General features: G+C 37.4%; 62 protein-coding genes and 1 tRNA gene (1 of these 63 running past the window's edge). 50 read left to right on the plus strand and 13 right to left on the minus strand.

Going from position 1 to position 57671, the window contains the following annotated elements; all coding sequences use genetic code 11:
• Window positions 1-393: 393 nt before the first annotated feature.
• The 3 genes from I2F89_RS13485 to I2F89_RS13495 all read left to right on the plus strand — a co-directional run bounded on the left by I2F89_RS13485 (window position 394) and on the right by I2F89_RS13495 (window position 1861).
• A complete protein-coding gene (locus I2F89_RS13485) occupies window positions 394-852 on the plus strand; it encodes a GNAT family N-acetyltransferase (protein ID WP_071868101.1) in 459 nt (152 codons plus the stop codon).
• Between the two features lie 205 nt (window positions 853-1057).
• On the plus strand, window positions 1058-1450 hold the full coding sequence (locus tag I2F89_RS13490) for a hypothetical protein (protein WP_071868102.1): 393 nt from the start codon (window positions 1058-1060) through the stop codon (window positions 1448-1450).
• A 213-nt stretch (window positions 1451-1663) separates the two neighbouring features.
• Window positions 1664-1861, plus strand: coding sequence for a cold-shock protein (locus I2F89_RS13495; protein WP_019722950.1), 198 nt, complete (start codon window positions 1664-1666; stop codon window positions 1859-1861).
• A gap of 292 nt (window positions 1862-2153) precedes the next feature.
• Here I2F89_RS13495 and I2F89_RS13500 read toward each other — a convergent pair whose 3' ends face one another.
• The 3 genes from I2F89_RS13500 to I2F89_RS13510 all read right to left on the minus strand — a co-directional run bounded on the left by I2F89_RS13500 (window position 2154) and on the right by I2F89_RS13510 (window position 3647).
• Complete coding sequence (locus I2F89_RS13500; RefSeq protein WP_229078140.1) at window positions 2154-2594, minus strand: nucleoside deaminase; 441 nt, start codon at window positions 2592-2594, stop codon at window positions 2154-2156.
• 255 nt (window positions 2595-2849) lie between these two features.
• Window positions 2850-3278, minus strand: a complete 429-nt coding sequence (locus I2F89_RS13505) for an ImmA/IrrE family metallo-endopeptidase (RefSeq protein ID WP_019722947.1) — start codon at window positions 3276-3278, stop codon at window positions 2850-2852.
• A 6-nt stretch (window positions 3279-3284) separates the two neighbouring features.
• A complete protein-coding gene (locus I2F89_RS13510) occupies window positions 3285-3647 on the minus strand; it encodes a helix-turn-helix domain-containing protein (protein WP_010735116.1) in 363 nt (120 codons plus the stop codon).
• A gap of 316 nt (window positions 3648-3963) precedes the next feature.
• Here I2F89_RS13510 and I2F89_RS13515 point away from each other — a divergent pair, with 316 nt between their 5' ends.
• Window positions 3964-4353 (plus strand): phage holin family protein, encoded by a 390-nt coding sequence (locus I2F89_RS13515; protein WP_071866810.1) that lies wholly within the window; start codon window positions 3964-3966, stop codon window positions 4351-4353.
• 143 nt (window positions 4354-4496) lie between these two features.
• Here I2F89_RS13515 and I2F89_RS13520 read toward each other — a convergent pair whose 3' ends face one another.
• The gene (locus tag I2F89_RS13520) at window positions 4497-4646 is read right to left on the minus strand and encodes a hypothetical protein (RefSeq protein WP_010735118.1); all 150 of its coding nucleotides are present in this window, start codon (window positions 4644-4646) and stop codon (window positions 4497-4499) included.
• 345 nt (window positions 4647-4991) lie between these two features.
• On the opposite strand from I2F89_RS13520, the gene I2F89_RS13525 reads away from it, so the two are divergent.
• Window positions 4992-5186: a hypothetical protein gene (locus I2F89_RS13525; RefSeq protein WP_034687708.1), complete on the plus strand. Its 195-nt coding sequence runs from the start codon at window positions 4992-4994 to the stop codon at window positions 5184-5186.
• Window positions 5187-5244: 58 nt separating this feature from the next.
• On the opposite strand, the gene I2F89_RS13530 is transcribed toward I2F89_RS13525, so the two are convergent.
• The 4 genes from I2F89_RS13530 to I2F89_RS13545 all read right to left on the minus strand — a co-directional run bounded on the left by I2F89_RS13530 (window position 5245) and on the right by I2F89_RS13545 (window position 9585).
• Window positions 5245-7044 (minus strand): glycerophosphoryl diester phosphodiesterase membrane domain-containing protein, encoded by a 1800-nt coding sequence (locus tag I2F89_RS13530; RefSeq protein WP_177187683.1) that lies wholly within the window; start codon window positions 7042-7044, stop codon window positions 5245-5247.
• Window positions 7045-7145: 101 nt separating this feature from the next.
• Window positions 7146-7742: a TVP38/TMEM64 family protein gene (locus I2F89_RS13535; RefSeq protein ID WP_010735121.1), complete on the minus strand. Its 597-nt coding sequence runs from the start codon at window positions 7740-7742 to the stop codon at window positions 7146-7148.
• A gap of 204 nt (window positions 7743-7946) precedes the next feature.
• Window positions 7947-8282, minus strand: coding sequence for a hypothetical protein (locus tag I2F89_RS13540; protein WP_176285314.1), 336 nt, complete (start codon window positions 8280-8282; stop codon window positions 7947-7949).
• A complete protein-coding gene (locus tag I2F89_RS13545) occupies window positions 8251-9585 on the minus strand; it encodes a DUF1576 domain-containing protein (RefSeq protein WP_195514503.1) in 1335 nt (444 codons plus the stop codon). The genes I2F89_RS13540 and I2F89_RS13545 overlap by 32 nt, the downstream gene beginning before the upstream one ends.
• Before the next feature lie 253 nt (window positions 9586-9838).
• On the opposite strand from I2F89_RS13545, the gene I2F89_RS13550 reads away from it, so the two are divergent.
• Window positions 9839-10405: a TetR/AcrR family transcriptional regulator gene (locus I2F89_RS13550; RefSeq protein WP_023519894.1), complete on the plus strand. Its 567-nt coding sequence runs from the start codon at window positions 9839-9841 to the stop codon at window positions 10403-10405.
• A 319-nt stretch (window positions 10406-10724) separates the two neighbouring features.
• A tRNA-Ser gene (locus tag I2F89_RS13555) sits at window positions 10725-10812 on the plus strand.
• A 215-nt stretch (window positions 10813-11027) separates the two neighbouring features.
• Here I2F89_RS13555 and I2F89_RS13560 read toward each other — a convergent pair.
• Together I2F89_RS13560 and I2F89_RS13565 are read right to left on the minus strand one after the other, a co-directional pair.
• On the minus strand, window positions 11028-11234 hold the full coding sequence (locus I2F89_RS13560; RefSeq protein WP_071868007.1) for a hypothetical protein: 207 nt from the start codon (window positions 11232-11234) through the stop codon (window positions 11028-11030).
• 391 nt (window positions 11235-11625) lie between these two features.
• Window positions 11626-12189 (minus strand): hypothetical protein, encoded by a 564-nt coding sequence (locus I2F89_RS13565; protein ID WP_071868008.1) that lies wholly within the window; start codon window positions 12187-12189, stop codon window positions 11626-11628.
• A gap of 652 nt (window positions 12190-12841) precedes the next feature.
• Here I2F89_RS13565 and asnB point away from each other — a divergent pair.
• Entirely contained in the window at window positions 12842-14737 is a 1896-nt protein-coding gene (gene asnB, locus I2F89_RS13570; RefSeq protein ID WP_071868009.1) for an asparagine synthase (glutamine-hydrolyzing), read from the plus strand.
• A 130-nt stretch (window positions 14738-14867) separates the two neighbouring features.
• Here the strand turns inward: asnB and I2F89_RS13575 are convergent, their stop codons facing one another.
• Window positions 14868-15314 carry a DUF2188 domain-containing protein gene (locus I2F89_RS13575; RefSeq protein ID WP_010735127.1) on the minus strand — a complete coding sequence of 149 codons (447 nt, stop codon included), beginning with the start codon at window positions 15312-15314 and terminating at the stop codon, window positions 14868-14870.
• 217 nt (window positions 15315-15531) lie between these two features.
• On the opposite strand from I2F89_RS13575, the gene rpmG reads away from it, so the two are divergent.
• From rpmG to I2F89_RS13610, 7 genes are all read left to right on the plus strand, one after another.
• Entirely contained in the window at window positions 15532-15696 is a 165-nt protein-coding gene (rpmG, locus tag I2F89_RS13580) for a 50S ribosomal protein L33 (protein WP_373865805.1), read from the plus strand.
• Window positions 15697-15778: 82 nt separating this feature from the next.
• The gene (locus I2F89_RS13585; protein ID WP_195514504.1) at window positions 15779-16270 is read left to right on the plus strand and encodes a dihydrofolate reductase; all 492 of its coding nucleotides are present in this window, start codon (window positions 15779-15781) and stop codon (window positions 16268-16270) included.
• Between the two features lie 314 nt (window positions 16271-16584).
• Window positions 16585-18261, plus strand: coding sequence for a potassium-transporting ATPase subunit KdpA (gene kdpA / locus I2F89_RS13590; RefSeq protein WP_086334833.1), 1677 nt, complete (start codon window positions 16585-16587; stop codon window positions 18259-18261).
• A 15-nt stretch (window positions 18262-18276) separates the two neighbouring features.
• The gene (gene kdpB / locus I2F89_RS13595) at window positions 18277-20307 is read left to right on the plus strand and encodes a potassium-transporting ATPase subunit KdpB (RefSeq protein WP_086334832.1); all 2031 of its coding nucleotides are present in this window, start codon (window positions 18277-18279) and stop codon (window positions 20305-20307) included.
• Window positions 20308-20343: 36 nt separating this feature from the next.
• Window positions 20344-20865 (plus strand): potassium-transporting ATPase subunit C, encoded by a 522-nt coding sequence (locus I2F89_RS13600; protein ID WP_071868013.1) that lies wholly within the window; start codon window positions 20344-20346, stop codon window positions 20863-20865.
• Window positions 20866-20892: 27 nt separating this feature from the next.
• Window positions 20893-23517 (plus strand): sensor histidine kinase, encoded by a 2625-nt coding sequence (locus tag I2F89_RS13605; protein WP_161643752.1) that lies wholly within the window; start codon window positions 20893-20895, stop codon window positions 23515-23517.
• On the plus strand, window positions 23495-24178 hold the full coding sequence (locus I2F89_RS13610; protein ID WP_074800804.1) for a response regulator transcription factor: 684 nt from the start codon (window positions 23495-23497) through the stop codon (window positions 24176-24178). Before I2F89_RS13605 ends, I2F89_RS13610 begins: the two co-directional genes overlap by 23 nt.
• Window positions 24179-24331: 153 nt before the next feature.
• Here I2F89_RS13610 and I2F89_RS13615 read toward each other — a convergent pair whose 3' ends face one another.
• Window positions 24332-25288, minus strand: coding sequence for an iron-hydroxamate ABC transporter substrate-binding protein (locus I2F89_RS13615; RefSeq protein ID WP_104776573.1), 957 nt, complete (start codon window positions 25286-25288; stop codon window positions 24332-24334).
• Between the two features lie 165 nt (window positions 25289-25453).
• On the opposite strand from I2F89_RS13615, the gene I2F89_RS13620 reads away from it, so the two are divergent.
• From I2F89_RS13620 to I2F89_RS13680, 13 genes are all read left to right on the plus strand, one after another.
• On the plus strand, window positions 25454-26254 hold the full coding sequence (locus tag I2F89_RS13620; protein WP_023519886.1) for an ABC transporter ATP-binding protein: 801 nt from the start codon (window positions 25454-25456) through the stop codon (window positions 26252-26254).
• The gene (locus I2F89_RS13625; RefSeq protein ID WP_195514505.1) at window positions 26254-27243 is read left to right on the plus strand and encodes a FecCD family ABC transporter permease; all 990 of its coding nucleotides are present in this window, start codon (window positions 26254-26256) and stop codon (window positions 27241-27243) included. The genes I2F89_RS13620 and I2F89_RS13625 overlap by 1 nt, the downstream gene beginning before the upstream one ends.
• On the plus strand, window positions 27240-28244 hold the full coding sequence (locus I2F89_RS13630; protein WP_074800798.1) for a FecCD family ABC transporter permease: 1005 nt from the start codon (window positions 27240-27242) through the stop codon (window positions 28242-28244). Before I2F89_RS13625 ends, I2F89_RS13630 begins: the two co-directional genes overlap by 4 nt.
• Window positions 28245-28466: 222 nt before the next feature.
• A complete protein-coding gene (locus I2F89_RS13635; protein WP_086334828.1) occupies window positions 28467-28748 on the plus strand; it encodes a TIGR04197 family type VII secretion effector in 282 nt (93 codons plus the stop codon).
• The gene (locus I2F89_RS13640) at window positions 28748-29095 is read left to right on the plus strand and encodes a DUF3958 family protein (protein ID WP_086334752.1); all 348 of its coding nucleotides are present in this window, start codon (window positions 28748-28750) and stop codon (window positions 29093-29095) included. Before I2F89_RS13635 ends, I2F89_RS13640 begins: the two co-directional genes overlap by 1 nt.
• Complete coding sequence (locus I2F89_RS13645) at window positions 29092-30621, plus strand: transposase (protein WP_195514506.1); 1530 nt, start codon at window positions 29092-29094, stop codon at window positions 30619-30621. The genes I2F89_RS13640 and I2F89_RS13645 overlap by 4 nt, the downstream gene beginning before the upstream one ends.
• A gap of 5 nt (window positions 30622-30626) precedes the next feature.
• Window positions 30627-30983, plus strand: coding sequence for a hypothetical protein (locus I2F89_RS13650; protein ID WP_065096500.1), 357 nt, complete (start codon window positions 30627-30629; stop codon window positions 30981-30983).
• Between the two features lie 360 nt (window positions 30984-31343).
• Window positions 31344-31895, plus strand: coding sequence for a 5-formyltetrahydrofolate cyclo-ligase (locus I2F89_RS13655; RefSeq protein ID WP_065096499.1), 552 nt, complete (start codon window positions 31344-31346; stop codon window positions 31893-31895).
• Between the two features lie 18 nt (window positions 31896-31913).
• Window positions 31914-32618 carry a rhomboid family intramembrane serine protease gene (locus I2F89_RS13660; RefSeq protein ID WP_065096498.1) on the plus strand — a complete coding sequence of 235 codons (705 nt, stop codon included), beginning with the start codon at window positions 31914-31916 and terminating at the stop codon, window positions 32616-32618.
• Between the two features lie 19 nt (window positions 32619-32637).
• On the plus strand, window positions 32638-32847 hold the full coding sequence (locus I2F89_RS13665) for a YqgQ family protein (RefSeq protein WP_065096497.1): 210 nt from the start codon (window positions 32638-32640) through the stop codon (window positions 32845-32847).
• Window positions 32848-32849: 2 nt separating this feature from the next.
• Window positions 32850-33815 (plus strand): ROK family glucokinase, encoded by a 966-nt coding sequence (locus tag I2F89_RS13670; protein WP_195514507.1) that lies wholly within the window; start codon window positions 32850-32852, stop codon window positions 33813-33815.
• Between the two features lie 14 nt (window positions 33816-33829).
• Window positions 33830-34225 (plus strand): rhodanese-like domain-containing protein, encoded by a 396-nt coding sequence (locus I2F89_RS13675; RefSeq protein WP_010735146.1) that lies wholly within the window; start codon window positions 33830-33832, stop codon window positions 34223-34225.
• 333 nt (window positions 34226-34558) lie between these two features.
• Entirely contained in the window at window positions 34559-36361 is a 1803-nt protein-coding gene (locus I2F89_RS13680; RefSeq protein WP_086334826.1) for an FAD/NAD(P)-binding protein, read from the plus strand.
• 372 nt (window positions 36362-36733) lie between these two features.
• Here the strand turns inward: I2F89_RS13680 and I2F89_RS13685 are convergent, their stop codons facing one another.
• Window positions 36734-36901, minus strand: coding sequence for a DUF3042 family protein (locus tag I2F89_RS13685; RefSeq protein ID WP_010735150.1), 168 nt, complete (start codon window positions 36899-36901; stop codon window positions 36734-36736).
• 245 nt (window positions 36902-37146) lie between these two features.
• Between I2F89_RS13685 and galE the strand changes: the two genes are divergently transcribed.
• The 22 genes from galE to I2F89_RS13795 form a co-directional block, all read left to right on the plus strand.
• Window positions 37147-38136, plus strand: a complete 990-nt coding sequence (galE, locus tag I2F89_RS13690) for a UDP-glucose 4-epimerase GalE (RefSeq protein WP_065096439.1) — start codon at window positions 37147-37149, stop codon at window positions 38134-38136.
• Between the two features lie 10 nt (window positions 38137-38146).
• Window positions 38147-39631 carry a UDP-glucose--hexose-1-phosphate uridylyltransferase gene (gene galT, locus I2F89_RS13695; RefSeq protein ID WP_195514508.1) on the plus strand — a complete coding sequence of 495 codons (1485 nt, stop codon included), beginning with the start codon at window positions 38147-38149 and terminating at the stop codon, window positions 39629-39631.
• Window positions 39632-39660: 29 nt separating this feature from the next.
• A complete protein-coding gene (locus I2F89_RS13700) occupies window positions 39661-40656 on the plus strand; it encodes a LacI family DNA-binding transcriptional regulator (protein WP_086334824.1) in 996 nt (331 codons plus the stop codon).
• Between the two features lie 134 nt (window positions 40657-40790).
• Window positions 40791-41513, plus strand: a complete 723-nt coding sequence (gene tsaB / locus I2F89_RS13705) for a tRNA (adenosine(37)-N6)-threonylcarbamoyltransferase complex dimerization subunit type 1 TsaB (RefSeq protein WP_195514520.1) — start codon at window positions 40791-40793, stop codon at window positions 41511-41513.
• Window positions 41497-42039, plus strand: a complete 543-nt coding sequence (gene rimI, locus I2F89_RS13710) for a ribosomal protein S18-alanine N-acetyltransferase (protein ID WP_074800770.1) — start codon at window positions 41497-41499, stop codon at window positions 42037-42039. The genes tsaB and rimI (I2F89_RS13710) overlap by 17 nt, the downstream gene beginning before the upstream one ends.
• Window positions 42040-42045: 6 nt before the next feature.
• The gene (gene rimI, locus I2F89_RS13715; protein WP_074800767.1) at window positions 42046-42516 is read left to right on the plus strand and encodes a ribosomal protein S18-alanine N-acetyltransferase; all 471 of its coding nucleotides are present in this window, start codon (window positions 42046-42048) and stop codon (window positions 42514-42516) included.
• Window positions 42513-43556, plus strand: a complete 1044-nt coding sequence (gene tsaD, locus I2F89_RS13720) for a tRNA (adenosine(37)-N6)-threonylcarbamoyltransferase complex transferase subunit TsaD (RefSeq protein WP_086334821.1) — start codon at window positions 42513-42515, stop codon at window positions 43554-43556. Before rimI (I2F89_RS13715) ends, tsaD begins: the two co-directional genes overlap by 4 nt.
• Window positions 43557-43849: 293 nt before the next feature.
• Window positions 43850-44431, plus strand: coding sequence for a hypothetical protein (locus I2F89_RS13725; protein WP_074800761.1), 582 nt, complete (start codon window positions 43850-43852; stop codon window positions 44429-44431).
• Window positions 44432-44462: 31 nt separating this feature from the next.
• Entirely contained in the window at window positions 44463-45110 is a 648-nt protein-coding gene (locus tag I2F89_RS13730; RefSeq protein WP_023519871.1) for a class D sortase, read from the plus strand.
• Window positions 45111-45119: 9 nt separating this feature from the next.
• The gene (locus I2F89_RS13735) at window positions 45120-45974 is read left to right on the plus strand and encodes a hypothetical protein (protein ID WP_010735160.1); all 855 of its coding nucleotides are present in this window, start codon (window positions 45120-45122) and stop codon (window positions 45972-45974) included.
• 20 nt (window positions 45975-45994) lie between these two features.
• Window positions 45995-46771 (plus strand): YveK family protein, encoded by a 777-nt coding sequence (locus tag I2F89_RS13740; RefSeq protein ID WP_010735161.1) that lies wholly within the window; start codon window positions 45995-45997, stop codon window positions 46769-46771.
• A gap of 12 nt (window positions 46772-46783) precedes the next feature.
• Window positions 46784-47461: a CpsD/CapB family tyrosine-protein kinase gene (locus tag I2F89_RS13745; RefSeq protein WP_062805073.1), complete on the plus strand. Its 678-nt coding sequence runs from the start codon at window positions 46784-46786 to the stop codon at window positions 47459-47461.
• Between the two features lie 17 nt (window positions 47462-47478).
• The gene (locus I2F89_RS13750) at window positions 47479-48219 is read left to right on the plus strand and encodes a tyrosine-protein phosphatase (protein ID WP_071867866.1); all 741 of its coding nucleotides are present in this window, start codon (window positions 47479-47481) and stop codon (window positions 48217-48219) included.
• 21 nt (window positions 48220-48240) lie between these two features.
• Window positions 48241-50058: a polysaccharide biosynthesis protein gene (locus I2F89_RS13755; RefSeq protein WP_195514509.1), complete on the plus strand. Its 1818-nt coding sequence runs from the start codon at window positions 48241-48243 to the stop codon at window positions 50056-50058.
• A 10-nt stretch (window positions 50059-50068) separates the two neighbouring features.
• The gene (locus tag I2F89_RS13760; RefSeq protein ID WP_010735165.1) at window positions 50069-50698 is read left to right on the plus strand and encodes an acetyltransferase; all 630 of its coding nucleotides are present in this window, start codon (window positions 50069-50071) and stop codon (window positions 50696-50698) included.
• 1 nt (window position 50699) lies between these two features.
• Window positions 50700-51818 carry a DegT/DnrJ/EryC1/StrS family aminotransferase gene (locus I2F89_RS13765; RefSeq protein WP_195514510.1) on the plus strand — a complete coding sequence of 373 codons (1119 nt, stop codon included), beginning with the start codon at window positions 50700-50702 and terminating at the stop codon, window positions 51816-51818.
• Entirely contained in the window at window positions 51811-52449 is a 639-nt protein-coding gene (locus I2F89_RS13770) for a sugar transferase (protein WP_195514511.1), read from the plus strand. Before I2F89_RS13765 ends, I2F89_RS13770 begins: the two co-directional genes overlap by 8 nt.
• Window positions 52446-53534 carry a glycosyltransferase family 4 protein gene (locus I2F89_RS13775; protein WP_195514512.1) on the plus strand — a complete coding sequence of 363 codons (1089 nt, stop codon included), beginning with the start codon at window positions 52446-52448 and terminating at the stop codon, window positions 53532-53534. Before I2F89_RS13770 ends, I2F89_RS13775 begins: the two co-directional genes overlap by 4 nt.
• Window positions 53535-53536: 2 nt before the next feature.
• Complete coding sequence (locus tag I2F89_RS13780) at window positions 53537-54847, plus strand: nucleotide sugar dehydrogenase (protein ID WP_229078141.1); 1311 nt, start codon at window positions 53537-53539, stop codon at window positions 54845-54847.
• A 1-nt stretch (window position 54848) separates the two neighbouring features.
• The gene (locus I2F89_RS13785) at window positions 54849-55835 is read left to right on the plus strand and encodes an NAD-dependent epimerase/dehydratase family protein (RefSeq protein ID WP_195514513.1); all 987 of its coding nucleotides are present in this window, start codon (window positions 54849-54851) and stop codon (window positions 55833-55835) included.
• Window positions 55822-56910 (plus strand): glycosyltransferase, encoded by a 1089-nt coding sequence (locus I2F89_RS13790; protein WP_195514514.1) that lies wholly within the window; start codon window positions 55822-55824, stop codon window positions 56908-56910. Before I2F89_RS13785 ends, I2F89_RS13790 begins: the two co-directional genes overlap by 14 nt.
• 139 nt (window positions 56911-57049) lie before the next feature.
• Window positions 57050-57671, plus strand: the 5' portion of a protein-coding gene (locus I2F89_RS13795; RefSeq protein ID WP_195514515.1) for an O-antigen polymerase. Its footprint extends 497 nt past the window's final position; only the first 622 of its 1119 coding nucleotides appear in the window; the start codon lies at window positions 57050-57052; its stop codon lies off the right edge, out of view.

Genomic DNA, 57671 nt, shown 5'->3' on the forward strand with positions numbered 1-57671 from the left:
TATGTTTTTTAATACCTAAAATGAAAATGGGACTGAAGAATCAATTTTGATTCATCAGTCCCATAAATTATAGAGCCGGTTTTTTTTGTTATTAGGAATAGATACGAAAATTTTGGAAACATTTGAAAAATTAAGTAAACTATTATTTAATGATCAGTAGGTAGAGATAGCAAGAATCACCATAAGTAGTTGATAAGGAATACATGAATTTTGTATCATTCATAAAATTCAAAGAATAATAGATGATTCTTCTGGCCATTAGAGAATAGATCGAACAAAAAAGAATAACTATTCTGTCACTTTATTAAGTTTTTGAAACATACAGCTATTTTTAATACGCGTAAAATCAGAAAATCAAATGCTCTTAAAGTAATTAGAAAAGAGGAAAAGTATATGAAATACGTCATTATAACCCAAGAACATTCTGATTGGCTTTCAGTAGCTCATTCTATTCGTCAATTTGAATGGAAAGCAGCAAAGTATATAGCAGAAAAAATGGAAAAACAAGAATTTACAGATTGGGAATCCGTGATTATTGCAAAAGATGGAAATCCTGTTGTAGGATTCTGTACTCTTGTAAAAAAAGACATTATTGATACGAAGGACTACACGCCTAACATTGCCACTGTTTTTGTCGCGCCAGAATATCGAGGGAAGCATATCAGCCAAAAATTAGTTGCAACAGGTGAAAATAAACTAAAGGAAATTGGTTTCGGCAGTGTATATATAACAACTCAACATGAAGGGTTATATGAAAAATGGGGTTATCAGGAAGTAGCTAAGGAAAATGATCGGTTTGGACGATTGATGCGGATATTAGAAAAAAATTTGATGAATGAAAGATCCGAATGAATAGGGTCGGTTCATACTAAGCGATTAATCAGTTATTTGAATAAGTAAAACAAGTATGCAGACATCTTTGTTCGTATTTATTGAACATTGATTTGTCGTTTTCGTAAGCTCATTCTTAGTAAAAATCATGGGAAATTCAATATGTTTTTCACATATTATTTGTAAGATTAAGCGAATTCAAAAATACTGATAGGAGAATTTTTTCATGAAGAGAATTTTAGTGATTGTTTTAGGTATAACTGTGTTATTAAGTGGGAGTATGTTTTGGAATAGTAAAGATGTGGCAGCAAAGGAACAAAGTGGCACTTACCTTCTAGGGTGTACCATGAGAATAGAAGGAAAACAGTATAAATGGAGAGAAGCGTCATTTGGTGGTACGAACAGAGGATATGAAATCAACCCAGGGAAATATCGCTACCAATTAAGTCCAAATCCACATAAAGATCCTTGGTATAATAAAAACCAACTGAAGTTTTATAACCAAGGTGCTGATCAAATCGAAAAACAGGCAAATGAAGAGAAATGGCAGAGCAAAGGATGGCCTGATACTATCAAAAATATTACGATCCATGGTATTGAGTACACATTGACAAAATAAAAATGTGAATGGTACAAATTTATGCTACTAGAATGATGAATCAAAAGAATAAGCGTAAATGTTTGTATTCTTAGGTAATACATGGTATATTAAATAAGTAATCTAATTTGAAACGTAATCTGAGCGATATATTCACACTATAAAAACTCCTTTTACCAAGTAATGTTAATTGCAACAAAACACGTATGATCTACGTAATAGGAGGAAATATATATGAATAACGGTACAGTAAAATGGTTTAACTCAGACAAAGGTTTTGGATTTATCACTGGTGAAGATGGACAAGATGTGTTTGCACATTTTTCAGCTATCCAAGGTGAAGGCTTTAAGACTTTAGATGAAGGCCAAGCAGTTACTTTTGATATTGAAGATGGTCAACGTGGACCACAAGCAGTAAATATCAATAAATAATTCAATAGACGAATTTGAACCATCTCCTTGTGAGATGGTTTTTTTGTTATTAAAAAGTCATAAGAGGAAAACTATATGGACTACTTGATCTTGGCAAATAGATAGTCCATCTGGCTAAAAGGGGCTAACTATAAGGAAAATGATTGATTTAGACAGTTGGTGCAGGTGATAGAAAAGAATTTAATAGGAAAAGTATAATAAAAAATTGTCATAAGATTTTATTATTTTTTTAGATTCAAAACGAATAAATCCGAGACAAAATTTTACTTAACTATTTATTAAACTACAATAGTTAAGTAAAATAATCTTTAATATCATCAATCATAAAGTCTTTGATCAATGAAACATCGTGAATGTAAGAGCCTTTTTTAAGAACCTCTTCGCAAGAAATGAAAGACCAGTTTTCTTCTTTACCTCGGTAAGTTGGATTATTCGAATAGACAACTCCATCTATACCTGCCCAAATAATCACTGAGCTACACAAAGGACATGGTTCAAAAGTGCTATATAACCAATAACCCTCAGGTAATATATGTGTTTTTAATTGCTTACACGCACTTCTGAGGGCGTTTACTTCAGCGTGAGAAGTGGGATCATGATTATCTAAGACAGTAGTTTTTCCGATGGATATAATCATATTATTGTTGTCTACAACAGCAGCAACGATGGAATGATCTTGCTTTTGTAACTGAATCAATTTATGCATGATACTTTTTTGAGGATGAAAATTCATAGTACATTCTCCTGAAATTTTATAAAGATATTGTAGCATATTTTTTGTTGATGAAAGAAAAAAGCAGAATCGGTGATGAAGAAAAAAAACAGTAAGCAAATCGCTTACTGTTTTTAATAAAAATGATTTGTCCCTACGAAGGTAGTCATATTATATCGAATTTTACTTTTTCTAAAATTTATTATTTTGACTTTTATAGAAAAAAATATAAAACTACAAGACTTTTAGAAAAAAAGACCTGTAGCTTATTCTGTATTAAATCAAAAACCGATAACAACTCTCTGGAAGGCCATAAAGTCTTGTCAGCTCTTCCACTTCTCTTGGGTAAGTTTCAGTATCTTCTTTGTACAAGGAAACGATCAAATTCGAAGCAAAGCAGTTGGCTTCGCTTTCAGATTTGCTTCTTGAATTTCTAGAGGACACATAGTAACTAGATATTTCCCGATGGAACAAAGCATGTCCAAGTTCATGGGCACAAATGTAAAAACGTTCTTCTGATTCTTTCAGTGAGTTGTTCAATAAAATAATAGGGGAGCCTAATAGTTCTTGAAACTGTCCTTTTGGATTATCGAGAAAAGAAACATATCTGATTTCTATTCCTAATTTTTCAGCAATCACAAAAGGATTGGCGGTATCATAGGTACGCTTCAGTTCGCTTACTAGTTTGATAATATCCATCTCCATATATGCTCACTTCTCTTTGCCGCGTTTTCGAAATTCCCAGAAAAGTCCCGTCAATACATCTTTTACACGTTGCTTTTCCTGTTCTGTCAAAGTTTCTCCACCATACGCCATGTTGACATTTGAATTGAGCATTTTGTCTAACTCAAATAAATCATCTTTATTTGCCCATTTCGGCGCTTGGTTGCTGCCCAATAAGAAATCAGTTGTTACCCCAAAATAATCTGCAACTTTTTTTAAATTTTCCGACTTTGGTGAAACACGATCCCATCTTCTGATCTGGCCATTAGAGATTCCTACGGCACGTTCGACTTCAGCAAAGGTTACTTTTTTTTCTTCTGCTAATTGTTTGATTCGCGCAACGAGTGTCATAAGGAACCACCTTTCTTGATATTTTGATAGCATAAAAGTTATTATAGTTGACAATTAGCTTTTAAGCTATTATAGTTTGCTTATAGATTGATTCAATTGTTTGAAAAGTGAAGAATACAGTCACTTAAAAGTTCTTTCAATCGATCATATTAAGATAAAGCGTATTCTTTTTATTTCTAATGACTTTATAATAGCTTAAAAGTTATTTGGTGTCAAAGATGATGAACATTGAATTCTAATTAACAATGTAGTAGCAGGTTGCGATGGGTAAGGATAAACAAAGGTTAGGTATTCCATAAAGTGGAGGGTGAGCAAAATGATTGTAGAGAATGCTGTGGTATTGAATGAGTTTAGAAATCTTGTAAATAATGTGTACATTCAGATTTTTGTATTGATTCTATGTCTTGATTTTATTAGCGGTATCTGTCTGAAAACAGGGAAAAAGAAACGATTTAAACGTTCTGTGATGAAAGATGTGATCAAATATTTACTGATTTTCCTTATTGTTATGATTGCTTATCCCTATCTAAAGATTACAGGATTTGAAGCAATTGGTATTGCTTTGGTGTTCTCGTATTCTGCCATCTATGGCTTGTCTGTTATTGAAAATCTAAGGAAACTAGGAATACCTGTACCTGATTTTGTTAAAGTACGTTTGAAAAAATGGCGTGATTTCTCAGAGGAGCAGGGGAAGTACAAAAAATGATCGAGAGGATTTTCTTAAAAAGTACTGCAAGGATATTCTTATTATTTGGAGCAAACAAAAAAGACGTTTCTATGGCTCGTTTAGCCAAAAACGTCTTTTAATTCTCTATAGAATTATCAGCTGACATGAAAAGGGAACACTCCTTAGTTAGATTCGTGTAGCGCTTTTACTGCTTGCTCAATGGTGATCCCATAAGCGATGTGTTGTTCGTTCATTGCATCGATTGCCATGAAGCGATTCGTTGAACTATCAAATGCTACACGATAGCTGATGCTTGTTTTTGTGAATGTCATAGATATTTCTCCTTTCATTGGTATTTGTGTATTCATGAAATTTTTCATAAAACTTCCGAATACACCTTAAGTTTAGCACCATTCTAAAATTTGGGCAATCAATGTGCTATAAGATAGCTGTTGCTAGTTTACTTGAAATTAATTCTCTGAAATTCCCATCAATAATCCAATCATTAATAAGATAAATATACCAGTTTGAATATAGACCATCATTATTCACCTCTTTAAGCCCAGTGTATCTCTTTTTTGGTTTGGACTCACGAACAGTGGGGGATAATGTTCAAACAAAATTGTCATATTTTGGGTTGAAATGACTGGAATAATAGCAAAACAGGAATCAAAATAGTGAAAATTGAAAGCGTTGAGCAAACACTTGCTTTGAGATATTTCGCAAACTTCATTATAATAAAAGAAAGGGGGCGAATCGCTATGCAAAAAAGAAAAAATTCTGGTAAATTAAGCATTTTTCTAGCAGTTATATCTGCTATACCTGCTGTTTTAGCAGTCGTTCGAGCTATTAAGGAATCAAAGCAAAGATAAACTAAATAAAACGTGTCGCTTACTTATCCGATGGGATAGTGAGCGACACGTTTTTATATTAACCAACACCTAGAACAAAGTTTAATAACTTGTCTGAGTAAGTAATTTCTCCTTCTGACTCTCTGACCGTATCATTCAATGCTTGCATATCATCTGTAATAATACCATCTACACCATAAAACATCATTCGGCTCATGTCGTCTGAATCATTAGGTGTCCATACATAGACTTTCTTACCATCCTGATGGGCAGAATCAATAAAGTTACGATTGATCGTGCTGTACTCCATGGTTAAGAAATCCGCAGGTGTTACTGGAGGGCCAACTAGATTAAAAGGCAAAATGTAGCCAACATAAAAATTGGGGTTTTCAGCTTTTAGATCTGAGACTGTTTGATAAGTCAAACTTTGTAAAATATGTCCATGTATTAAAATAGTTTCTTCATATTTTTTAACAAAGTTTTTGACTAAATTATCCGAATCTTTTCGAGTCGTTTTGATTTCGATCAACAACTTCTGGTTCAATTCATTTGCTCGTTTTAAATACGTATCGAATGAAACCAATGGTTCTTTGGCACCATTTTCAGTCACAGTCAATTTTTCCAGTTCTGCTAAAGTTAGGTCTTGCGGTGCTTTATTGACTCCAGTCAAATTTCTTAAATTGAAATCATGCATGACCACGAATTGACCATCTTTTGTTTCTTGGATGTCCATTTCTACATAATCTGGATGATAATCTTTGCTCGTCTTTTCTAGTGCAGCAATCGTATTTTGTGCGCTGTTCCCTAAGCTAACGCCACGATGGGAAATCGTTAAAGGTTTTGTTTCAGAAGCAGATGTCAGGTAATTCATATTGTAAATACAAACACCAACACCAAAGAAAACAGCAAATAAAGTAAACGCAGTATTTTTTAAAGCTGTGTGTTTTTTGGGCACTTCTTGTGAAGAGAACCAGCTGGGAATATCTGGTAAGAAACCTTCATCATCCATAAAGTCTACAATGACGTAAAAAATTCCGACGGTAGACATCACAATATTGAACAAAAGAACGCCTTGTAAGAGTGTCATGGCAAAAACAGCACTAATCAATGAGTAATCGGAGAAATATTCCTCAACAAAGATCTGACCTGACAAGATTGCCAAGTAACTGATTGTTGAAATCAATAAAATCGTACCACTGATCACTAAAAATTGACCTGAAATCGCAAAAAAACGTGCTTTGGTCAAACGCCAACTCTCACGGATCGCTTCACGAAAAGGGCGATCTCTTAAAATCATTTCAGGTAATGCAAAGATTAAACGAATCCCGATATAGCCGAGGAAGACATAGACAAGTAGAAAAGAACTTACGATGATCCAGCGGTTAGTGAAAATAAAATCCATAATAAATGCAGGAATTTTTATTTTAGAAAGTAAGTCTGAATTAAAACTTAATCCGCTGATTGGTAAAATCAAAAAAAAGTAAGCTAAGAAAAATAAAAAAATCATCGGACGAACTTTTTTTATTTGTCGGATGGTCAACTGCAATAATTGCTTCAATGAAATTGGTTCTTGTTTTTTGATGAAATAAACACTCATTAGCAAAAAAGTAAACTCAAAATAGACTAAGAGCAAAATCAACAATAAGACAGCAATCAAGGAGAAGAAAACTCCTGGATGTTGCGAAATCAGTGTGGGGATATTATCCGTTGAAAGATAATCGATCGACCCACGTTGTAAAATCAAGCGTGTCATACTACCAAGCAAAGGCAAACAAATAAACAAAATAAACCCATGCATCAGAACTACATCACGAAAATAAGCTTGTGTTCCTTTAAGGAAGTCCCAAGCATTTCCTAAACTTCGTTTTAAATAAACGATCATTATTATCACCTACTCCTAACATTATAGCGCAAAAAACATAAAAAAGGAGTACTGCAGGAATCTTTCATTGCAGTACTCACAGTGTATCTATTAAGAAATTATCCTAACAAGCCAGTCAGGAAGTTACCACCATAAATCAATGCCATGCTGTACAAAAAGATCGATAAGGGTTTAGCAATCAAAATAATCAACGTGTATTTTTTGACTGAGATATTTGTCAAGCCAGCCATTAAACACAAGGCATCGTCTGGTGCTACTGGTAAGAAGATCGCTAGCGCAAAAAGCTTTTCAAAACGACTTTGGTTTTCTAACCAACCAATATATTTGTCATATGTTTTATCACTAATCATCGACAGGATAAATGGTTTTCCATATTTTCTACCTAATAGGAAAATAATGATCGAACCGATACAAATACCAACGTAATTATAGATAAAGCCAGCGTAAGGACCAAAAATCAGGACACCTGCTGCGGTGCTGATCCCCCCAGGAATGATCGGTATAACGACTTGCAGTATTTGGATCAAGATAAAGATTATCGGTCCTAAAATAATTGAATCACCTACAAGACCTCTTAATGCGTTCAAATCTTTAAAGACGCCTAGATTAATAAAATAAATCGTAAGTGCAATTGAAAAACCAATACCGATGATCGATATAATATTCATTAATTTACGTGATACTGCAACGTTCATCCCTAGTCAACTCCTTCGAGGTTTTCATCTGATAATTGTATTTTACCTGAAAAGCGTAACTGCGCGCCACTATTTCAAGTGAGAAACAACAAACAATTTTGTAAGTTCAAACCAAGTATAGAGGATGAAACAAAATAAAACATCCATCTAGAGTCTTATTTACTTAATTTTATGATCTATAAAAGGTTCATGGCTATTTCACATTTAAATTCGGCGAAAAATCTTGATGTTTAAAATTGGCGAATCATACATGATTTCTACATCATCGATCAGATTCCCAAGTAATCGATAGGATTCTTGGCCATGAGAAGGGGTGCCTAGCAACTCGTGGTAATAGATCTCCATACTAGGATCTCTAGGTGTATTCAACAGTGAGGCCAATGTATTCAAATCTTTTGGCGGATTTTTTGTTGTTCCTTGGAATTCGATATATAGTCCTTCATCTGTATACTCTAAGCCAATACGAATCTCCTTGATCTCGTGTTCGTAAAGATACGTGAGAAATTCATCAATGATCCTCTTTGATAGTTCTTTTTCCATTTCCATGTGCGTTCTTTCCCTTCCCGGTAAACGTAAAATTTTCTAGGATAGGCACTAGTATACCAGCAATAAATCCCGTTGAAAACCCACTATTATATAGATTCAATCCTCCATGCAAGTTACTGAGATTATGGACAAGAGTAATATGTAAAAAGCCTGCAATCACTCCATAAACGCCGCCATAAAATCCACTGATCGGGGCAAGCCCTGTACCGAAAATCGCAGCTACGAGCATGGTCGTATCGGTCATATCATGCATCGTTCCTAATATTGAGGCAATGTAGATACCAATCAAAATCGGAAAACAATTTTTAACATGACTTCCGAATGAGCTGAAACCAGCCACTGAGATGATTCCTCCCACCACAGGCCCATTTAGCACACCACCGATCAGCAAGACGTAAGACATCAATAACAAGCCAACCAAGCCCATATTGATCAAGGTGGCGCCGATACCTGATGTGCCGATGAAATCTGTTGTTAGTTTTCCAGAAGACTCAAAGATTTCACGTAATCCTTTCAATTTGAATGCGTTAAAGAAGAAGCCACAAACAGCGGTTGATAAAAAGAATAAAAAGATGATCCAAGTCAATTCGTGGTGGTAATCAGTCGAAAGAATCGAGTGTACTTCGATCGAATAACTAAATTGCCGAAGAATACCTGTTACCAACATAGCAATCAACCCTGAAGTAAAACCAATATTATAAAGTGTAAAACCACGATGAAAGGTCAGAGTCTGAACAGCTAGGATCGGCAATAAAAAACCAACGATCAAACCGGCTAAATTACCCAAGAAAGCACCTTGAAGGATTGGTAAACCCATCCCGAACGTAATATAGCTGACAACTGGAGAGAGTGCACTACCAAATAAGCCAATCATTACATATTGAGAAAATGGTTTGTGCATAAAATAGGCATATAAATAAACACCGAGGATAATGGAGATGGAATTGTATAGATTTTTCCCAAAGAATGAAAAACCCGCGACAGTCAATATGGAAGCAAACATCGCAGCATTCAACATGACTTTATGGCGATAGGCGAGTAACACAGAAGAGAGTGTAAGTAAGCCTACATTCATAAATGCGCTTCCAAATCCGCCTAAAGCAATATAATCAGTCAAGAGATTACTTGGAGAGGTCATGATGACCGTTAGTCCAACAAGATTATTTGTCAAAGAATCACTGAGCAAGCCAATAATCAAAAAAAACAATCCTGAAAAAATAAGGTAAAAATAGTTTTTCCTTTGAGAAATGATTCTTTTTTTAGGATGAATATAAATAACGTCACTTTTATTCTTCATTACACACCTTCTTTTCCTTTTTATTTAACTATAACTTGAAAGAAAACTTTAGGTCAACTTAAATTCAACACAAAATCAAAAATTGTAAGGGGAAACAAATTACGTAAAAAAATATTTAGAAAATTGAGAAAACCAATAAAAAACACATATATGCTTTAAAATATAACAATTTAGGTATATTATTTGCAAAAATTGATCAATATCGGTTAAAATAAAAGAACAGAGACTGTAGCATGAAGTGGGGGAGTTTATTATGAGAAGAAAAGTCTATACGAAGGATCAAATTCTGAAAGCTGCATATGAAGTTGTTGCTAAAGAAGGATTTAAAGGTTTCACTGCACGAAATATCGCGAAGAAGATGGGGATATCTACCCAACCGATTTACTTAGAGTTCAAAAATATGGAAGATTTAAAAAATACGCTATTAGATGTTATCTTCCAACAGTTAGAAGAAGAAGTGTTTCCTGTAGAGCGTACAGGAGATAAAATCATCGATTTAGGATTGAATTATATTTATTTCGCTAAGAAAAACCATAGCCTTTATATGGCTTTATATATCGATGAGCATGGAAATGGTCAAAAGATGCATGATTTTTCTTATAATTATTTCCGCAAGTTATTAAAAGAGGACGCACGTTATAAAGATTTATCGGAAGAATATATCGATGCACTGCATACTGGTACTTGGGTAACTATCACTGGTATCGCTTCATTGATGTCTTCTAGTATCATGCATCCTACAGAAGAGCAAATCATCTCGATCATCAAAACGACGGTCGATTCCGTACTTGCAATTGAAAATCCAGAAAAAATACGCTAATTGCCACATCATGAGGTTGTGACAAAAGTGTTTAGCCTCGAGAAATAAAGCGCCATCCACGAAATTTGTTCTTCAAATTTATGTGGATGGCGCCTTATTTTTTCGAAGAGGTTACCGCCGTTTATTCAGTTGTAGATGGTGCGAGAGGATGAATATTGCATAAGCTACTTTATTCTTAGCGAATAACTTGAACAGTGTTCTTGGATTTAAACATAACAGTTATGGTATTTAAATGACCAGTTTACAAAACAAACAAGATTAACAAGAGTGCATAATACCTCTTGACATTTTTAGAAAAAAGATTAAAAATAGTAGGCATGGAAGGTTGGCAGAGTGGTAATGCACCGGACTCGAAATCCGGCGAACCGGCTAACACCGGCGCGCAGGTTCAAATCCTGTACCTTCCTTATATACCAACAGTTAGACACGATTTAGGTCGTGTCTAACTGTTGTATTTTTACCCTAAAATATTTTTTGACTCCCCTTTTGGTACTCCTTTTATACTTTTACATACTCCTTTCATATGATTTTTGAATTTTCAAACATGATCGATTTTATGTATAAATAAAGTTCTCTGTAAAAATAAAGAGACAACAAGGGACAGCCTAGTTATTTCTTGCAATCAATCGTTATGACAGTCTTTGCAGCAGTGAGAACAACCATCGAAACTTTTGGATGTGTGGGTTGTGCTTGCTTGATGTAGTGCTTCTTCACATGTAGAAAATACGCCAATAAAAAGTGCATCTTCTGGACAATGCGTACATGAGATCACGTGGACTTCGTGATTTCCTCGATCATCTGTGTTTTTGTTAAAATAATAAATTGCCATCTCTATCTACCATCCTGATTTATTTCAACGTTTTGCTCGTTGATAATTTGATTATACTGGATGGTTGAGTGAGCATGAGGATTATTTTTTCACTATGATGGAATAGGTTGTTTTAAAAAATTCATGAAATAAGCAGGATAGAAGAAAAAATTTTATAAAAGTAGTGATTGCCCATTTTGATTTTTATGTTATCGGGGTTCCAGTGACTTTTTGGATTGCAATATGAAAATCGGTGACCTTCGTTTCTTGGGCAAACAATAAAAATTTATTTACAAGAAGATAAGCGCAGAAATCCAAATGGTGGTGTAGTCTTTTTTGGGTTGTGCGCTTGTTTTCTTGTATTCAAGTAATCTGTTCTCTTTTTTGATATAGATTTTCTATTTATCTGAAATCAACTAATATAGCCATGATTTTTTAAGGATTTTTGATGTTCGCAAGGTGTTCCAACGATCGTGAAAGGAGTTATTTTAGTCGTCGTCGTTTGGCCATTCCATTCATAGGCGTAATTTCTGCCACTCCAATTCGTGTCGCAAGCGAAACAGTGATATTCTACCTCTATTCGTCCAGTTGGGTCTTCTGCTTGAATCCAGCCGATTGACTGAGCGGTGCCATTCGTGATATTCGCTTGATTTAGATCCCAATCATAAGGATCTGAGCTAAAGGCGGTCAATGGTGTAGCAGGTGTATTTAATGCTTTTTCCAAAATTGGATCTTGTGTTTGTCCTTGTTCTGCAGGTGTTTGATTTACCAGCTGTTGATCATTTGAGCTTGTTGTTTCTGTTGTAGTTAATGAACGTTCGGTACTTTTTGTCTGTGAAGTATTCGTGGCTTTTTGAATTGTCGTGTTTTGGATTTCTGGTGCAAATAACGGGAATAGCATGATACCTAATATAAATGCTCCAATAATAGTTGTTACCCCTAACAATATCCCTAATAGTACTTTTCCGATTTTCATGTTGATCCTTCCTAACTTTAAAATAAAATATGTTCTTAAATTGAGCATCTCCGAAATTCGTTTTTTCGTCAAGTGATTTGATAGCAGGTTATAGTTATTGTATATTGATTTTTATTTCTTGAAATTTACCTATTCTACAAAGTGAAGCAGGTAGTACAAAGAGATACTCAGTTATTTTCAAATGAAATAAAAGGTGAATATAAAGTTTTTTTATATATTGTGCTGAGTAATTCTCACTTCTACCAAACAGAATAACGTACTTTTTTTCTCGCATGATGATTTTCTTACATGCCGACGTAAAAGACAGTGATGGATAAAAGGTATCCTATCAAAGCGCAAACAACGAAGATTTTAGATTGAAATAAAAAATGAAATCGCTTGTTATTTTGAAGATATATGTCTACAAAAATCTCCCTATTTATGAATAACATGAAATATTTGTAAACTATAGGAGAATCCAGTAGCTTCCTAGGATAAAACATGTTAAATTAATTGTTGAGTCTACTTTTTTTAAAGATAGAGATTTTTCATTTTATTTGTTTTCATGTGACGAAATTGTAAGAGTGAAAATCATTCATTCTGAATGCCTTCCTGTGATAAGATTCATGTGGACATAATAATGGAATAGTAATTTTAGTAGGATGTGAAATAAATGTGCGGAATCGTAGGATTTGTTAATAACAAAGATAATAAAAAAGCAATCATCAATGACATGATGGATCGCATCATTCACCGCGGACCGAATAGTTCAGGTGAATACATTGATCGTGATGTGGCTTTGGGTTTTAGACGTCTAAGTATTATTGACTTAGAAGGGGGCACACAGCCCATTTACAATGAAGACCAAACAAAAATCATTATTTTTAATGGAGAAATCTACAACTATCAACCACTTAGAAAAGAATTGATCGATGCAGGTCATATTTTCAAAACTCATGCAGATACAGAAGTTTTATTACATGGCTATGAAGAATGGGGAACTGAGTTATTGCAAAAAGTACGTGGGATGTTTGCTTTTGCGATTTGGGATAATGAGAAAAAAGAATTATTCGGTGCAAGAGACCATTTTGGGATCAAACCGTATTACTATGCTGAAATGAACGGAACTTTGATGTTTGGTTCTGAAATCAAGAGTTTTTTACCACATCCAGATTTCAATAAAGAATTGAATCGGGAAGCATTGAAACCATATATGACGTTCCAATATTCTCCTTTAAATGGAGAAACGTTCTTTAAAGGCGTCTATCGTTTACCAGAAGGTCATTATTTCACTTACAAAGATGGCCACATGGATATCCAACAGTATTGGGATGCGAACTTTGAAGAAAAAGGCACACAAAGCCGTCAAGAATGGATCGATCAAATTGATGACACAGTGAAAGCATCGATCGAAGCACACACGATCAGTGATGTGGAAGTTGGCTCGTTCTTATCAAGTGGGGTCGATTCAAGTTATGTGACTTCTGTTTTGAAACCAGACCATTCATTCTCAATAGGCTTTGATGATAAAACTTATAATGAAGCAATCGAGGCACGTAAATTAACAGAAATGCTTGACTTGGATAACACCGCAGCTGTCATTGATGGAGACATGTCCTTTAAGGCTTTCCCTTTGATTCAATATCATTTAGATGAACCAGATTCTAATCCATCTTGTGTACCGTTGTATTTCTTAGCGAATCTTGCGGCACAAAGTGTACGAGTCGTTCAATCTGGCGAAGGGGCAGATGAATTATTTGCTGGCTATCAATCATATGGCTTCCACACAAATTCAAAATTTATCCGAGTGATTGCTCAAGGATTGAAAAAATTACCGAAAGGCACTCGCTATAACTTAGGTAGAAAAATCGGTAAGATGCGTAATTTCCATGGTAGGATCCATTTATATGAATCATTAGCGCCTGCCAAAGAATATTTTATCGGACATGCACGGATCTTTGAAGAAAACGAAGCGGCCAACCTGTTGACGCCAGAATTTCAACAAGCCCCAACAGTCAAAGAAATCATGGCAGAACATTATGCGAAAACTGAAGGAATCCAAGACGAGATCAACAAGATGCAATATGTTGACTTACACCAATGGATGCCAAAAGATATTTTGTTAAAAGCCGATAAACTTTCAATGGCAAGTTCACTGGAAGTGCGGGTACCACTTCTTGATATCGAAGTAATGAAATTAGCGCAACAAATCCCAAGTAAGTATTTATTGAATCAAAACAATACGAAAGATGTCTTTAGACAAGCTGCGAACAAGCATCTGCCTGAAGAATGGTCAAATCGTGTAAAACTTGGTTTCCCTGTACCGATCAAAGCTTGGCTGAAAGAAGAACATGGCTATCACCAAGTAAAAGAATTATTTGAAGCTGATTTTGCGAAAGAGTTCTTTGATCAAGCGAAAATCATCCAATTACTTGATGACCATCATGAAGGTAGAAGTGAAGAACAACGTAAGATTTGGACGATTTTCAGTTTCTTGACGTGGTACAAAGTTTATTTTGTGGATGAAACGATTCCTCAAGCTGAACCGATCCAATATGTAACAGTTTAGACGATCCAACGATGTTTCTATTGAACGCAAAAACGAAGAGTGCCGATCCATAATGGGTAGACTCTTCGTTTTTTTTTTGCCGTAAATCGGAATGAGTTGATTTTTTATTCAAAGGGACGATAATATACAATCAGTAATGGACTTCTCGCTCGAATGTGCCATCTTTTTTATAGATCATTAAGGATGTTTCTTTATTACGAGCTACTTCTTTTCCTTTTTCAATGGCATCTTCTTTATGATCGAAGTGATTGCTTGCTTTTTCAGCGCCTTTAGAGCGAACGATCCAATGATCTTCTTCGAATTTGACTTCGACTGTGGCGTCTAATAATTTAGCTGCTCGCGGATTGCTATCATGCTTGTCATTTTTTTGTGGATTTTTCTCTTTTGAGAAAGCTTTCTTCTCTTTCTCATCTGCACTTTCCACCCATTCTTTCGCTTGACTGATTGCGATCGGGATTGCTCGATCATCAGGATAACCTTCATCTAAAAGCGCATTGCCGATATCGATTGCTTTCTTTTTGGTCAACTCTTCCAAGTTCTTCATGGCTGGTGGGAAATCTTTCATATTCCAAGGCATAGTTAACTCCTCCTAAAAGAATAATTGATTTTACTACTATAACAAGTGTAATCTCAACTTGGTAAAAAGAAAAATCATCTGTTTCAATTTTTCCTGAGCTTGTTTTTTGCTCGTCAAGTAGAACTACTTAACAAAATCGTCAAAAAGGCTAGCAATCTGATAAAAATCATGGTAAGATAATCAAGTCTGAGAGTCATCTTAGAGGATTCTAGTATAAATGGGAGGGAAAATCATGCGCGTAAACATTACTTTAGAGTGTACTTCTTGTAAAGAACGTAACTACCTAACTAACAAAAACAAACGTAACAATCCTGATCGTTTGGAAAAGCAAAAATATTGCCCACGCGAACGTAAAGTTACTTTGCACCGCGAAACAAAATAATATGTCTAAAAAAGTTTGGGTCTGTACCCAAGCTTTTTTATTTTTAGTATAATCAAGTAGTAGATGAAAGGAGCGAGTCAAAATGTTTATTTCCATGTGGGCCCAAGACAAGAATGGATTGATCGGTAAAGATGGGTTATTGCCTTGGCGTTTGCCAAATGATATGCGTTTTTTCAGAGAACATACGGTGGATCGTTTATTAGTGATGGGGCGTAAAACATACGAAGGCATGGGCGACCTATCTCTTCCTTATCGCCACATCATCGTGTTGACTACCCAAGAAGATTTTGAGGTCAAAGAAAATGCAGAAGTCATGCATTCGATCGATGAATTATTGGCTTTTGCTGAGACTGTTTCAGAAGATATTTATGTTTCTGGTGGAAGTCGGATCTTTCAAGAATTATTGCCCCAGACTGGGATTATTTGGCGAACACTGATCGATGGTGAGTTTGATGGAGATACGTATATTGGAGAGATCGACTTTAGTGATTTTGAACTAGCAGAAGAACATATCGGTATCACGGATCAAGAAAACCATCATGCGCATCGCTTCCAAAAATGGGTAAGAAAGTAAGTTCTGATCATTGATGTATAAAATGAATGAGTGAAAGAAATAAAGGGAGATGTTCAAGATCATGGGAGCATCTTTTTTTTGTCTTTTTTATTGAGAAACAGCTAAGTCAAGCGAGGGTTGCTCCTTAAGATTTAGCTGTTTTTTGTGTTGTATAAAGAACATATAAAGAAATTTCTTGAATATTAACACTATCTTTATAGTCCTTTGTCTATGATGAAAACAAAGGAGAGGAAGAAAATGGTCTTATTTTTAGGTTGTATCAGTATGATTTTGTTAGCTTATCTATTCTGGTTTTTATTTAAGGGGGAAGAGCAATGATGAGTGCAGTATTTCAAGGATTGTTTTTCTTTTTTATTCTACTTGTTTTAGCCGCACCTCTTGGGTGGTACATTAAGTTGATCATGACAGGGGAAACACCAAAATATGTACGTTTCATCCAACCAATCGAACGCTTTTTTTATCAATTGATTGGTCCTGAGAGTCAAAAGAAAATGACGGCGAAGCGCTATTTAGCGCATGTGTTGGGTGTTGGGATCTGTTCTTTGCTATTTTTAACGGGATTATTGATGGTCCAAGGTTGGCTTCCTGGCAATAATGGCGTGGAAAATCTGTCATTTGATTTAGCCGTGAATACAGCTGTTAGTTTTGTGACAAATACCAACTGGCAAGCTTACACGGGAGAATTGACACTTTCGAATACGACGCAAATGCTTGGTTTGACTGTTCAAAATTTCTTGTCAGCAGCTGTAGGTTTAGCAGTTCTTTGTGCATTGATCCGCGGCATCATCCAAAGGAAATCGAGCCAATTGGGCAATTTTTGGCAAGATCTAGTACGTAGTTTACTTTACATTTTTTTACCACTTTCATTGATTACTGCTGTACTTCTGATTTCCCAAGGCGTGGTTCAAACGTTTAGTCATGGGCTGTCTTACACTGGTCTATCAGGAGAATCTTTATGGTTGTATCTAGGACCTGTGGCCAGTCAAGTAGCTATCAAGCAATTAGGAACCAATGGTGGTGGATTTTTCGGTGCAAATTCCGCTCATCCATTTGAGAATCCGACGATCTTTTCTAATTTCATCGAGAATCTCGCCATCTTGTTGATACCTACAGCGTTGATTTTTGCGTTTGGTTATTGGGTCAAAGAATGGAAACAAGGTCGAACGATTTTGATCGTTTCGTTTGTTTTTCTTTTTGCAGCTTTTGTAGGTGTAGCAATTAGTGAATATCATGGGCCCGCTTTTACGGATGTACTGGGTTCGCTGAATATGGAAGGAAAAGAAGTACGCTTTGGTGTAGGTTGGTCAAGTTTATGGGCTGTTAGCACAACAGCGGCATCGAATGGATCAGTCAATGCAATGTTGGACAGTTTTACGCCTCTCGGTGGTGGTATCCCGCTTTTCTTGATGCAATTAGGGGAGATCATCTTTGGTGGTGTGGGTAGTGGCTTGTATGGCATGTTGGCATTTCTGCTGTTGACGGTTTTTATTGCCGGTCTACTTGTTGGACGTACGCCAGAATATTTAGGCAAGAAAATCGAGGCTTTCGACATCAAGATGGCTAGTTTAGTGATTTTGACGCCTGTATTATTGACTTTGTTTGGTACGATGGCAGTTTCACTGCATCCTGATGTTTTAACTTGGTTGACCAATAAAGGGCCTCATGGATTTAGTGAGTTGCTTTATAATGTGACTTCTCTAGCAAATAATAATGGGAGTGCATTTGGTGGGTTGACGGCAGATACACCGTTTCTAAATCTTTTAGGAAGTGTCTTGATGTTGTGTTCTCGCTACATTCCGATCGTTGCTATTTTGTTCTTGGCTGAAAACATGGGAAGGAAGAAAACGATCGCGATCAATGATGGAACACTTTCAACAACGAATGGCACATTCATCTCCATGTTGATGATCGTTATCCTTGTTGTCGGAGCATTGAGCTTTTTACCAGCGTTGGCGTTAGGTCCGATCGCTGATCATTTTACCTTAAGTTAGAAGGAGCAAAATCAAATGAAAACTATTTATGTATGGGCAATCAAAGAAGCCTTTGTCAAATTAGACCCAAGACAACAAATCAAAAACCCAGTGATGTTCATGGTCTACATCGGAGCGATCTTAGCGACGATCCTTTGTTTTGAACAAACAACGGTGCCTTTATGGTTTACTATAACGATCACCTGTTTGTTATGGATCACCTTGTTGTTTGCAAATTTTGCCGAAGCAGTGGCAGAAGGTCGCGGAAAAGCGCAGGCAAATAGCTTGAAGCAAGCAAAAAAAGAAGTGATCACTTATAAGATCAATCGCTTAGAAGACATTGAAAACCAAGAATTTATTGAGATCAAATCTTCTGATCTCAAAAAGGGGGATCTGATTTACGTAGTATCGGGTCAACAAATTCCAGCGGATGGTGATGTAATCGAAGGAGCTGCTTCAGTGGATGAAAGTGCCATTACAGGGGAATCAGCACCAGTGATCCGTGAATCAGGGGGCGATCGAAGTGCCGTTACTGGTGGGACAACGGTGGTTTCTGATTACTTGGTGATCCGTGTGACATCCGAAAATGGACACTCCTTTTTAGATCAAATGATTTCGATGGTGGAAGGGACACAACGAAAGAAAACCCCGAATGAGATCGGGTTACAAATCTTTTTGATCACGTTAACGATCATCTTTTTAGCGGTCTCTGTTAGTTTAGTTCCTTTTACCGAATTCAGTAGTCAGCTGTCAGGTAAAGGGGCGCCGATTGCGACGATCGTTGTCATTGCTTTATTCGTATGTTTAGCGCCAACGACGATCGGTGCATTGATTTCATCGATCGGGATTGCTGGAATGAGTCGGTTAACGAAAGAGAACGTGATCGCAATGAGTGGTCGTGCCATCGAAGCAGCGGGAGATGTTGATGTATTACTGTTAGATAAAACAGGAACGATTACTTTAGGAAATCGTCGGGCAAGTGAGTTTTTACCTGTCAATGGCGTCACAGAACAACAATTAGCTGATGCAGCACAGCTCTCATCTTTGGCAGATGAGACGGCAGAAGGCCGCAGTATTGTCATTTTAGCTAAAGAAAAATTTGCTTTGCGAGAACGCATTTTTGAAAAATCTGAAGTGAAATTCATTGATTTTAGTGCGCAAACCCGCATGAGCGGCATGGATTATCGTGGCGATCAGATTCGTAAAGGTGCCGCAGATACGATCAAGAAATATGTGCAGGCACGTGGTGGACAGTATCCAGAAGAATGTGATCAAATCGTCGCAAAAGTTGCCCAAGCTGGCGGAACTCCTTTGGTGGTTGTAAAAAATGATCAAGTGATGGGGGTCATTTATCTCAAAGATATTGTAAAAAATGGTGTACAGGAAAACTTCGCAGATATGCGTAAAATGGGGATCAAAACTATCATGATCACAGGAGACAATCCTTTGACAGCAGCGGCGATTGCGGCTGAGGCGGGGGTCGACGACTTTCTTGCAGAAGCAACACCTGAAAATAAAATGGATCTTATTCGTGACTATCAAGAAAAAGGCCATCTTGTAGCAATGACAGGGGATGGAACGAATGATGCGCCAGCATTAGCACAAGCGGATGTGGCAGTGGCGATGAATACAGGGACACAAGCAGCAAAAGAAGCGGGCAATATGATCGATTTAGATTCTAGTCCAACGAAGCTATTGAAGGTCGTACGTATCGGTAAACAATTATTGATGACTAGAGGTGCTTTGACCACGTTTAGTATTGCAAATGACGTCGCAAAATATTTTGCTGTGATCCCAGTCTTGTTTTATGGGATCTATCCCGAATTGGCCCAGTTGAATATCATGGCACTAGGTAGTCCTCTTACAGCGATTTTATCGGCTGTTATCTATAATGCAGTGATTATTGTCGCATTGATTCCTTTAGCGTTAAAAGGAGTCAAGTATACAGAAAAACCTGCCAGTCAAATTTTACGACACAATCTATTGGTATATGGATTAGGCGGTTTAATTGCCCCATTCATATTCATCAAACTGATCGATCTCGCTTTGAGCTTTTTCTTGATATAAAAAGAAAGACATTTTACAGAAAGAAGGAATTCACCTATGAAAAATATCCTTAGAGCACAGCTTAGTTTTTTATTCCTCAGCATACTACTCCTTGGTGGGCTATACACCTTCGCTGTTACTGGTATCGGTCAACTTTTCTTTGCCCAGCAAGCCAATGGTAGTCAGAGAGTTGTTTCAGGGAAGGTGGTCGGCTCTTCGTTGATTGGACAATCCTTTCAACAGGCAGCTTATTTTAATGGAAGAGGGCAAGACGTGACCCAACTTTCACCAACCTCATCGGAGCAAAAGAAATTAGTAGAAGATAAAACAGAATTGGCACAACAAAGCAATCAAACTACGGAGATCCCAATCGATCTAGTCACAAACTCTGCAAGCGGTGTTGATCCGCATATCAGTGTGGCAGCCGCAGAAAATCAAGTCTCTCGTATCGCTAAAGAGCGGGGACAAGACGTTGCCAAAATTCGTGCTATAATACAGGAAAAAGCACAGAAAGATTGGTTTTCAGATCGAATGTTTGTCAATGTGCTTGAATTGAATCTGTCACTTGATAACATGTAGGTGGCAGAGGGGTTAGGAGAAACAAAGATGGAAAGACAGGATGTTTCAGAAATGTTACACCAGCGTGAAAAAAGCCGAGGACGTCTACGGGTTTATTTTGGCTTTGCGGCGGGAGTCGGCAAGACTTATGCGATGCTGGCGGAAGCACAAGAGCTTAGCGTACTAGGTAAAGACATTGTGGTTGGCTACATCGAACCTCATGATCGCCCGGATACAAACCAATTATTAGAAGGATTACCACAGATTCCTTTAAAAGAAGTGACGTATAAGGGGCTGACTTTGAGTGAACCTAATATCGATGCCATTATCAAACGTCAGCCAGAAATCGTTTTGATCGATGAATTAGCCCATAGTAATGCGCCAGGATCAAGAAATCGCAAGCGATATCAAGATATCGAAGAATTATTGAATGCGGGGATCAATGTCCATACGACGATCAACGTCCAACATATTGAAAGCTTGAATGATATCGTTGAAGAAGTGACTGGGATCGAAGTAAAAGAAACGGTTCCGGATACGTTTTTCCAACAGGCGACATTGAAGGTCATTGATGTGGAACCAGATGAATTGATCGATCGTTTAGCGCAAGGGAAAATCTATGCCGATGAAAATGCAAAACGCGCCTTGCAGCACTTCTTTATTCCTAAAAAATTGGAACAGTTACGAGGTCTAGCGATCCAACGGGCTTCGGATCATATCAATCGTGTGATCGGTAAAACAAATGGTGTCCAAAGCAAACTAATCACGATCGTTCAAGATGCTTTCCCTAAAATGGCTGAGAAAAGTATTCGGTGGACTGCTCGGTTAGCTCAAGGCTTGGGGGCAGAATGGATCGTGCTATACATTCGTTCCGATGATCGTTTACAGGGGACGAATGACTTAGCGGAGAAACTTGGTGCAGAAGTCGTGGTGATCGAGGAGGATCATTCATTTGAAACAATCGTCGAATATGCTAAACTGGTCGGCGCAACCGATTTGATCATCGGTAAAAATTTGGCGAAACCGTGGACGGAGCGATTGTTTTCAGAAGAGCTGGATGTTCGATTGCTCAAACGATTGCCAGAAACTGAACTTCACTTGATTCCTTATAAAGAAAAACGTTCAACCATCCTTTCCCACTCCAAGAAACTAGTGGAAGGGGGAGGAAAAGATGTTGCGATTTCATTGATCTGTGTGTTCGTAGCAACGCTCTTGACTGAGGTGATGCAATATCTCCACTTCGGAGAACAAAACTTGATGTTGGTGTACATTTTCTTTATCTTACTTGTTGCCCGTTTGACCTCTGGCTATTTTTGGAGCGCATTATCTTCTATTTTAAGTGTCTTGGCTTTCAACTGGTTTTTTGTCGAGCCACTGTATTCCTTGACCGTATATAAACAAGGCTATCCGATTACTTTAGTCATCATGCTGATCGTTGCACTGATGATCAGTAATTTGATGGTTCGTCTGAAAAAACAGGCTGTCCATGCCAGAGAAAAAGAACAACAGATGGAAATTCTGTATGAACTGAACAAGCAATTTGTTTTAGCAGAAGACCAGCAACAAATCGTTGAATTATCTGCCACTTATTTAGGCAGACTATTGGATCGGGAAGTGATTTTCTTTGATAAACATGCCATCAAGCAAAGTCAATACACACCAAAAGATGCCCCATTTTTACTCGATCATCCAGAAGAAGCGGCAGTGGCTTATTGGACGGCTAAAAATCAAAAAGATTCAGGTTATGGAACTGATACATTAAGTGGCGCAAAAGGTTTTTATTTACCGATTGTCGCAAATGGGAAGACGTTAGCTGTTTTAGGGATTCGTCGCAGTCGCGGGCTTCCGATCGAGGATAGTCAATTGAACTACTTACGGTTAGTGTTGACCCAGCTTGCTGTTATCTTAGAGCAAACAGAGCTTAAGAATGAAAAAGAACAAATCGAGTTAGAAAATGAACGTGAAAAAGTTCGCAGTAATTTATTACGTGCGATATCCCATGATTTGCGTACGCCATTGACTGCGATTTCTGGGATTGCAGAAACACTTTTGCAAACAGATGAAGAGCTGAAACAAGCGACGCGCCAAAAATTGCTGACCGATATCCAGACAGAATCCCAATGGTTGATTCGCATGGTGGAGAATCTGTTGTCGATCACACGGATCAATATGGACACAATGCAAGTGAAAAAAACAACAGAACCGATTGAGGAAATCATTGAAGCAGTCTATGAACATGTCACAAAAGTTTATCCTGACAAGGAATTATTGGTCCATTTACCGACAGCGGTTTTATTTGTCGAAGTTGACCCTATCTTGATTGAGCAAGCGATGTTCAATCTGGTGGAAAATGCGTTTCGTCATGGATCAACACAAGGTCAAGTAGAAGTCAGCGTGTTCCAAGAGGGAGAACAGGTCATTTGTGAAGTAAAAAATGAGGGTGAAATCTCATTGAAGCAATATGAAAAAATCCAGATGAATCTATCCAATGAAGAAGAAGTACCAATCGATTCAAAAAATGGTCTTGGCATTGGATTAAGTATTGTCAAAACCATCATCCATGCCCATAATGGGAAATTAGAGATGGCTGTATCAGAAGGGAAAACAGTGGTTCGCATCTATTTGAACAAGAGTGAGGAGGTGACGTTACATGAGGAAAGTACTATTGATTGAAGATGACCCAACGATCACTGATTTTATGGAAGTCGTGTTGGCAAAAGAACATTATCACGTTACGATTGCCACAACTGGCATGGAAGCTTTGCATGTGTTCCAAGAAGATTCCTTTGACTTGATTTTGCTCGATTTAGGTTTGCCAGATATTGATGGCATCGAATTATTGAAAATCATTCGTAAACGACTGGCTACACCGTTGATCGTGATCTCTGCGCGAAACAACGAGCATGAAAAAGTCAAAGCCCTTGATCTCGGTGCTGATGATTACGTCACTAAGCCTTTTGGGATGAATGAATTACTTGCTAGGATCAGAACCGCTTTTCGTCATCGTAAACAAGAGGAATTACCTTCAGTCATCACCAATGGGGAATTGTCTTTGGACACAGAAAGCCAGCTGTTAACCAAAGCAGGAGAACCGATCCATCTCACTAAGAATGAATATCGCATTTTGCTCGTATTATTCCAACACCTTGGGAAGGTCGTCACTTATCGCGTATTAACATCAGAAGTTTGGGGGCCTTACGGAACAGATTCCCAAGTGTTGCGAGTGAATATGTCAAACATTCGGAAAAAAATCGAGAAAAATACCATTCGTCCAGAATATTTAATCACTGAGATCGGAGTTGGCTATCGGTTACGTGATTACCGAAATTCTTAGTAAGCGACAAACAAATTGAACATCGAAAAAAACGACAATCACCGAAGAATTTTACCTCTTGGTGATTGTCGTTTTTTGATGTGCTGTTTACCAGCTAGCACACTGAACACTTCTTTTATTTACAGCTCAAGCCAAATTGTGGTTTTCACGCTTTTACTTTAGCTCGCCTTTGATATCATCGATCATCTGACGACTAGCGATTGGTCCATTATATAACCAGCTAGAAGTTGGACCAAATTCGAATACTTGACCCGCTTTGACTGCTTTCAGATTTTGCCAAGTGGGCTCGTTGAACATCGCTGCTTGTTCATCACTATTGACTAAGATGATATAGTCTGCGTCTAATTCAGCTAATTTTTCTGATGAAACAGCAGACCAATCAGAGGTTGCTTCTTTTGATACTTCTTCCACTAAAGGTGGGACACCGAATTGTAGATCTTCATAAACGATGCGACCACTTGAACGATTCTGGCTGACCATAAAGGCAGAGTTGTTCGTGACCCATAAGACGGCCGCTGTTTTCCCATCGATCTGATCACTCAATTCTTCTCGTGTTTCTTTCGCGTAATCTTGATAATCTTGAATGATTTCCTCTGCTTTGTCCTCTTTATTCAATACTTTGCCAATGTCTTGCAACTGTTCTTCCCATGTGACATCGGTACCATTTTTAACAACATAGGTTGGAGCAATTTTACTATATTGCTCGTATTTGCCGCCTTCAACAGTGGCTGAAGAAGAAATCAATAATAAATCAGGTTCAAAACTTAACACATTTTCATAGGGTAGATCATAGGAGATAGTTGGGACATCTTTCAGATCATCTTGTAAATAATCTTGGATCGAACCACTGCCGACTGTCCATTGAGCAACCGGGGTTTCACCTAACGCAACAAGATAATCCTCTAAATAACTGCCGATGATCCGCTTCGGTTGGTTAGGTATTTCAACTGAATGTCCTAATGTATCTGTCAAGGTATGCGTACCATTATCAGCAGTAGTCGATGAGGCGGTTGTCTCTTCGGTTGTAGATGAGCCTGGCGAGCAAGCACTCAGTAATCCCACCAAAAGTAATGCACTAGAGATTGTGAATAGTTTATTTTTAAGTCTCATGTCTTTCCTCCAAACGTAATTGAGAATGTTTCTCAATTGCTATTATTCCCCAAGAAAAGGGCGCTGTCAACTCTTTTTACTAACGTAAACGACGAAATTTGTGCTTGACGAATTTGTGAAGTACCGTCATAATTGAGAATGATTTTCAATGAGAGGGGGAAGTATATGTCTAGATTAAATGCAGTTGAAATTACTACCGGTTACCCCAACAAAACGATAATTGAAAATTTGTCTGTCGCTATACCAGAAGGGAAAATCACCAGTTTGATTGGCCCGAACGGCAGTGGAAAGTCTACACTATTAAAAAGCTTTACCCGCATACTTCCTGTAAAAAACGGTAAAATATTAGTCAACGATCGTGACTTGACGACCTATCATTCGAAAGAACTAGCTCGGAAACTTGCCTTACTAGCCCAAACGAGTGAATACCCATTAGGAATGACAGTCGAAGAAGTCGTTTCTTACGGTAGATATCCTTATCAAAAACTATTCAGTGGCATGGATGATCAAGATCTGCAGGCCATTGAGTGGGCATTGACAGCGACGGATCTGATCTCGCTAAAAGATCGAGACTTAGCGAGTTTATCCGGAGGTCAAGCCCAACGAGTCTGGATTGCGATGGCGTTAGCTCAAGAAGCAGATATCTTGATCCTTGATGAACCAACAACTTTTTTAGATCCTGCGCATCAACTGGAGATCTTAGATCTGCTGAAAGAAATCAACCGAATGAAAAAAACAACGATTTTGATGTCGATCCATGACATCAATCATGCCTCCCGCTTTTCCGATTATTTAGTCGCAATGAAAGAAGGGCGATTAATCGTCAATGGGACCCCAGAACAAGTCATCACGAAAGAATGGATGAGAGAGATTTTTGAGATCGAAGCACAAATCGTTCAATTACCTGAAACAAATAAACCTGTCTTTTTAACATATGATCTCATCAAGAAACCGGAGGGAAAATGATGAGGAAAGGGAAAAAAATAAATACCCTATGGCTGCTTCTGTTATTGGCAATCATTGTCTTCTTTTTTGCTTTGTATAATGGTGCTTCTACAGTTAAAGGCAATGAAGTCTGGCAGGCGTTGTTCCAGTTCGATCCAACTGATCAAGCCCAGCAGATCATTCGTAATATCCGTCTGCCTCGGGTCATCGGAGCATTTGTCGTGGGCAGCTGTTTCGCCCTCAGTGGCGCTTTGATGCAAGGGGTAACGCGAAACAACTTGGCAGATTCAGGATTGTTAGGGATCAATGCAGGTGCGTCGTTAGCCATGGCATTTAGCTTTGCTTTTTTACCTAAAGCTTCGCCGTTTTCAATTTTTCTACTATCATTGCTCGGGTCGTTGATCGTGACGATGACGGTTCTAGGTTTCTTTAGTTTTTCAAAAATCGGACTCAGCACCATGCAGATGATTTTAGCCGGTGTGGCGATCAGTTCTTTTTTTACGGCAATCAGCCAAGCACTGACCCAGTTATTTAATCTACAACAAGATTTGACTTTTTGGTTTGTTGGCGGTGCGGCTAATATTACTTGGCAACAGTTGCTCGTTCTTTCTCCTATCTATTTATTGGCGGTTATTGCCTCTTTTCTATTAGGAAAGTCGATTTCCTTGATCCATTTGAGTGAATCCCATGCGATCGCCTTAGGAGGACATCCACAGCGCACACGGGTACTGGTTTTCATCTTTGTTTCGATCTTAGCAGCGTTAGCTGTTTCTTTAGTTGGGCCCGTCTCTTTTATTGGTTTGATGGTTCCACCTGTTGTTCGTGGCTTTGTCGGTACGGATTATCGGTATGTCTTGCCAGCTTCATTTATCGCTGGGGGAATCTTAGTCATGTTAGCAGACTTTGTGGCACGAATGATCAATCCACCTTTTGAAACACCATTTGGCTTAGTCATCTCTTTGATCGGTGTCCCTTTCTTATTAGTACAAGTTAGGAGGGAACGCGTGTGAAAAAAATATATTGGGGGATTGGCCTGTTACTATTTTTATGGCTTGTGACTGCGGGAATCAGTTTAATGATCGGTACACCGTTTCTTTATATTGACCAATTGATCGATGTCGCACTTGGTAGAGGAACACAGGTCCAACAATTGGTTCTGACAGAATTTCGCTTGCCACGCCTATTGATCAGTTTATTCGCAGGTTCCTGTCTAGGAATCGCTGGCTATCTTTTGCAAGGAGTAACTAGAAACCCATTAGCCGATTCAAGTATTTTAGGCATCAATTCCGGTGCAGGCTTTTTCGTGATGCTATATTTAGGCTTTTTTACTAGCCATGCGTCACCTTTCTTGTTGCTTTTTGTTGCCTTTCTAGGCGGCACGCTTGCTGCATGTCTAGTCTATTTTGTTGCCTATCAGCGTTCGGGACAAGTGGCGATGAATCGCTTGCTCCTTTCAGGTATCGCTGTAAATGCCGGCTTTTCTGCGGCAATGTTATTAAGTACGATAAAGATATCAAAAGAAAATTATGGGTTTGTGAACGCTTGGTTAGCAGGTTCGATCTGGGGCGCCAGTTGGCCTTATGTCACTGCATTTTTGCCATGGGTACTTATTCTGATCCCTTTAGCGTTTTTCTATAGTCGCAGGATTGGTCTTTTATCCTTTGGACCAGAACGTGCGCAAAGCTTAGGACTGAATGTGTCACGAAGTCAGTCAGTTTTATTACTGCTTGCTGTTGGTTTAGCCTGTGGCAGTGTGGCTGTCGCAGGTAGCTTGTCCTTTGTGGGGTTACTCGCACCGCATGCTGCCAAAATCATTGTACGTAAAGAAAATCAATGGGCACTCCTATTCAGTGGTTTGTTCGGAGGATTATTTGTCAACATTGCTGATATTCTTGCGCGCGTCATTTTACCCGATGGAGAAGTACCAACAGGAATCCTGATTGCTGTCTTGGGTGCGCCGTATTTTCTTTATTTATTATTTTACATTCAGAAGAAACAACTATCCGTATAAGATAAGAGCAGAATGTTGGAATCAGTTTGGATAGCATAGAGGAACACTGAAGGAGATTTTTCCTTCAGTGTTTTTTAGTCCATTGAGAAATACCTTCAACAACCAGATAAGAAATAAAGTAACAAGACCTATCTAATAGAATTCTCACCCACCGAGAGGTTATGTATTGTTATAATGAATATGTAAGCGTTCTATCTAAACATTATGGTAAAGGAGGAAGTTATGGCCACATTCAGCAGTAATTCTCAACAAGCCCAACAGTCCACTTCAAGAATCACCAGTGCAACCAGCCCTTTAAACCAAGCATCATCGCTTCAAAATGACACACGCACCACGCTAATTGGCAATCAAGACATTCAAAGTAGCATAACGTCCGCTAAAAACTCAGCCAATCAAATTGCCTCAGCCATCTCAGGCGCTGCTAATCAATTGCAAACTGCTGCTCAAGGATTTTCTACACTAGACACTCAGTTAAGTCGAGATCTTTTTAAGGAGAGACGCTAATGAATCAATGGACAAATCTTGATACCGAGGAAACGTTGCTGCAAGCAAAAAGAGAAGAACAGGAAAAGAAAATGAAACAACTTGATGCCTGCCGTTCAGATTACCAGAATCACTTTAAAGAAATCGGAAACTTCTTATTTCGATTACAATTGTCTTACCAGAAATCGAATACCTTTACGTCCATCGAAACATTCACCTCGGAGTTTTCACATCAAAGTAGGCGATTGATGAATGGCTTTGATGAATGCCAACATTACGAAATGATCCAACAACAAAAAATCACGCAAAAGCTTGATGAGATTAGCTTTGAGAAAAGAAAAATTTTGTTGGAGGATCAAAACACATGAGTATCGATATGTATCTTTCGGATTCCTTAGCCCAAGCCACGAGCGCCAGTCACTTCTGCCAAAAACAAGTCACTGATTACCAAAATCTCCAACAAGCCATCACTCAATTCACTTTACAAACGCCCAATCTCCAAGGGAAAACCTACGACGCTGCGAAAGCCTATTTTTCCCAAGTACTTTACCCACTCGTCCAAGGAGGAATCTTACTCTCCGAAGCGGTCGAAAAAGCAGCAAAACGATTTCCACAGGAATACATAAATCAAGTTGATTCCATCAGCTTGAAACAATCCGAATTAGAAGCACAGATTCGCCAAATGAATCAGTATATCACTCAAGCCGAGGGAATAAGACAATTGCTTCTTTCACCTCATATGCCAGAAGAACATCAAAGCTTTCAACTCAGTCAGAATACGTTGTTACTCACGATGTATCATGATTTGAAACACAAACTGGAAGAAAAACTCCAAAAACTCTTAGCTTACAACCAAAGCTCCGCGCAATTTTTTACAGAAATCAAAAGTCTCGAACAAGCAGTCAATCAAGGACTTGCTCAAACGAAAACTGCTTGGAATAGCCAAACGAAAACATTCTCTATGCCAAAAGATTTGTCCTGGACAACTACGATCCAAGACAAATGGCAACAAGCAGACAACGAGAAAAAAGGCATCGATCCAACTAAAAACAAAGAACTAGAAAAGTACAACGTCTATGCTCTCATTATTCACGATAACGAGGGCAACCCACGTGTCTTTTGGAAAATCGAAGACAAGCAATCAGGCTACGGCATCGTGAATCCCGAGCTGTATCAATATGTCACGAAAGTAGGTCACTACTTAGACCCTGAACTGATCCAATTGATGACGTACGATACCTACCAAGAGAAAGTCAATGCAGCATGGCGTCAAGGTGTCAATTACGAAACCGGCGAAAAACTAGACCCACTCTTAGGCAGTATTGTCTCTACCTCGCAATACGTCAAAGACGGCTACACATGGATCAATGAATCCGAACTCGGTCAAGCCTTGATGGTATTAGGCTTTACTTACGCCTCATACAAAGTATTGACGACTACTGGTGTGAAACAGGTGGAGAATGGTAAGATTGAGGAGGTGGGTGGTGGAAATATACCAAAGCTATCCACGCTAACTGAAGCAGAGAAACTTAAAATTGCAAATCAATATAAGAAAACAGCACCTATAGATATTCCTGATAACGTAAAAATTAATGCCAAGACAATGAATGCTGGTTATGAACAGATTACTTATAAGTGGAATGATGGTGAATTTAAGTATGAAGTGAGGTGGCATACAAGAACTCCAGGAGCACCTGTAGAACAGGGCAATACATGGGTTATCCAAAGAATACTACCTGGAAATGGAGGGAACAAGCCCCAAAATTTTTTCAAAATTGGTGATAATGAATGGGTAGAAGCGTATAAATGGTATGATGCTATAAATGCAAGAAAAAAAGGAAATGCTACTACAGAACAAATTATAATTTTGGAAAAAGGTCATTGGAAGGAGTGAATGGTATGATTGACAATAAGTTTTATGAAGGTTTTGAAGGAGAAGCAGAGCTTTCTTTTGTAGCTGATGGCAATAAACTTATAATTTGGAACGGGTATTTTGATACAATTTTAGATCACTTATTAGATTGTAATTTAGAAAAAAAGGGGATTTTGAAAGAATACTTTCATCATGAGGGATGGTATGATGATTCACCGTGGTTAATCAAAGATAAATCCCTTATTATTGAACAATTAAAATGTTTTGATATCAACAAAATCAATCAAACCTCAATGAAAGATAGCTTGGAAGAAGTAGTTCAAGCAATTGTTTTATTTTTAGAACACAATTACTTAAGTAAAATCTATATCAACTACGAATAATAAAAGATAGAAATTATAGATGGTAAAAATTCTCTATTCATGAATTATTAAGTTGAAAATTGAAAAACAAATATAAACAAAAAAATCATTCGCATCACTAGTGTTCATCTAGTCTGTGAATGATTTTTCTTCTGCCGTATACATCAAGAAAGAGTAAACTTTATTCATCGATTCCACATAAACTATAATGATTTTCAGTGTTATCTAACGAATGAATGATTGACGATTGTTAACATCAAATGGGGATAGATCGATGTCCTAACTAAAATTAGACAGAACAAATCCAAAAATCTAAAAAGTTAAATTGCTATTTTCTCCGTTTTCCGCTACCATTTTAACAGAAGGTAGGCAGGTGATTATTTGGGACACGAAAAGCAGAAAAAAGAACAGCTCCGTCAATTTGGCATTAATGAACTTAAAAAAATTGCTGCAAGTGGCTATAAAAAAGAAAAAGAACAAAAAATCTATAAGCAATTGTTTGCAACCGAGTATTGGAAACAGGCGCAAGTCATCGGTATAACTCTTTCAAATGAATTTGAAATAGATACACGACCGTTGATCGAACAAGCGAGAGCTTCAGGGAAAATCGTTGTGATCCCTAAGACATTGCCGAAACGTCAAATGGCATTTTATGAGTTCTCTGAGAACACAGTATTGGAACGTTCAAGTTTTGGTGTGTTAGAACCTGTTTCAACGCATCTTTATGAGGCAACGATGATCGATTTATTGATCGTCCCAGGAATCATCTTTCATCCAGATGGGTACAGAATCGGTTTTGGTGGAGGGTACTATGATCGCTATCTGAAAGAGTATCCGCATCAAACGTGCAGCTTGACGTTCAAAGAGATGATTCATAATGATTGGGAACCAGAAGACTTTGATAAGAAAATCCAACATTTATTGAACGACTAAAAAAACAAGGGGGTATATATGAAAGTAAATCGGCAGCAACAATTCAAATTAAAATCTTGGCTCGATGGGCCATTTTTAACACAGATTTTTTTAGTGATCCAAACAATCGTCTTTTTCGCAATGGAGGTATTACCTGGTAATAGCGTGGCTTTTGAACTAGGCATGTCTGGCCAGCATATTGCCTACCTACATGAATGGTGGCGTTTGATCACACCAATATTTATTCATTTTGGGATGATGCATTTTGTACTGAACTCTGTCGTCTTGTATTTTATGGGTTCACAAATCGAAACGGTATACGGTCATTGGCGCTTTTTCTTGATTTATTTACTTAGTGGTATCATGGGAAATGTGACCAGTTTTGCCTTCAATGAAATGAATGTGTTATCTGGTGGGGCAAGTACATCGCTTTTTGGTTTATTTGGTGCATTATTTGTTCTAGGTATTCATTACAAAAATGATTATGTGGTAAAACAGCTGGTACGCCGTTACATGATATTCATTGTTTTTTCTTTTATATTCGGTATATCAGATACCTCAGTGGATATCTGGGGACATGTGGGTGGCTTGATCGGAGGTTTCCTGATAGGGAATCTATTAGGATTACCAAATCGATCCAATGATTACTCGATCCATCATCGTATTATATCGTCGATCGTTTTTCTCTTTCTTTTTATAATATGTGTTTTAGTGGGTTTAAAAAATTATGGAATACTTGTATAATGTGAAGGAAGTGCTTTAAATGGAAAGCTTATACGACGTACAACAGCTATTCAAGAGGTTTGGTATCTATATTTATGTGGGCGCACGGATTTATGATATTGAATTGATGACGATCGAATTACGTAAGCTTTATGATAATCATTTGATCGATCACGAAACATATATGACTGCGTGGCACATCTTAAAAAGAGAACACCGAATCGAAGAGAGCAGAAAGAAAGGAATTTGATCATGGACAAAAAAATTATTGGGATTGATTTAGGTGGAACAACAGCAAAATTTGCGATCTTGACACCTGACGGAGAAATTCAACAGAAATGGAGTATCGATACCAATATTTTGGATGATGGCAAACACATTATTCCTGAAATCATTGAATCTATCAATCATCGTCTGAACTTATACGGTATGAAAGCTGAAGGCTTTATCGGTATCGGTATGGGGACACCAGGGACAGTCGACAGCGAAGCTGGTACAGTGATTGGTGCGTACAATTTAAACTGGCGCGAGCTTCAATTTGTCAAAAAAATGATTGAAGAAGGAACGGGCATCAAATTTGCCATCGATAATGACGCCAATGTCGCAGCACTAGGCGAACGTTGGAAAGGTGCAGGCGAAAATGATCCTGATGTCGTATTCATCACTCTAGGTACAGGTGTTGGTGGCGGTATCGTGGCGGATGGTCATTTACTTCATGGTGTGACTGGAGCCGCTGGAGAAGTAGGACACATTACGATCGATCCAAATGGATTCGAATGTACTTGTGGCAAACGTGGTTGTTTAGAAACTGTCTCAAGTGCGACAGGTGTCGTTCGAGTGGCCCGTCATTTGGCAGAAGAATATGCCGGTGATTCACGCTTGAAAGCGATGCTTGATAATGGTGAAGAAGTAACAAGTAAAGATGTTTTTGAATTAGCAGAAGCAGATGATCCATTTGGTTTGATGGTGGTCGATCGTGTCTGTCTATATCTAGGACTAGCTTGCGGGAATTTAGGAAACACGTTGAATCCATCAAGTATTGTCATCGGTGGAGGTGTATCAGCTGCGGGAGAATTTTTACGCAGTCGTGTGGAGAAATACTTCAAAGAATTTACCTTCCCACAAGTGAGAGAATCAACAAAAATCAAATTAGCTGAATTAGGAAATGAAGCAGGCGTCATCGGTGCTGCCTCATTAGCCTTGAAATATGCTGAATAAAGTGGAGGCACGACATGGTTTTATGGATTATTAACATCATTTTATTACTGATCATCTTAGCTATCGTATTTTGGGAAGTTTACTTACGAGTAATGGCTAAACGTTCTGCAACAATGCTTGAAGAAGAAGAATTTCGTGAAGGAATGCGTCGTGCACAAGTCATCGATGTTCGTGAAAAAGATGTCTTTGACGCGGGTCATATTTTAGGCGCTAGAAATATTCCTTATACAGTGCTAAAAAATTCACTTGGTTCGATTCGTAAAGACCAACCGGTTTATATTTATGATCAAAAGAAAAGTTTGAGTATTCGTACAGCTAACCAACTGCGTAAAGCAGGCTACCAAGATATCTATATCTTAAAAGGTGGCTATGATGGTTGGTCAGGTAAAATCAAAAGTAAAAAAATCTAACGAGGAGTCTTGTACTTCTTATGTTACTTTAGTAGCAACAAGAATAAGAGCGGTTATTCGCTCTTTTTTCTTGTTGTTTTTTCTTATTGCAGAAAAATTATGCTATGATGGAATGAGAGGATATAACAAAGGTAGTCAGCACCAAGTATTTTCCTAAATTCGGTTTTTTGATTTACGGATGTGATTTGGAAATCAGTTGTTCACAGAATGAAAAACATGAAGAACTGTTGCTCCTTAGTGAGTTAGCCAAGTAAATCATTGTAGCGCGTATTGAGTGAAATCAAGAGAAAAGATGCGTGATAACCAAGCAAATACATATAGGTAGGTGGATAGATGAGAATTGGGATCATCGGGGCAGGTCCTCGTGGACTTAGCATGTTAGAGCGTTTACTCTATAATCAACAAGAAGAAGATATTGAGATCCTCCTTTTTGATCCAAGTGGAATCGGTGGCAAGGTTTGGCGAGTCGATCAGCCAAAAGAAGTACTGATGAATTCATTGGCGTCACAAGTGACGATGTTTACGGATGAGACATTAAGTAGTGGCGGCGTGGTCGCTAACGGAGTGAATCTTTATCAATGGGCGAAAGAATTTGCTCCTTCTTATCTTAGTAAGACAACTATCAAAGAAAAAGAAGCGTTTTTGTGTGAAGCAGCTAATTTATTAGAAAACCAACCAACAAGTCGTCGCTTTTTTGGCGTCTATCTCCAATGGTTTTACGCGCGTCTACAAGAACGATTTTCTGATCGTTTCAATTATATACAAGAATTAGTCATCGAAGCCACCAAGAAAGAGAAACAATTCATTCTACAAACTAAAGACGAAGCCTATGTGGTGGACCATCTGATCCTAGCAACGGGTCATTGGGAACATGAACGAACGTCAGAAGAAAGACAATTAAGTGAGTATGCGGCTGAGCATCACTTATTTTACCAAGGACCAGCTAATCCAGCCGATGTTGATTTATCGATGATCCCTGCCCAAGAACCGGTGTTTGTTCGGGGGTTAGGACTCTGTTTTTTCGATTATATCGGTTTGTTGACACAACAACGAGGCGGTCGCTTTGAAGAATTGGAAGGTCGATTGGTTTATCGTCCGTCGGGAGAAGAGCCTATCGTCTATTGTGGCTCTCGGCGAGGGTTACCTTACTATCCCCATGGACGCAACCAGAAAAAAGTTGGCGAGGTGGCACAGCCAGTTATTCTGACGCAAGAACGATTAAATACGTACTATCGGACCCAAAAACTGACTGGACAAGATTTCTTTGCGGACTTAAAAAAAGATCTCGAATTGTTCTATTATAAAAAAGTGATTGAGGAACATGGGTTGTCGATTGCTCTCAGCGAATTTCAAGAAGTCTTTCTTGGAGCTACAGAAAAGGAATGGCTGCAAAAATATCCTGCATTAGCAAACCATTTGTGGTCTTGGAACCTACTTGATCACTTGACCGACCACACGTTACCCTATCCACAAATGAGTCGGAGATATATCGAAGATCAAATCAATGAAGCGCAAAAAGGGAATGTGGACGGTCCATTGATTGCGACGTTGGATGCATTGAAAGATTGGCGAAACATGGTGCATCAAGCAATGCTATGGGAAGTTTTTTCTGCAAAAGAATATAAAGAAGTATTGTGGCAATGGTTCAATACGTTTGATGCTTTTTTTACTATTGGTCCGCCTTTACGAAGAACCCAGGAATTAGCAGCATTGATCGATGCAGGGATATTCCATTTGGTGGAACCTTCTTTTACTGTAGTAGGAAAGGACAAAGGATTTTACCTCGAACGAGAAGGGCTTACAAGTGACTACCTTATTGAGGCACGATTACCAAAAAATGACTTACGAACAACGAGAAATCCAGCCTTGATCAGTCTACGTGATGCCCAGGTCCTTCAGCCATTCCAGTTGCATGATCCAAGTGGCGATTTCGTTTCTGGTGCGGTAGCGATCGAACGAGAAAGTTCACGTGTGATCGATGCACATGGGGAAGTACAAAACAATTTGTATTGTATCGGCATCCCAACAGAAGGGGTAGAATGGTTAACGGCCTCCGTTCCGAGACCCCATGTCGATTTTTGGAACCTTAGACAAATCGATCGTATCGCACAACTGATTTTAGCTGAAGAATCATAAAAGAACGTTCCTTCAGGAGAGTGGGACATTAGTTCTCTCCCACCACCTAAAACCGAATAAACGGCGGGAACAGAAGTAACCTCTTCAGAAATAAGGCGCCATCCACAAAAATTTGAAGAACAATTTTCGTGGATGGCGCCTTATTTCTCGAGGCTAAACACTTCTGTCCCGACCTCTTGTAGGAACGTTCTTTTTGGATAGCACGAGGGAGATAGAAGAAACCTGACTGTGCTATTCGTCAGCTTCCATTTCTATCGTAACTTAAAAATGTGAGTTTTAGAAAAAACTTGTTAGAAATAAAAAAACCCAAAAAATTGAAGAACAATTTTTGGGTTTTTCGTTTTTGAAGCTGAATGCTTCAATCACTCGTTCTTATCGTGATACACGTTTTCTCATTGCTTTTTTACGATTTTCTTCAATCATTGCTTCTTTTTCGTCGATTGGGTCGATGACTGTTTTCTTCACAGAAGTTACTAAACCAGCCACAGCTGCTACAGTAGCCAAGCTACCTACTAAGATACCTGATACAAATTTTTTCATAATGATTCACCTCATTTATCTATTTGACACTTCTATTATGAAGCAAAACAAGGAAAAACGCTAGTCTTTCGTTTTTTTATTTGAAACCCTTTACAATAAATTCTTGAAAAAATTTACTAAATGTTTTATTATAAATTTACTAAATAAAATGAAAGAAGGTTTTGTCAAAAAAGTCCCTGTTTTCTGGTCATCACTTTTGTTAAAATAAATAACGAATATAATTATATGGATAAAGGAGTCTTAACATGACAATTTTAGTATTAGGCGGAGCAGGCTATATTGGTTCCCATGCCGTCGATCAATTAATTGAAAAGGGCTATGATGTAGCAGTCGTGGATAATCTTTTGACAGGCCATCGTCAAGCAGTTCATACTGATGCACGTTTTTATGAAGGAGATATTCGTGACAAAGAATTTCTACGCGGAGTTTTCCAAAAAGAAACGATTGAGGGCGTCTTGCACTTTGCAGCGAGCTCGTTAGTCGGTGAATCAGTTGAAAAACCCTTAGTCTACTTCAATAATAATGTTTATGGCATGCAAGTATTATTAGAAGTAATGCACGAGTTTGATGTGAAACGGATCGTCTTTTCTTCAACAGCTGCGACTTACGGTGAGCCAAAAGAATCGCCGATCACAGAGGAGTCACCAACGAATCCGAAAAATCCTTATGGCGAAAGCAAGTTGATGATGGAAAAAATGATGAAGTGGTGTGACGAAGCATATGGCATGCGTTATGTGGCTTTACGCTATTTTAATGTAGCAGGAGCTAAGAATGATGCGTCGATCGGCGAAGATCATACACCTGAAACTCATTTAGTACCGATCATTTTACAAGTGGCTTTAGGCCAACGAGAGTCATTAGCGATCTATGGCGATGATTATGATACCCCAGACGGAACATGCATCAGAGATTATGTACAAGTAGAAGATCTGATTGCTGCACATATTTTAGCTTTAGAATATTTAAAAGCTGGAAATGAAAGTAACTTCTTCAACTTGGGAAGTAATAAAGGTTATTCAGTCACAGAGATGCTAGAAGCAGCACGAGAAGTCACAGGCCGCGATATCCCTGCGAAAATCGCACCACGAAGAGCGGGTGATCCAAGTCGTTTAGTAGCTTCAAGTGAAAAAGCGAGAGCAATCCTTGGCTGGGCACCTGAATATACAGATGTGAAAGAAATCATCAAAACTGCTTGGGCATGGCATGAAAGCCATCCTAACGGGTATGAAAAGTAGGTGGAAGAAAATGACGATTAGTCAAACAATTGCAGATTTTGTCACACTAGCAATCGCGTCTGGTGGTTGGATGGAAATGGACCGTATCTACTTACAAAATCGTATTTTAGGTCTTATTGGCGAAGAAGCCGGCGACTCTTTTGAAGTACGTCCAGTGCAAGAAGAATCGGTCGATCTATTGAATCGTTTAGTTGAACAAGCAAAAGAAAATGGCTTGGTGACGGATGTAACAGCTGACCGAGAAATATTTGAGGCACAATTGATGGATTTCTTGACGCCACCACCTTCTGTTGTCAATGCTTTTTTTGCTCAACATTATTCAAAAAGTCCAGAAGAAGCGACGGATTATTTTTATCAGTTGAGCCGCAACAATGACTATATCAAAACACGAGCCATCGCAAAAAATATCGTGTATACTTATCCGTCTGAATACGGAGACTTGGAAATCACGATCAATCTATCTAAACCTGAAAAAGATCCAAAACAAATCGCTGCAGAAAGAAAAGCGGTGCATGTCGATTACCCATCGTGTATGTTATGTATGGAAAATGAAGGGTACAAAGGAAGATTGAATTACCCAGCACGAACCAATCATCGAATCATCCGAATGAACTTAGACGGAGAAAGTTGGGGATTTCAGTATTCGCCTTATGCCTACTACAATGAACACTCGATCATTTTATCAGAAGAACATCGACCAATGCGCATCACAAAAGACACGTTTGCTCGTTTGTTGAAGATCACTGAAGTCTTACCACACTATTTCGTGGGGTCAAATGCTGATTTGCCGATCGTTGGTGGATCGATCCTTTCACATGACCATTATCAAGCTGGACGTCACGAATTTCCGATGGCAAAAGCGCCGATGGAGAAATTGATCAAGCTAAGCGAGTATCCGCAGGTGATTGCAGGGATCGTCAAATGGCCGATGTCTGTGATCCGTTTACAGTCGCCCGATAAAGATTTATTAGTAGAAGCAGCGGATGCGGTCTTAAACAAATGGCAGAACTATTCAGATGAATCAGTATCAGTCATCGCCTATTCAGCAGATGGTACGCCACATCACACGATCACGCCGATTGCTCGTCGCAGAGATGATTACTTTGAAATCGACTTAGTATTGCGTGACAACAATGTGTCCGAAGAACATCCTGAAGGGATTTTCCATCCTCATCGTGATATCCAACATATCAAAAAAGAAAATATTGGCTTGATCGAAGTTATGGGGTTGGCCGTCTTGCCACCACGCTTAAAACCAGAATTGGAAGAAGTGAAGCAATATCTACTGGGTGAAGAAAATCAACTCGCGGACTATCATCGTGAATGGGCAGAACAGCTAAAACAAGCAAATCCTGATTTGACTGAAGAGACTGCGACAGTTGTTATCCAAAATGCTGTTGGGCAAGTCTTCGCCAGAGTTTTAGAAGATGCCGGCGTCTTCAAACGGGACGAACAAGGAAGAGCTGCGTTCTTGCGCTTTACTGAAACATTATAAGCATCGGTCAGTTACAGGAGGGGAAACGAATGGCCACAATCAAAGATATTGCTCAGTTGGCGGGAGTTTCTCCTGCCACTGTCTCAAGAGTGCTGAATTATGATGAGAAATTGTCAGTAGGCATGGAAACGAAACAAAAAATTTTTGAAGCAGCTGAACACTTGAATTATAAAAAACATCATAAGAATCTAGCCTCTGAAAAACAAACGATCAAATTGATCCAATGGTATGATACACAAGAAGAATTAGAAGATCTTTATTATCTTTCTATACGCTTAGGAATCGAAAAAAAAGCGGAGGAAGCGAATATTCGCCTGATCAAGGAAACCTGGGATGCCATTAGTGAGCAATCTGCAGATGGAACGATTGCTTTAGGAAAGTTTGACGAAGAGCAATTGAAAGAATTGAAACGTACGCAAGAAAACCTTTTACTTGTCGATTCAGATGGCACAAGATTTGGCATCGATTCTTTAGTCGTTGATTTTGAGTCGAGTCTTCGCTTAGTGATGGATCATTTCTTACAAGAAGAAGTCAAACAACTCGTGATGATAGCCGGAAAAGAGTACACGAAGCAACACCGAACACCGGTGACTGATCCTAGAACGGCAATTTTTCAAAAACTGATCAGTGAAGAAAAGAACCTCTCAGGAAAAATCATTGAAGCGGATTTTTCAGTGGAGGCAGGATATCAAGCTGTTCATGATTTTTTATTGCAAGAAAAGGAATTACCTGATGCGTTGTTTGCTGCGAATGATGCGTTAGCAATTGGTGCATTGAAGGCAATCAAAGAAGCAGGATTGACTATCCCGCAAGATATCTCAGTGATAGGCTTCAACGATATCAGTGTAGCAAAGTATGTCTCACCACCTCTCTCTACAGTTAAAGTGTACACCGAATGGATGGGGGAGTTGGCAGTTGAGACATTGAGCCAGTTGATCCATAGTACTGCACCGGTTTCAAGAAAAATCACGATCGCGACAGAACTAATTTTACGAGAATCAACAAAACAAGCCACGATCAAATAGACGATTATCAACCTAAGTAAAGGGGTGGAAATTTCAACAGCGGCGAGAGCCAAACTTGATTTTTCCTCCCCTTTTTTACCTCGAAGTATGCTACAATGATAAACGACATTAGAGTAGTAGAAGGGAACGGTCAAATGATTACATTAGGGATCGATACAGCAAATCAAACCTTAGCTGTTGGCGTATTGGAAGACGAAACAGTGTTAGGTCAAATCCAAATCAATAGAAAGAAAAATCATAGTCTGACATTGATGCCAGCGTTGGATCAATTGATCTCAGATTGCCAACTCACACCAGAACAAATCGATCGAATTGCTGTGTCAAGTGGTCCAGGCTCTTATACAGGATTGAGAATCGGTGTCACAACTGCCAAGACATTAGCCTATACTTTAAATAAAGAATTGGTGGGTGTTTCCAGTCTTGCTGTACTTGCAGCAAATTGCGTAGGAATCGAAGGAATCATTGTACCGATGTTTGATGCGAGAAGAAAAAATGTTTATGCTGGTGCCTATCGCTGGCATCATGGAACATTAGAAAACGTTCTAGAAGACACCCATATTGCTTTCGCAGAATTAACCGAAAAATTAAAACAAATGGATGGATCGATCACTTTTGTCGGTAGCGATTGCCACAAATTCAACTCAGAAATCGCTGAATCAATGCCTGATGCTAAGCGTAACTCCTTGCCACTTTGGGATATTCCTAGTGGAGTTGTCGTCGCGCAATTAGGGGCTTCAAGTAATCCGGTCAACGATATCCAAGCCTTTTTACCACGTTACTTAAAACGAGTGGAAGCAGAAGAAAAATGGTTGGAGACACATACGCCAGGAGAAGAAAGCTATGTTGAAAAAATTTAAAGCCTATCTACGGACCATGCTTCAAGAAAAAGCAGATTATCCAGAGAAAACGATCACTGTAGGCGAAAAGCAATTTCAAATACGGGAACTGACAGTTGATGATGTCAAGGCATTGTTAAGTATCGAACGGGAAGTTTATTTAGGGGAGTTACCTTGGACAAAAAGTGCATTTATCTCAGAGCTGACTTCCCCATTTATGACTTTATATTTAGGGATATTCGATCGAGAAGAATTATTCGGCTTTGTTGGATCTAGAGTATTAGGACTCGATTGCCATCTCACGAACATTGCGGTCAGTCCCAGTTACCAACGGCAGCGTGTCGGCACCTATTTAATCAACGAGATCGAGACATTCGCACGGATGAATCAATGCGAGACCATGTCATTAGAAGTACGGATCAGTAATCAGAATGCCCAACGCTTATACAGAAAACTAGGTTTCCAATCAAGAAAAGTAAAAAAAGGGTATTATACAGAAACGAATGAAGATGCCTTAGATATGGTAAAACTATTAAAAGAAGAGTGAAATAAAGTGATTGAAGAAAAAACAGCTTTCAAGGATACAAAATTAGCTCAAGCGCTTTGGCAAGTCAGTGACGATGCTTTTTTAAATGGATCACCTTGGACAAAAGAGCAATTTTTGTCTGATATCCAACAACCGCAAACCAATTATTTAGTCCTTAATCAGGCAGATGAAATCATTGGCTTTATTGGATATGCCAAAGTACTTGATGAAGTAGAAGTGACGAATCTTGCAGTTCTGACTGCTGAACAACACAAAGGTGTAGCAAGACAATTATTACAAGAGATGCTGCAACGAGAAAAAGCTAACCAAGCGCATAGTGTTTTTTTAGAAGTACGACAGTCAAATATTGCTGCCCAACACCTTTACGAATCAGAAAAATTCCGCCAAGTAGGTAAACGAAAAGCCTACTATCATGATCCGGTCGAAGATGCGGTCATCATGTGTACAAAGCTAAAAACAGAGGTGATGAAACCATGAACGAAAAACAAACAGAATTGATTTTAGCAATCGAGTCAAGCTGTGATGAAACAAGCGTAGCGGTCGTGAAAGATGGTCAAGAAATCTTATCGAATATCGTTGCCTCTCAAATCAACAGCCATAAACGCTTTGGCGGGATCGTACCTGAAGTGGCCAGTCGCCATCATGTAGAGCAAATTACTTTATGTCTCGAAGAAGCGTTGGTGGAAGCAGGCGTGACTGCTGAACAACTTACCGCGGTTGCTGTCACAGAAGGACCTGGTCTTGTAGGGGCATTACTCATTGGTATTTCAGCAGCAAAGGCTTTTGCTTGGGCAAATCATCTACCATTGATCCCAGTGAATCATATGGCAGGACATATTTACTCCGCCCGCTTCGAAAAAGCGTATGAATTTCCATTAATGGCGTTGTTGGTCAGCGGAGGACACACGGAGTTAGTTTATATGGAAGAAGATGGCGCTTATGAGATCATCGGTGAAACAAGAGACGATGCCGCTGGAGAAGCCTACGATAAAGTAGGACGTGTTTTAGGATTGAGCTATCCAAGTGGAAAAGAAATCGATGAATTAGCCCATCAAGGTAAAGATGCCTATCACTTTCCTCGGGCAATGCTTCGTGAAGATAACTATGATTTTAGTTTCAGTGGCTTAAAAAGTGCATTTATCAATTTAGTCCACAACGCGGAGCAACGAGGGGAAGAATTGGATCGAGCAGACCTTGCTGCAAGTTTCCAAGCCAGTGTTGTGGAAGTCTTGGTAACAAAAACGATACGTGCTTGCAAGAGTTATCCGGTGAAGCAATTGATCCTTGCAGGTGGCGTTGCTGCCAATCAAGGACTAAGAGAAAGCTTGAAAGCAAGTTTAGCCACAGAATTACCTGAATTGGAACTGATCGTACCACCATTACGCCTTTGTGGGGACAATGCGGCAATGATCGGTGCCGCTGCATCCGTCGAATGGCGAAAAGGACATCTTGCTGATTATCGACTGAACGCAGAACCAGGTTTAGTGTTAGGTGAGCCAATAGAAAATGTCAGGTAAATTACCTGACATTCATCTAAGAAATTTGAATGCAAAAAAGATTATATGGATATAATCTAGGTTATTATAAGTATAGTTATGGAATTGGAGACTTCTCCTTTTCCATACACTTAGCATTGACAAGGCTGAAAGGCCCAAAAAACTTAAATTAACTCAGGTTATATAAATTGTGTCAGTTAATTCTATGTGATAGTATAGGAACTGTAGAAAATAAAAAGGATAATGTTATTTTCTATAGTGTTTAAACTGAAGGTTGAAAGCCTTCACAATTCAATGCAAAGGAGGTCGAATGGATGAAAAAGTTTGTCGGATATTTAGTTGTATTTTTCACTGCATTATTGTTCACTGTCCCTGTAGATGCCGCTGGCGCGATTTCTGCGAATGAGCAACAGATCCTAGACTTGTTGAAAGCACCAGTAAGTGTTCAAGGAAAAGAATTCACTGTCCCTGATACTTACATTACACAAGCCGAAAACCATTTGAAACAAAATGATTTAACGGATGCACAAGTAGAAACTGCCGTTACAGGTATTCAAAATGTGCGTAATCTGTTAGGTTCAGTAACAATAGATATGACAGGAGTCAACACGCTTGATGATTTGATCCGTGCTTTACCACGGGATGTCATCATGCAAATCCAACAAGAGGTAACGAGAGTTGCTGACGCGTTGGGATTAGTTGTACTAAGTTGGAATGGTAGCAACATCCAAATCGGTGCGAAAAACGCTGATGGAACAACATCACCAGCTTTTAGTACTAGTTCTCCAATTAAACAAACAGGTGGTAACTATACCGCTAGTGCAATGGCAATTGCTTCATTACTATTAGTCGCAGCAGGTGCGGTTGTAGTAGGAAGAAAGACAAAGATTGCGTAAAAAGCGCAAGCTGCTTAAGAGACTAGGGGCAATGCTTTTTGTCCCTGTCTTTTTTTTGGCAGCTGGTTATTCTCTAATGTACGTCATAGGAAGACCTGTCATTCATTTTGCCACTTCTTCTTTAAATTTGTTTTTACTTTCAGATGTCCCAACATTCGAAACGCAAGAACAAAGCTTTGAAGCTGTAAAAGAAGAAGATGTCGCTAAAGATGAGAACAATGAACTGGCATCTAGCAGTATCGCTTACCCCAGAGGTGGCGAACGTTATGGTGATATCATGGTGGATTCTTTAGATCTGAATGTGCCTTTGTATTTTGGAGATACCGATGAGATATTAAGAAAAGGTGCCGGACAATATATGGGTTCTGTCTACATAGGTGAGACTGGAACGTCACTAGTCGGTGGGCACAATGTTGATGGGTTTGGTAAGCTAAGCGGTATTCAAACAAATGATATCGTGACAGCTAAGACGACCTATGCGAATTACCGCTATCAAGTAAAAGAAATGGTGATTCGTCATAAAGATGATCCGGAAATCAATGAATTGATCAGTCAAAAAGATAAACCAATACTGCTTCTTTATACATGCTATCCTGTTGATAGTTTAGGCATGACGGATGAACGACTTTTTGTTATCTGTGAGTTAGTTGAAGGTCCGTTGATCAATCCTAATAAATAGGAGGAAATCATGAGTACGCAAAAATTCATGCAAAAAGGGTCTCGTTGGCTACTTACTTTTATTTGTTCTTTGAGTTTGTTTGCCGGCATGACGTTAGTTGTATTGAGACTAACGTTGTTCAACCAACAGTTTATGGAAAAAGCCATGGAAGAAGCCAATTATTCAGAAACGATCACCTCTGAGATCAATCAAAGAATCAGCGATCTAGGTCGAGGAAGCAATATTCCTGCAGATGTATTGGCAGACACTGTTCCTCAAGCTTATGTACAATCGAATGTTGAACACTATATTCGCACCATTTATACAGACATTCCTTTTTTGATTGAACGGACAGAGGATGTAGACAAAATCATCCAGAAAAAAGTCGAAGACTATGCGAAAGAAAACAATTATGAAATCAATGCAGAAACGCAACAATCGATTGATAATCTAAAAAAATCTGCCATCGAAACCTATAGTGAATATATTGAGATCCCTTATCTTTTGACCTATGGGAAGCAAGTGATGGGGTATAAAAGAACGCTGACCTTATTGATCTTCTTTACAATGACAGTTTCTGCATTATTAGTGATTGCGATCATTGCAATCGACACACGTTTTTTCCATCGTGCGTTACGCTATTTAAGTTATGCAGTGGGGGGCGCTGGTTTAATGCTTTTAGCGTTACCTCTTTTTGTGTACCTTTCCAAAATGGTCGAGCGTATCGGCATCAATTCAAAGTCGCTCTATCATTTTTTAACTACGTATCTAAGCAACTTTATTGTAACATTTATCCAATGGGGAATCGTGCTCATAATTTGTAGTTTCATCATCTGGATGTTGAGCGAATTATTAAGAAGACGAAAAGTTAAGAAAAGATATTAACGATAGAAAGTGGAGAAAACATGGAAGAAACGATTAGTCTAGGAGAATTATTTGAGATTTTAAGAAAGCGTTGGTTGCTGATTCTTGCGACCACGCTTGCCGGATTTGCATTAGCTGCTGGAGTCACGTTCTTTTTGATCACACCTAAATACAGTTCATCAGCTGAGATGATCGTTCAGTCAAAAGCAGAAAATACGAATACGAATCTACAAGATGTCAACGCTAACGTATTGTTGATCAATACTTATAAAGATATGATTTTAGGCGATGTTGTCATCAATGATGTTCAAAGAGAACTTGAACAAAATTATGGACAAAGTCTTACAAAGGGTGAGTTGAAATCGGTGATCAGTGTCAATCAATCACAAAACTCACAAATGTTCCAAATCGTTGCAACTGTCGATAATCCAGATCATGCGACGGATATCGCCAACGTTACAGCACAAGTATTCCAATCAAAAGCAACGGACGTATTGAATGTCAATAAAGTGACGATCACTTCTGCAGCACAAAGCAATCCTACACCTGTTTCACCAAATAACATGTTGAACGTAGTTATCGGTGGGTTGCTTGGCTTGATGATTGGAGTCGGATTAGCCTTTCTTCTAGAGTTGTTAGATAAAACAGTCAAAGATGAGCGTTTTGTCACAGAAGAATTAGGATTGCCGATTCTTGGAGACGTCAATGAAATGACGAAGAAAGAACTTGAAAACGGCCGTATGTTTCAACCAGCAGAAGTCGAAACGATTGAAACAACAGAACAAAGAGAAAGCCGTCGTTCACGAAAACGTGTATAAGGAGAAGTATTTATGAAGAAAAACACTATTTTACCTGTTTCACTCCTCAGCATTACCGATAAAAATGCCATGGTTTCCGAACAATATCGGACGATTCGTTCAAATATCCAATTTGCTTCTGTCGATCGTGAATTGAAGACGATGGTCGTGACTTCATCTGGTCCAGGTGAAGGAAAATCAACAACAGCTGCTAACTTAGCTGTCGTATTCGCAAATAGTGGCAAACGAGTTTTGCTGGTGGATGCTGATTTGAGAAAACCAAGTGTAGCATTGACTTTTCAATTGCCAAATGTCAATGGATTAAGTAATTTTTTAGGCGATCGTGAAGGAAGACCGGAATCATATTATCATACCAGTTCCGTCGAAAATCTTTGGGTCATGACAAGTGGACCAAAACCACCGAATCCATCAGAACTACTTGATTCGAAACGAATGGAAGAAGTGATCGAACAACTAAAAGCAGTATTTGATTTGATCATTTTTGATTTACCTCCCATTGCAACAGTCACTGATGCTCAAATCTTAGCCGCAAAAACAGATGGGACACTTTTAGTCGTCCGAGAACGCAAAACAATGAAACAAGAATTAATCAAAGCGAAAGAACTGCTATCCATTGCACAAGCAACGATTTTAGGTGTTGTTTACAATGGTGCGAAGAAGAATGCAGATTTTAATTATTATTACTATTGATGAGGAAGTGAGCAAAAATGATTGATTTACATTGTCATATTTTACCTGGTATAGATGACGGACCAAAAACGGTTAAAGAATCGATCGCCATGGCAGAAGAAGCTGTTCGACAAGGAATCACCCACATTTTATGCACCCCTCATCACAATCAACGTTTCACCAATGAAAAAGCAGATGTATTACTAGCTGTCGAAGACTTGCAAAAAGAACTCGATCGACAGTCCATCCCCCTAACTTTATTTGAAGGACAAGAAGTTCGAATAAAAAGAAATCTAATAGATGAAATTAAAAGTGACAAGATTCTTTTTGCAGATGTTACCGATCGCTATTTGCTAGCTGAGCTACCAACAAACAGCATTCCCGAATACACAGAAAGTTTGTTTTATGAATTACGTCAGATGGGGATCGTACCAATCATTGTCCATCCTGAGCGGAACCGTGGTTTTCAAGAAAGTCCTAATCTATTATTACCCTACTTGAATATGGGCTGTTTGGCGCAGTTGACTGCACCAAGTATTGCAGGAGTTTATGGCAAACAGATCAAGAAGTTAAGTGAAGAACTGGTTCAACATCGGCTTGTCCAGATGATCGCCTCAGATGCCCATAGTCGAAAAGATCGGGATTTTTATATGGAGAAAGCCTATAGTATCGTAGAGAAAAAATTTGGACCAAGAGTTATCGAAGAAATGGATCAAGTAACAAGAGACATCATCAATGGGGAGCAAGTGCATGCAAAAGATTTTCGACCTATTGTATAAAAGTTTTAGGGGGCGCAGGGGTTGTTTGAACTTACTAGAAGAAGAAAAGTAATCATTTTAGTTTTGGTTGATAGTTTGTTATTAGGCATCTCTATATTATCAAGCTATTATTTTATGACACCATTTGTTGGTATCGATCAAGATTATTTAGCCGTGAATTTAGGCGTATCACTAATTTTTTATATTGGATATGGCATGCTGTTCAAAACATTCACGCGAATCAATCGATATACGAATTTAAATGAGATGGCAGCTATTTTTTCAGCCATTACTTGTACCGTTATTTCATCATTTATCATTCAATATTTGTTTATGCAAAAAATCAGCCTTAGATTACAATTATTAACTTACATCTTATCTATGTTTCTCATCATCAGCAGTCGTTTATTCTGGCGTATATATATCGAACATAAAGCACAGCGTCAAGAATCGCCACTAAACAAACACAGAACACTGATCATCGGAGCTGGCGAAGGCGGACGTATCCTATGCAATAGTATTCTTAGTTCAAAAGCAATCAACGATTTAGAAGTGATTGGCTTTGTGGATGATGATCCAAACAAATATAAAACATATTTATCTGGGATAAAAGTCGTAGGGAATACCAAGGACTTACCAAGATTGATCGACGAATTGTCGATTGACATGGTAACGATCGCGATACCTTCCTTGCCACGAAAAAGAATTCGTGAAATTTTCCATCTTATCGAATCAAAAGAAGTCAAGATGAATACTATGCCTTCGATTGAAGAAATCGCATCAGGAAAAATCAATGTTTCTCGCTTGAAAGAAATCGACGTAGTCGACTTGTTAGGACGAGAAGAAGTCAAATTAGATTTAGACAAACTAAAATCACACATCTCAGAAAAAGTCATACTTGTTACCGGAGCTGGAGGCTCTATTGGTTCAGAAATTTGTCGTCAAGTACTTGCTTTTTCGCCAAAAAAATTACTCTTATTAGGACATGGTGAAAACTCGATTTATTTGATTCATCGCGAACTATCAGGAGATCCCACTTATAATAAAACAGAAATCATTCCAATTATTGCTGATATCCAAGACCGTGAAAAGATCTTCCATATCATGAAAGAACATCAGCCAGATATCGTCTATCATGCAGCAGCACATAAACATGTACCGTTGATGGAATATAACCCAAGAGAAGCAGTAAAAAACAATATCAAAGGAACAAAAAACGTAGCTGAGGCTGCCAAAGAAGCGAATGTCAAAAACTTTGTAATGGTTTCCACAGATAAAGCAAATAACCCACCAAATGTAATGGGAGCCACCAAACGAATCGCAGAAATGATCGTGACAGGCTTGAATGGAGAAAACTGTACCAAGTTTTCGGCTGTAAGATTTGGTAATGTATTAGGCTCCCGCGGAAGCGTGATCCCTGTTTTTCGAGAACAGATCGCAAAAGGCGGACCAATCACGATCACCGACTTTCGGATGACCCGTTACTTTATGACGATCCCAGAAGCAAGCCGTTTAGTCATCCAATCGAGTGCATTAGCCAAAGGTGGCGAAATCTTTGTCTTAGATATGAGTGAACCAGTTAAAATCTTAGATCTTGCACGAAATATGATCCGCTTGAGTGGATACACTGAAGAAGAAATCGAAATCGTCGAAACAGGCATTCGACCTGGCGAAAAATTGTATGAAGAACTGTTATTGGACAAAGAACGAAATGATGAACAGGTGTATGAGAAGATTTTTGTCGGGAATATCAAAGGCTATCCGATTCAAGAAGTGATGCAATTTGTAAATAATTTATCTGATGATGATAAGCAACTAGCGAAGGAAGTCGTGGCATTTGCAAGAGCTTCGAGTAAGTAGGGGGAGTGTCATGAAAGCAATAATTGTTGGTGCTGGAGGATTCGGTAAAGAACTCGCCTTTTTATTAAGTAGACAGTCTGAATACGAGTTAATTGGATTTGTTGATGATGTCAAGACGGTAGATGAAAAGATTGTTGGAATACCAGTGCTAGGAAAAATAGAATTATTAACAAAAATGGAACTAAAGATTGCTGTATTTATAGGAATTGCTAATCCGCGTATTAAGGAAAAAATTTTTTTGGAATTGAAAGGTAATAATAATCTGACATTTCCAAATCTGATTGATGCTACTGCTTTAGTAGGATTGAATGTACAACTAGGTATAGGGAACATTTTGATGCCTTACACAACTTATACAGCCGATATAACAATAGGTAATTTCAATATGTTCAATATCTATTCAACAATTGGGCATGATTCAAAGATAGGAAACTATAATTCAATCTATCCAAATGTAAATCTGTCTGGTTATGCACTATTAGGCAATCGAAATGAAATCGGAGTCGGAACTAAAGTGATACCAGAAGTCTCGATTGGCCAAGGAAATATTATAGGCGCAGGAAGTGTAGTTGTTAAGGATATTCATAACAATACAAAAAGTGTGGGAGTGCCTGCAAAAATAATAGAAAGTTGGGATTAAGATGGAAAATGAACGAATACTCCTAGCATCACCACATATGAGTGATGAAGGATACGAACAAGAATATGTCAAGGAGGCATTCGACACCAACTGGGTTGCTCCGCTTGGTGCAAATGTCAATAACTTTGAAAAAGAATTGGCTGAGTATGTAGGGATTGACCATGCGGCTGCATTGACTTCAGGTACAGCAGCCATCCATTTAGCATTAAAAGCAGCTGGGGTTGGACAAGATGATATTGTGATTTGTCAATCATTAACATTTTCAGCTACTGTAAACCCTATCGTCTATCAAGGTGCAAAACCAGTGTTTGTAGATAGTGATAATGAAACTTGGAATATGGACCCTGAACAACTTAGAATCGCTTTAGAGAAATATCCTGAAGCAAAAGCAGTAGTTGTCGTTCATTTATACGGTTTATCTGCAAATTTAGATGAAATCATCAAGATATGTAAAGAATATCAAGTGACATTGATCGAAGATGCGGCAGAGTCACTAGGTACAACATATAAAGGTCAATATACAGGCACATTTGGGGAATATGGTATCTATTCTTTTAATGGAAATAAAATCATTACCACATCTGGTGGAGGAATGGCTGTTTCAAATAATCCTGAACGAATTGAAAAGATTCGATTTTGGTCAACACAATCCCGGGAACAAGCACGCCATTATCAACATAATGAAATAGGCTATAACTATCGTATGAGCAATATTGTAGCAGGGATCGGCAGAGGACAGCTAAAAGTCTTGTCAGACCGAATCAACAAGAAACGATATATTTATGATTACTATAAACGTGAACTATCTGACATTGCTTCCATTTCCTTCATGCCTGAAAATGAATGGAATCAACCTAATTATTGGCTAAGTGTGATTTTGCTTTCAGATGTGGATACGAATATGCTTATGGATGAATTGGATAAAGCAAATATCGAAGCACGTCCTGTCTGGAAACCAATGCACCTACAACCAATTTTTGCAGAATATGATTATGTTGGAAATAATGTTGCTGAAACATTATTTAATACTGGTGTGTGTTTGCCATCAGATACGAAGATGACAGATGAAGATTTGTCTCGAGTCGTGAAAACAATAAAGCGAGTGTTGCAACATGAATAATAAAAGCGTATATCAGAAATGGGGAAAAAGAGCATTAGATATATGTTTCTCAGCTCTTGCTCTTGTTGTCTTATCGCCTGTTCTTTTAATCGTAGCTCTTTTAGTAAAAATTAAATTGGGCTCTCCAATCATATTTAAGCAAGATCGACCTGGAAAAGATGAAGTCATTTTTTCCATGTATAAATTTCGTACAATGACGGATGCAAAAGATGCAAATGGAAATTACTTACCTGATAATGTTCGGTTAACGAAATTTGGACAATTACTACGAGCAACCAGTTTAGACGAATTACCTGAACTTTGGAATATCTTAAAAGGGGATATGTCCTTTGTGGGTCCAAGACCTTTATTAGTTGAATATTTGCCTTTATATAATGAGAATCAAAGAAAACGTCATAGCGTCCGCCCAGGATTGACTGGATTAGCGCAAGTCAAGGGTAGGAATGCGATTAGTTGGGGAGAGAAGTTTGAGTATGATGTAAAATATCAAAGAAAAATTTCTTTATGGTTTGATATTTTAATAATTATGACAACGATAAAAAAAGTAATTATTAAAGAAGGAATTCTAAATGAAAATCAAGATATGGTGGTATATAAATTTGATGGCAATGATAAAGAGGAATTAAAATGAAAAAAATAATGATATTAACTAATAGTGATTTTGGTTTGTATAAGTTCCGTAAAGAACTTATTGTTGAGTTGCTTAAACATTATAAAGTATACATTTCTGTACCCGACGGAAAATTCATTAAATATTTCAGACAAATAGGGTGCACAGTATACTGTACACCAATTGATCGGAGAGGTAAAAATCCAATTAAGGATTTTTTACTTTTAAATCATTATACAAAAATATTAAAGAAAGAGAAACCAGATTGTGTATTAACATATACAATTAAACCTAATATTTATGGTGGACTTGTGTGTAAAATATTGAAAATCAAATATTTTGTTAATATTACAGGATTAGGTTCAGCATTAGAAAATAAATCCACTTTATCACATATTTTATTCAAAATATATAAAAATGTATTAGATAGTTCAGAAGTTGTTTTTTTTCAAAATAAATCAAATCAGATAAAGATAAATAAGAGTATAAAAAATTCAGTTAAACAAGTTCTATTACCAGGTTCAGGTGTAAATTTAGAAGAATATTCTTTTATAAACTATCCTAAAAATAGTGGCGAAACAAATTATATTTATGTTGGTAGAATTATGGAATCAAAAGGGGTAAATGAATTATTAGAGGCTTTTAAACTTTTAAAGAATAAGTATGTGAATGTTAGTTTAACATTCATTGGAAATTTTGAAGAAGACTTCGATAAAAAACAATTTAATGATTTATACAAAAAAGGAATTATAAACTATATGGGTATAAAAGAGGACATAAGAAGATTTTATAAAGAATCTAATGTAATTGTAAATCCATCTCATCATGAAGGTATGTCAAATGTATTATTAGAAGCTGCCAGTTCTGGAAGACCGATGATTGCAAGTAATATTCCTGGCTGCAAAGAGATTGTAAAAAATGATTATAACGGTTACCTATTTGATACTAAGGAAGTTCAAAGTTTGTTTTTAGCATTAGAAAAATTTCATCTCTTATCGCATGAAAAAAAATTAAAAATGGGGAAAAATGCGAACAATTATGTTACAAAATATTTTAATAGAAATATTATTATTGATACTTATCTTAATGAAATTAAGGAGAAATAAGAATGATAGATATTTATGAAAAAATAACTTCAAAAAAAGAAACGATATCTGTAGTTGGCTTGGGCTATGTAGGTATGCCAATAGCAGTAGCTTTTGCAAAAAAAGTAAATGTTATTGGTTTTGATTTAAATATAGATAAAATACAGCTTTACAAAAAAGGAATTGATCCTACTAAAGAAGTTGGAAATTCTGAAATAAAAAAAACTAACGTTGAATTTACAAGTAACCCCCTAGATTTAAAAAAAGCAAAATTTCATATTGTAGCAGTTCCCACACCAATTAATACAGACCATACTCCAGATTTATCTCCTATAAAATTAGCAAGCGAAATTGTTGGTCAAAATTTAGTTAGAGGTTCTATAGTCGTATTTGAATCTACTGTCTATCCCGGTGTAACAGAAGAAGTTTGTATCCCTATACTTGAAAAAGAATCTGGACTAAAATGTGGACTTGACTTCAAAGTAGGATATTCTCCTGAAAGAATAAATCCTGGAGACAAAGAACATAAACTTGAAAACATAGTTAAAGTAATATCAGGTATTGATGAAGAATCTTCAAATATAATTAAAAGAATATATGAACTCGTAGTAGATGTAGGTGTATATAAAGCACCTACAATAAAAGTAGCAGAAGCTGCAAAAGTAATTGAGAATTCTCAAAGAGACATAAACATTGCTTTTATGAATGAGCTCTCAATAATATTTGGTAAAATGGGAATTGATACAAAAGAGGTTTTAAAAGCAGCAAGTACAAAATGGAATTTTTTAAATTTTAATCCTGGACTCGTTGGTGGGCATTGTATTGGTGTAGATCCTTACTATTTAACGTATAAAGCTGAACAATTTGGATATCACTCACAAGTTATTTTGGCCGGAAGACGAATTAATGATGAAATGGGAAAAGTTATAGCTGAAAATGCAATTAAATTAATGATAAAAAATGGTAAGGATGTTTCTAAAGCTAAAATTGGAATTTTTGGATTTACTTTTAAAGAAAACTGTCCAGATACTCGAAATACTAAGGTGATAGATATAGTAAATGAATTGAAAGAGTATATGATAGATGTATTAGTATTTGATCCAGAAGCAGATCAATCAGAAGCAAAAAATATTTATGGAATTGAATTATGTAATGAAAATCAAATGTTTGACTTGGACTTAATTATAGTCGCAGTAAACCATGAATTTTTTGTAAATAAATCAAACGAATATTGGTTTGAAAAACTTAAAGGTAAAAATATCATAATGGATGTTAAAGGTATATTAAATAAAGAGACAATGGAACAAAATAAGGTGGCTTATTGGAGGTTATAAAATGGAGAATAGTGATGTATTTTTTCCGGAAAATAGTAAATTTTTAGTTACAGGTGGAGCTGGTTTTGTAGGTAGCAATCTGTGCGAAGCTATTTTAAATCTAGGGTACAAAGTTCGATGCTTAGACAACTTATCCACAGGATTCTATGAAAATATTAAACCATTGCTTGATAAAAATAATTTTGAGTTTATTGAAGGATCAATTACAGATTTTAATATTTGTGAAAATGCTTGTAAAGATGTAGATTATGTCTTACATCAAGCCGCTTGGGGAAGCGTACCAAGAAGTATTAAGATGCCATTGTATTATGAGGAAGTTAATATTAAAGGTACTCTAAATATGATGGAAGCAGCTGTAAAAAACAATGTTAAAAAATTCGTTTATGCGTCAAGTTCTTCAGTATATGGGGATAGCTCAACAATGCCTAAAACAGAAGGCAGTGAAGGTAATTTGCTTTCTCCTTATGCTTTAACAAAAAGAACTAATGAATACTATGGTAAACTGTATTCAGATTTGTATGGGCTAGATACCTATGGACTGCGTTATTTTAATGTGTTTGGGAGAAGACAAAATCCAGAGGGAGATTACGCTGCTGTTATACCGAAGTTTATAAAAGGGCTTATTGAAGACGAAGCACCAATAATAAATGGTGATGGTACACAAAGTCGTGATTTCACGTATATAGATAATGTCATTGAAGCTAATTTAAAAGCTTGTGCAGCCTCAACTGTCTATTCTGGAGAATCATTCAATATAGCTTTCGGACAACAAAAATCATTATTGTTAGTATATGAAACACTATGTAATCTTTTGAATAAAAACATCTCTCCTAATTTTGGACCAGAGAGAAAAGGAGATATTAAGCATAGCCACGCTGACATTAGTAAAGCAAGAATGATGTTGAATTACAGTCCAAAATGGAGTTTTGAGCAAGGGATCGAAGCTTCACTAAAATGGTATATGGAGTATTACAATGAAAAAAATTAGTATATATGTTAGGAATTCACAGATAACACCATCTAGTTATTATAGGATAATTCAGTATGTTAGTGACTTAAGTAAATATTACGATATCAGTATAAAAGAAGGTGTAGATAGCGCTTTTTATAGTAAAATTTTAAGCAATAAAAAACTCAAAAAAAAAATTTTACTACCTTTTTTTTATTTTATATTGCAAATGAACTTGTTCAAAAATTTAATGAAAGACATTTTTTCGTATAAACCAAACATTATTTTTATATCTAAAACTTTTAGTCCAAAATATACTCTCCTCTTAAATAAATTTTTGATATTAATCTTAACAAAAAGAAGCCAAATTATTTGGGATTTTGACGATGATATAATCAATTCTAAAGAGATTTCTTATTTTCAAAAAGAAATTCTATTAAGAAGATCTAGTAAAATAATTGTTACACACAATTTGTTAAAAAATACTGTACCTAAAAATTTTCAAAATAAAGTAGTTAAACTTCCAACTACAGACGGAAGTTTAATATTTAAAGATACGGATAATGTAAAGAATATAAGATTAGGTATTTACAATGAAAAAATCAATATTGTATGGGTAGGCACTCATTATAACTTGTCTAATTTGAATATACTAGCACCCAGCATTGATAAACTTGCTAGAAATAATCAATCAAAAAAAATAAACCTAATTGTAATTTGCAATAAAAAATACAATTATAATTTTAAGTATGCAAACTTAATTAATAAACGTTGGAAACGTGAGGAAGTAAAAAAAATTTTATTAAAAGCTCATATAGGTGTAATGCCGCTTGAGGAGAACGAATATAATAGCAAAAAAGGTGGATTTAAAATTATACAATATCTATCGTCGGGGATTCCGATAATTGCTTCTAATGTAGGAATAAACAAAGATATTGTAGGTGATGATTCAGGTTATGTTGTGAATGATGATTGGGAGAGCCCTTTACAAAAGCTTGCTTTTGATAAAGCTAATTGGGAAAATAAATCGGAAAGTGCAATCATTAGATATAATCTACATTATTCATACGATAATAACTTGTCTAAACTATTAAGACTATTTGAGGTAAGCTAATATGGTAATATTTTTTTTAACATTGTTTATATTATCTTTATTATTTTCAAAGCTATTTATAGGTGAAATATTTACTCCTTTTTCAATATTTTTATGTAATTATTTTCTGTGTTTAACATTATTTTTTGGTAGTTCTTTTGTGAATAAAGATATTTCTCATTCAGGTTGGTTAATATTAAGCATATCTTTAGTAGTTTTTGTACTTGGCAACATATTATATATATCTATGCCTAAAAAAAAGAAAGAATTCAGAGGATATAACCAAGACAAAATAAGATCTATTTTATTTAAATTCAGCCAAGTAACCTTTATTTTAAGTTTATTGGGTTTCATATCTTATTTAATTGTTATACAACAAAAAGTTGGATTGTTGAATACAATTTCAGATCCTAATTTACTAAATTTAGCAATTAGTGAAGATACTATATCTATAAATATGATTAGTTTGATCTTTTTTAAACTTAGCTTCCCGAATTCAGGAATATTACTTCTTCAATATCTTGAATTTGGAAAGAGTAAAAAAATATTATTTTACTGGATTATTTCTGTTCTGGTTAACATCTCAGTAAAAAGAAATGTTTTGTTTTATATCGTAATATATAATTTAGTTATTTACTTATTTAATAACGCGAATAAGAAAAAAAGTATATTAAAAATAAAAGAATTAGTGCTTCTATCAATCAGTTCGTTCGGAAGTATATATATATTCCAGTTTTTACAAAAAAAATTGAATAAAGAGTCTTTACTTTTTAAACCTGAAA

It is taken from the genome of Enterococcus sp. 1001283B150225_161107_E12 (assembly GCF_015556925.1).
Classification (GTDB): domain Bacteria; phylum Bacillota; class Bacilli; order Lactobacillales; family Enterococcaceae; genus Enterococcus_B; species Enterococcus_B mundtii.

Excerpts from the sequence above, each read along its gene's own strand:
- I2F89_RS13485 (WP_071868101.1), top strand. The coding sequence starts at position 394 with ATGAAATACGTCATTATAACCCAAGAACATTCTGATTGGCTTTCAGTA.
- I2F89_RS13490 (WP_071868102.1), top strand. The coding sequence starts at position 1,058 with ATGAAGAGAATTTTAGTGATTGTTTTAGGTATAACTGTGTTATTAAGT.
- I2F89_RS13495 (WP_019722950.1), top strand. The coding sequence starts at position 1,664 with ATGAATAACGGTACAGTAAAATGGTTTAACTCAGACAAAGGTTTTGGA.
- I2F89_RS13500 (WP_229078140.1), bottom strand. The coding sequence starts at position 2,594 with ATGAATTTTCATCCTCAAAAAAGTATCATGCATAAATTGATTCAGTTA.
- I2F89_RS13505 (WP_019722947.1), bottom strand. The coding sequence starts at position 3,278 with ATGGAGATGGATATTATCAAACTAGTAAGCGAACTGAAGCGTACCTAT.
- I2F89_RS13510 (WP_010735116.1), bottom strand. The coding sequence starts at position 3,647 with ATGACACTCGTTGCGCGAATCAAACAATTAGCAGAAGAAAAAAAAGTA.
- I2F89_RS13515 (WP_071866810.1), top strand. The coding sequence starts at position 3,964 with ATGATTGTAGAGAATGCTGTGGTATTGAATGAGTTTAGAAATCTTGTA.
- I2F89_RS13520 (WP_010735118.1), bottom strand. The coding sequence starts at position 4,646 with ATGACATTCACAAAAACAAGCATCAGCTATCGTGTAGCATTTGATAGT.
- I2F89_RS13535 (WP_010735121.1), bottom strand. The coding sequence starts at position 7,742 with ATGAACGTTGCAGTATCACGTAAATTAATGAATATTATATCGATCATC.
- I2F89_RS13540 (WP_176285314.1), bottom strand. The coding sequence starts at position 8,282 with ATGGAAAAAGAACTATCAAAGAGGATCATTGATGAATTTCTCACGTAT.
- I2F89_RS13545 (WP_195514503.1), bottom strand. The coding sequence starts at position 9,585 with ATGAAGAATAAAAGTGACGTTATTTATATTCATCCTAAAAAAAGAATC.
- I2F89_RS13550 (WP_023519894.1), top strand. The coding sequence starts at position 9,839 with ATGAGAAGAAAAGTCTATACGAAGGATCAAATTCTGAAAGCTGCATAT.
- I2F89_RS13560 (WP_071868007.1), bottom strand. The coding sequence starts at position 11,234 with ATGGCAATTTATTATTTTAACAAAAACACAGATGATCGAGGAAATCAC.
- I2F89_RS13565 (WP_071868008.1), bottom strand. The coding sequence starts at position 12,189 with ATGAAAATCGGAAAAGTACTATTAGGGATATTGTTAGGGGTAACAACT.
- asnB (WP_071868009.1), top strand. The coding sequence starts at position 12,842 with ATGTGCGGAATCGTAGGATTTGTTAATAACAAAGATAATAAAAAAGCA.
- I2F89_RS13575 (WP_010735127.1), bottom strand. The coding sequence starts at position 15,314 with ATGCCTTGGAATATGAAAGATTTCCCACCAGCCATGAAGAACTTGGAA.
- rpmG (WP_373865805.1), top strand. The coding sequence starts at position 15,532 with ATGGGAGGGAAAATCATGCGCGTAAACATTACTTTAGAGTGTACTTCT.
- I2F89_RS13585 (WP_195514504.1), top strand. The coding sequence starts at position 15,779 with ATGTTTATTTCCATGTGGGCCCAAGACAAGAATGGATTGATCGGTAAA.
- kdpA (WP_086334833.1), top strand. The coding sequence starts at position 16,585 with ATGATGAGTGCAGTATTTCAAGGATTGTTTTTCTTTTTTATTCTACTT.
- kdpB (WP_086334832.1), top strand. The coding sequence starts at position 18,277 with ATGAAAACTATTTATGTATGGGCAATCAAAGAAGCCTTTGTCAAATTA.
- I2F89_RS13600 (WP_071868013.1), top strand. The coding sequence starts at position 20,344 with ATGAAAAATATCCTTAGAGCACAGCTTAGTTTTTTATTCCTCAGCATA.
- I2F89_RS13605 (WP_161643752.1), top strand. The coding sequence starts at position 20,893 with ATGGAAAGACAGGATGTTTCAGAAATGTTACACCAGCGTGAAAAAAGC.
- I2F89_RS13610 (WP_074800804.1), top strand. The coding sequence starts at position 23,495 with ATGAGGAAAGTACTATTGATTGAAGATGACCCAACGATCACTGATTTT.
- I2F89_RS13615 (WP_104776573.1), bottom strand. The coding sequence starts at position 25,288 with ATGAGACTTAAAAATAAACTATTCACAATCTCTAGTGCATTACTTTTG.
- I2F89_RS13620 (WP_023519886.1), top strand. The coding sequence starts at position 25,454 with ATGTCTAGATTAAATGCAGTTGAAATTACTACCGGTTACCCCAACAAA.
- I2F89_RS13625 (WP_195514505.1), top strand. The coding sequence starts at position 26,254 with ATGAGGAAAGGGAAAAAAATAAATACCCTATGGCTGCTTCTGTTATTG.
- I2F89_RS13635 (WP_086334828.1), top strand. The coding sequence starts at position 28,467 with ATGGCCACATTCAGCAGTAATTCTCAACAAGCCCAACAGTCCACTTCA.
- I2F89_RS13640 (WP_086334752.1), top strand. The coding sequence starts at position 28,748 with ATGAATCAATGGACAAATCTTGATACCGAGGAAACGTTGCTGCAAGCA.
- I2F89_RS13645 (WP_195514506.1), top strand. The coding sequence starts at position 29,092 with ATGAGTATCGATATGTATCTTTCGGATTCCTTAGCCCAAGCCACGAGC.
- I2F89_RS13650 (WP_065096500.1), top strand. The coding sequence starts at position 30,627 with ATGATTGACAATAAGTTTTATGAAGGTTTTGAAGGAGAAGCAGAGCTT.
- I2F89_RS13660 (WP_065096498.1), top strand. The coding sequence starts at position 31,914 with ATGAAAGTAAATCGGCAGCAACAATTCAAATTAAAATCTTGGCTCGAT.
- I2F89_RS13665 (WP_065096497.1), top strand. The coding sequence starts at position 32,638 with ATGGAAAGCTTATACGACGTACAACAGCTATTCAAGAGGTTTGGTATC.
- I2F89_RS13670 (WP_195514507.1), top strand. The coding sequence starts at position 32,850 with ATGGACAAAAAAATTATTGGGATTGATTTAGGTGGAACAACAGCAAAA.
- I2F89_RS13675 (WP_010735146.1), top strand. The coding sequence starts at position 33,830 with ATGGTTTTATGGATTATTAACATCATTTTATTACTGATCATCTTAGCT.
- I2F89_RS13680 (WP_086334826.1), top strand. The coding sequence starts at position 34,559 with ATGAGAATTGGGATCATCGGGGCAGGTCCTCGTGGACTTAGCATGTTA.
- I2F89_RS13685 (WP_010735150.1), bottom strand. The coding sequence starts at position 36,901 with ATGAAAAAATTTGTATCAGGTATCTTAGTAGGTAGCTTGGCTACTGTA.
- galE (WP_065096439.1), top strand. The coding sequence starts at position 37,147 with ATGACAATTTTAGTATTAGGCGGAGCAGGCTATATTGGTTCCCATGCC.
- galT (WP_195514508.1), top strand. The coding sequence starts at position 38,147 with ATGACGATTAGTCAAACAATTGCAGATTTTGTCACACTAGCAATCGCG.
- I2F89_RS13700 (WP_086334824.1), top strand. The coding sequence starts at position 39,661 with ATGGCCACAATCAAAGATATTGCTCAGTTGGCGGGAGTTTCTCCTGCC.
- tsaB (WP_195514520.1), top strand. The coding sequence starts at position 40,791 with ATGATTACATTAGGGATCGATACAGCAAATCAAACCTTAGCTGTTGGC.
- rimI (WP_074800770.1), top strand. The coding sequence starts at position 41,497 with ATGTTGAAAAAATTTAAAGCCTATCTACGGACCATGCTTCAAGAAAAA.
- tsaD (WP_086334821.1), top strand. The coding sequence starts at position 42,513 with ATGAACGAAAAACAAACAGAATTGATTTTAGCAATCGAGTCAAGCTGT.
- I2F89_RS13725 (WP_074800761.1), top strand. The coding sequence starts at position 43,850 with ATGAAAAAGTTTGTCGGATATTTAGTTGTATTTTTCACTGCATTATTG.
- I2F89_RS13730 (WP_023519871.1), top strand. The coding sequence starts at position 44,463 with ATGCTTTTTGTCCCTGTCTTTTTTTTGGCAGCTGGTTATTCTCTAATG.
- I2F89_RS13735 (WP_010735160.1), top strand. The coding sequence starts at position 45,120 with ATGAGTACGCAAAAATTCATGCAAAAAGGGTCTCGTTGGCTACTTACT.
- I2F89_RS13740 (WP_010735161.1), top strand. The coding sequence starts at position 45,995 with ATGGAAGAAACGATTAGTCTAGGAGAATTATTTGAGATTTTAAGAAAG.
- I2F89_RS13745 (WP_062805073.1), top strand. The coding sequence starts at position 46,784 with ATGAAGAAAAACACTATTTTACCTGTTTCACTCCTCAGCATTACCGAT.
- I2F89_RS13750 (WP_071867866.1), top strand. The coding sequence starts at position 47,479 with ATGATTGATTTACATTGTCATATTTTACCTGGTATAGATGACGGACCA.
- I2F89_RS13760 (WP_010735165.1), top strand. The coding sequence starts at position 50,069 with ATGAAAGCAATAATTGTTGGTGCTGGAGGATTCGGTAAAGAACTCGCC.
- I2F89_RS13765 (WP_195514510.1), top strand. The coding sequence starts at position 50,700 with ATGGAAAATGAACGAATACTCCTAGCATCACCACATATGAGTGATGAA.
- I2F89_RS13770 (WP_195514511.1), top strand. The coding sequence starts at position 51,811 with ATGAATAATAAAAGCGTATATCAGAAATGGGGAAAAAGAGCATTAGAT.
- I2F89_RS13775 (WP_195514512.1), top strand. The coding sequence starts at position 52,446 with ATGAAAAAAATAATGATATTAACTAATAGTGATTTTGGTTTGTATAAG.
- I2F89_RS13780 (WP_229078141.1), top strand. The coding sequence starts at position 53,537 with ATGATAGATATTTATGAAAAAATAACTTCAAAAAAAGAAACGATATCT.
- I2F89_RS13785 (WP_195514513.1), top strand. The coding sequence starts at position 54,849 with ATGGAGAATAGTGATGTATTTTTTCCGGAAAATAGTAAATTTTTAGTT.
- I2F89_RS13790 (WP_195514514.1), top strand. The coding sequence starts at position 55,822 with ATGAAAAAAATTAGTATATATGTTAGGAATTCACAGATAACACCATCT.